Consider the following 55,074-nt stretch of genomic DNA (forward strand, 5'->3'; position numbering starts at 1 on the left):
AAAGGTTTGCCGGGTCGCGTCGTCCGGTGCGGTGCATCGCAAGGCGGAGGGCCGCGGCTCGTACTGGACGTACCGGCGCGGTCCGACAACGCGGCGAGGTGCCGTGCCGGGCGGCGCGACCCGGTGAACCTTTCCGGTCACAGCACTAGCCGGCCGGGGCCGGGGCCGTCTCGGGTGAGCCGTCGGCCGGGGCCGCTTCGCCGGGCCGGTTCTCCTTGCGCCACAGGAACAGCGGGAGCAGCAGCAGGGTCGCGCAGCCGACGAGGAGGAACGGCAGCCGGCTGTCGTAGCGGGCGGCCAGTGCGCCGCCGAGGACGCTGCCGATGGGGTTGACGCCCCAGGAGATCATCCGGTGCAGCGCGTCGGCGCGGCCGCGCAGTTCGTCCGGGGTCAGCCGCTGGCGCCAGGAGGTGGTGGCCACGCCCCAGAACGAGAAGCCGACTCCGGTGAGGGCAAGCCCCGCGTACGCGAGCAGCTGGTTCCCGGAGGCCGCGACGACGAGGAAGCCGGCCCCGAGGCAGACCAGGGCGAGACAGACCAGGCCGGGGCTGCTGAAGCGGGCGGCGAGCGGCGCCGCGGCCTGGGCTCCGAGCACTCCGCCGAGCGCGGAGCTGGCCATCATCAGCGCGTACACGAAGGAGTCGCCGCCCAGGATCTTCTCGGCGAAGTACGGCTCGACGGCGATCGCGCCGCTGTTGAAGAGGTTGATGACGGCCGCGGCCCCGGCGATAACCAGGACGTGCGGGGTCACCCGCATCCAGCGGGCACTGGCCCGCACGTCGGCGAACACCGAACGGGGGCCGTTGCCGGCCGGGCTGCGCGCCGGTTCCTTCTCGAGGCCGCGCGGGATGGCGGCCAGCAGCGCCATGGACAGCAGGAAGGTGACGGCGTCCAGTGCGAAGGGCAGGGTCTGGCCGGTGGTCAGCAGTGCGGCGCCGATCAGCGGACCGATGAACTGGCGGCCCAGCAGCAGCGCGGTGGAGGACATGCCGTTGGCACGCTCCAGGTCCTTCTCCGCCACCAGGGAGGGCAGGAGGGCGAACGTGGCCGAGGTGGCGACCGATTCGAGCAGGCCCATCAGGAAGGCCACCGCGTACATCAGGGGCAGCGAGAGCCAGTCGCCCAGCAGGGCGAGGACGAAGCCGCCCATGACGAGGAGCCGCAGGCCGTCGCAGGCGATGAGCAGGCTGCGGCGGCGCATCCGGTCGGCGAGCACTCCGCCGAAGATGCCGAGGACCAGGAAGGGCAGGGTGGCGAAGCCGAGCAGGATGCCGAGGCCGGTGGGCCCCGCCCCGTGCTGGACGGCCAGCAGGGGCAGGGCGGCGTAGCGCATGCCGTCGCCCACGAAGGAGACGGCGGAGGCGGCGATGAACCGGCGGGCCGGCCGGTCCAGTTCAGTCCAGTTCCGCAGCACGGCCGGTCACCGCCTCCAGCGCCAGGCCCATGGCCCGGTCCATGCCCGCACCGAGCAGCGTGCCGTCGGTGTGCAGGCCCAGACCGGGGTGGTCGCTGGCGACCAGGACGGTGGCCGCGCGCACCCCGGACAGCCGGGCGACGGTGAGGACCGCCGAGGTCTCCATGTCGATGCCGGACACCCGGAGCCGGCGACATCGCTCGATGAGCCCCGAGTCCTGGGTGAACACGGCGTCCAGGGAGTACACCAGGCCGTCGTGGAGGGTGCCGGGGGCGCTGTCGTGCAGGGCCCGGACCAGGCGGTGGTCGGCGACGGCCGGGTACCGCTCGCGGGTGTGGGCGATGCTGGTCCCCTCGGCGGCCACCGCGCCGGTGGGGACGAGCAGGTCGCCGCAGCCGAGACCGTCCTCGATGGCTCCGCAGTAGCCGAGGCCGATCAGGGTGCGCACGCCGCGCGCCGCCGCGGCCTGAACGGCCATCGCGGCGGCGGGAGCGCCCAGTTTGGCGGTGAGGATGGCGATCCGCCGGCCGCCGTGGCGGGCGATGGAGACCGAGCGGTGGTGCCGCTCGATCTCCACCCGCTTCTCCCAGTCGGCGCGGTCGTAGAGGTCCGGGTTCTCCAGCGGGAGGATCGCCACGGGCGGCAGCGGGCCGTCCACGTCGGAGAAGAGCCAGCCGTCGGCGATGGCCTTGAAGGTGCTGCCCCATTCCGGTACGTCCCCGGGCAGGACGTCAGGCATGGTTCAGGACCCTCTCGACATGCGTGTCGACGAAGCGCTCGAACCAGTACTTCCGCGCGTCGCAGAAGGCGTCCTTGTGGTTCATGTCGCCGTATTCCGAAAGGGTGTGGCCGGGGTGGCCGCCGCCGCACAGCTCGACCCACTCGCAGGAACGGCATTCGTCGACGATTTCGGCGCGGGCGCGGAATTCCTTGATGTGCTGGTGGAATTTCTCGCTCCGGAATGCCTCGGCCAGCGACATGTCCCGGACGTTGCCCAGGGACCACTCCTCGTCGACCCAGAGCTGGTCGGCGAAGATCAGGCCGTCCGGGGAGATCCGCGGGAAGGCGTTGTACGCGAAGAGCTGCTTCGGGAAGAGGCTGCGCTCCAGGGTGTAACGGCCGTCCCGGGCGTTGTTGAGGTCGCCGAAGAAGTTGCCGCGCAGCTCGAGGCGCGGGTTCTCGTAGGCGAGGAGCTTCTCGCCGGCGGCGGTCCACTCCTCCAGGCTGGGCGCGATGGACTCCCAGGGGGTGTCGGCCGCGTTGCCCTGCGCCTCCCACTGGGAGAAGACCAGCTTGGCGAGGTCGAACCGCTCGGCGAGGGCGATCATCGCGTCCAGCTCGTGGATGTTGTTCTTGGTGATGCAGATGAACAGCTGGGTACGCCGGTGCAGGCCGAGGTCCTTGAACATCTGCAGGGACTTCAGGACCTGCTCGAAGACGCCCTTGCCGCGGATCGGGTCGTTGGTCTCGGGCGTCGCGCCTTCGAGGCTGACCTGGAGGTTGACCCGGGCCGCGCCGATGGCGTTGATCTCGACAACGCGCTCGGCGAACTTCTTGGGGAACTTGTACGCGTTGGTGTACAGGTCCACGTTGTGGCCGCGTTCCACGGCGCAGTACTCGACCAGGTCGAGGGCATTGCGCCGGACCGCGGCCTCGCCGCCGGTGATGGCGATGAGCTTGTTGGAGAAGGGGGGCAACTGGTCCACTACGGCCCGCAGTTCCTCGTCGCTGAGCTCGTTGGGGAGCTTCTCGCCGGAGGACACGTAGCAGTGCACGCAGCTGAGGTTGCAGGCGTTGGTGATCTCCAGGTGCAGGCCCTGGGGCTCCGTCTCCAGGACGACCGGGAGGCCCTGACTGCGGTGGTGGGCCTGGGAGACGAACACCAGGCCTGCGGCACGCAGTTCGTCGAGCAGGGAGTCCACCACGCGCGGGTCGCGCAGGTGGTCGTTCTGCGCCACGGCGACGGCGGCCGTCACGATCTCCTCCCTGGAACGGGTCCCGTCGGCGAGCGCGAGGACGGTCTCGCTGCCCTTGCCGAGAATGGCCCATCGCTGGGTCCAGGGGTCGACGACGAACACGGCCGCGCCCTCGGGCCGGCTCTCGATGCGCACGATGTTCTTCGGGTTGCTGAACGGGCGCCACTTCGATTCCCGGGACACCGGGGTCAGCGGGAGAGGCGTTCCGGCCGATATCGATCCCATGGGGCAATGTCCTCCAAGTGCGGTGAGGGGCCCGCGAACGGACCCCTCACGGTCGATCAGGAGCTATCGGCTCAGACGGCGCGGGCACCCGCGGACGGGCACACGGTCGGCGCGGACTGAACGCCGTAGTCGAAGACGAGCTGGCTGCCGGTGATCTCGGGCAGCTCGGCGACGACCTCGGTCTCGAGCTCCACGGACTGGTCGATGACGCTGGTGGACATGACGCCTCCTAGTTGTGGTGATGCCATAGCAATATGCCGCAGGACTAGTTCGAGCCCCCACGACCGAACGGAGGTTAGTCCACAAGATCCTTCGGAGTCACCGTCTTTTTTATCCAACTCGACTGAATTAACAGGTCTTTCACATTCCCCCCACGGCCCGATCTGCGACCGTCAATCAGGGAATTCGCCATTCCGCAGGTCCGGTTCCGCGCCAGATATTCCGACATCTCACCGCATGCCGCCCGAGAGAACAGGAGAGATCCGGCCAACCGTCAACTCCAGCCCGCCCCCAGCGCGATTCATCGATTGCTCCAATGACTTCCGGCCACTCAGGCCGAAGGAAGCCGGTCTCTGCACCGCTCGCCGGATGCCCTAGCATCCGGCGCATGAACGACGACGTGCGCAACATCGTGCTCGGAGTGATGGCGACCGCGCTGAGCGGTGGGTTCGGCTGGTTCGCCCGCACCTATCTCTGGCAGCGCGCTCTCCGCCGCAAGCAGGCCTTCCTCGGTCTGCCGACCGGGTCCGACTGCCTGTTCGTGGTCAACCGTCAGATGGGCGGCACCGAGTCCTCGCTGCACCGCAACGACGCCTTCGCCCTGCTGGAGATATCCGCCCTGATCAAGGACTGCGGGGCGAACGTGCAGATCGTCACCCACGACGGAACCCGCCAGGGCTTCGGGGAGCGGGCGGAGTTCTGCGTCGGCGGGCCGGTCTCCAACGCCCGTACGACGGCGCACCTCTCCTCGATGCTGCCGGGGGTACGGGTCGACACCAGCAGCGAGCGCGGCCCCGACCGCGGTGCGATCTGCGTCGGCAGCGAGACGTACCGCTGGGAGGCGGGCTCGGTCGAGTACGTGCTGCTGGCGCGGCTGACCACCGGCCGGGGCACCCGGCCGGTGTTCCTGCTCTCGGGGCAGACCGCCAACAGCAACCAGGCCGCGGCCCGTTACCTGGCCCGGCACCACCGGCGGCTGGCCCGCAAGTACGGCGGGGACTCCTTCTGCCTCGTGCTGAAGGTCATCAACTCCGACGCCTACGGGCCGGACGTGACCGAGCTGGTCGCGGACGTCAGCGCGGCCGCCCGGACACCCGTAGAGGCAGCCGCGTGATCCCGTTGATGAAGTTCGAGACCAGCCGGCGCGGTGGGCCCGCCAGTTCGGGCGCGGGCAGCAGGCCGGGCCACTCCTCGTAGAGGGTGCGCAGCTGGAGCCGGGCGAAGTGGGCGCCCAGGCAGACGTGCGGGCCGTCCCCGAAGGAGACGTGCGGATTGGGGGTCCGGCCGAGGTCGAGGCGTCCGGGGTCGGTGAAGACGCGCTCGTCGTGGTTGGCGGAGGCGTGGAACACCACCACCTTGTCCCCGGCCGCGATCCGCTGTCCGGCCAGCTCGGTGTCCACGGCCGCCGTGCGGCGGAAGCTGAGCACCGGCGGGTGGAAGCGCAGGAGTTCCTCCACGGCCCGGTCCACCGGGACCCGGCTGTCGGCGAGTTGCCGGTAGGCCCGCGGGTCGCGGGCCAGGGCGAGCAGGCCACCGGGGGCCGCGCTGCGCACGGTGTCGTTGCCCGCGACGGTGAGCAGGAAGAAGAACATCTCCAGTTCGGCCGGGTCCAGTCCGGCGTGGGCGAGCGCCGTCATCACGTCGTCGCCTGGGTGTTCGAGCTTGTGGGCGGCGAGTTCGCGGGCGTACGCGAACATCTCGCCGAGCAGGGCCGGCGAGCGCGGGTTCAGGGGGGTGCCGTCCGGGCCGAGCCGGGGCTCGGGGGCGTCCTCGGGATCCTGGTAGCCGATGATCCGTACGGTCCACTCCAGCAACAGGGCGCGGTCGGCGGCGGGGACGCCCAGCAGGTCGGTGAGGTTCAGCAGGGCGTACTCGTCGGTGACGGTGCGCACGAGGTCGGCGGCGCCGTCCTCGGCCTCCTCCCGCGCCGCGGCGAGCAGGGCGCGGGCCCGCTCCCGTACCCGCCCGGCGAAGGCGTCCACGCGGGCCGGGGTGAAGGCGCGGGCGACCAGCCGCCGCAGCCGGCCGTGGTCCCCGAAGGCCTTGCCGGGGTCCTGGTTGAGCATGGTGCGGCGCAGGAAGGGCAGGTCGGCGGGGTCGGGGTCGCGGATCTGGGTGGCGCCCAGCCAGGAGGAGTACGTCCGGTGGTCGCGCAGGACCCGTACGACGTCGGCGTGCCGGGTGACCGCCCAGAAGCCGGGGCCCGCGGGCCAGCCCTGGATCTCCGGCTCGGCCTGCCAGGCGACCGGGTGCCGGTCGCGCAGCGCGCGGTAGCGCTCGTGGGGGATGCCGGCTGCGTAGATGCGGGGGTCGAAGACGTCCGGGACGTCCGCGGCGTGATCCATAGGGCCACGGTGACGGGTGCGCGGCCCCGCCCGCAAGGGCGCGGCCGGCCGCGGGCCCCGACACACACGTCAGGGCCGAGTGTCGCAATCCGCGGCCGGGAGGGCGGTGTCGGTGCCCTGCAGGATGACCGGGTTGACGACATCCGGCACGGCGGAGACTCCCACGGTGCACACCAGCTGGTTGCGGGCCAGTTCCGACAGGCTGCCCACGGCCAGCGGCACACGGACCGTAAGCGCCTTGTTCGGCTCGTACTCGCCCACCGACGGCTCCCCCTGCCCCGCCCGCAGCTGGGGCAGCGCCGTGGTGAGCCCGGCCTCCTGGGCCGGACCGTTGGGGCCGCTGAGCAGCAGCCCCAGGAGCGCCGAGGGCGCGATGGTGTATTCGGCGCTGACCCCGAAGGGGACCGGGACGAGCCGGTCGCCCTCCTTGGAGACGAAGTAGAGGACGCCGGCGGTCTTGCCGCCGGGGACCTTGACGGTGGCGGCATGGCCGCTCTCGATCACCCCGGTGCGTTTGATCCCGCATCCGGCGAGCAGAAGCGCGCAGCCCGCCAGCGCCGCCGTGGCCGCCGCGGCCCGGGTCCTCGTCGTCCTCCGCCCCGTCATACGCGGGCCTCCAGCGGCATGTCGAGGGTGAAGAGCGCTCCCCCGCAGGGCCCGTTGCCCGCCCGGAGGGTGCCGCCGTGCAGGCGGACGTTCTCCAGGGTGATGGCGAGTCCGAGGCCGCTGCCGGCGGAGCGGGTCCTGGCCGCGTCGGCCTTGAAGAAGCGGTCGAAGATGTGCGGCAGCACCTCCGGGGCGATCCCGGGCCCGCTGTCGGCTACGTCGATCAGCAGTCGTTCGCCGTCCTCGCCGGGTGCGGTCCGTACGGTGACCCGTACGGGGGCGCCGCCGTGACGCAGGGCGTTGCCGACGAGGTTGGCGAGGACCACGTCGAAGCGGCGCGGGTCGAGTCGGGCGCGTACCCCGTACGGCAGCTCGGTGACGACGCGCTCGTCGTCCCAGTGGCGTCGTTCGAGGGTCTTGCGCACGGCTTCGGCGACGTCCACGTCGTCGAGGTTGAGCTCGGCGGCCCGGGCGTCGAAACGGGAGATCTCCATCAGGTCCTCGACGAGGACGGCGAGTTTGCCGGTCTCGGCGCTCACCAGGCGCAGGGCCTTGGCGGTATCGGCGTCGAGGTGCGCGGCGTCCTCGTCGAGGACCTCGGTCACGGCGAGCATCCCGGCGAGGGGGGTGCGCAGTTCGTGGGAGACGTCGGAGGCGAAGCGGCGGGCGCGGGCCTCCGCGTCCCGGAGCTCGCTCACCGACTGCTCCAGGGCGCGGGCGGTCTCGTTGAAGGTGCGGGCCAGTCCGGCGAGTTCGTCGGAGCCCCGGACCTCGATGCGGGTGTCGAGGCGGCCGCTGCCCAGCCGCTGGGCGGCCCGGCGCATGTCGCGGACCGGCCGCAGCACGCTGCGGGCGGCGAGCAGGGCGGGGACGACGGCGATGGCCAGCCCGGGGACGGCGCCCTGCTGGGCGGCTTCGACCATGGCCTCGACGGTCTGCTTCTCGGTGGCGAGCGGGACGCTGGCGAAGAAGACGGCCCCGGTGGCTTCGCTGTAGCCGTTGTGCTCGAAGAGGGCGGGGACGCCGATCGTGAGCCACGGGTTGCCGCGCTGGTCCTCGACGCGCTGGAAGGCGGTGTACTGGTTGCTGCGGACCCGCTCGCGCAGGCTGTCGGTGATGACGGTGGAGGTGGGCGTGCCGGGGTTGGTGGAGACGCGCACGCTGCCGTACTCGCCGAAGACGGTCCACGGGTGGGGTTTGCCGCGCTTGCCGAGCTCGATGACGACGCGCTGGAGCTCCTGCTGGGTCAGGGGAAGGCGGATCTCCTGCTGCTCCACCTGGTCCCGCAGGGTGTTGACGGCGGTGTCCTGGGTCTGCTTGAGGATGGCGTTGCGCGCCTGCTGGTAGGTGAAGGCGGCGGTGGTCACCGCGCTGATCGCCGCGACCAGCAGGAAGGCCGCGATCAGCCGGGTGCGCAGGCCGAGGGGCGCTATGCGTCGCACGGGCGCCTACAGCGGACCGAAGCGGTAGCCGAAGCCGCGCACGGTCTGGATGTAGCGGGGGCTGCCCGCGGGGTCCTCCACCTTGTGGCGCAGCCGGCGGACGCAGGCGTCCACGAGCCGGGCGTCGGCGTGGTAGCTGTGGTCCCAGACGTACTCCAGGAGCTGCTGGCGGGAGAAGACCTGCTCGGGCGAGGCCGACAGGTGCAGCAGGAGCTTGATCTCGCTGGGGGCGAGGGGGACGCGCTCGCCGTTCTTGGCGACGGTCAGCCCCGCGCGGTCGATGGCCAGTTCGCCGTGGGACTCGACCCCGGGGCGGTTGCCGGCCGGGTCGATGAGCCGGCGCAGTACGGCCTTGATGCGGGCCTCGATGACCTCGGTGCGGGCGGGTTTGACGATGTAGTCGTCGGCGCCGGCCTCCAGGCCTATGACTATGTCGAAGTCGTCGCCGCGCGCGGTGAGCATGATGATCGGCACCTCGCTGGTCTCGCGGATGCGGTGGCAGACCTGCACGCCGTTGATCCCGGGCAGCATCAGGTCGAGCAGGATGAGTTCGGGCCGGAAGGTCCCCATCAGGGCGAGGCCTTCCTCGCCGGTGTCGGCGGACCTCACGTCGTGGCCGCGGCGGCGCAGGCCGAGGGCCACTCCCTCCCGGATGGAAGGGTCGTCCTCGATCAGTAGTACGCGTGGCATCGGGTCAGTATCCAGGGTGTCCGGTGGCCTGTCCTCCCGCTAACGGCGGATCTTGCGCCGCAGGGAGTCCAGCAGGTCGGTGATCTCCGTCAGGCGCAGTGGCCCGGCGAGGAGGACGACGACGAGTGCCAGTGCGGCGGTTCCCGTCCCGGCCGCGGCGAAGTTCCCGAACGGGTCGGCGGCGCGGGCGGCCGCGTACCCGGCGGCGGCCGCGGGCAGGCAGGCGGCCAGCAGCCGCAGGTGGGTGCGCAGCGCCGTGGTGCGGCGTTCGGTACGGGTGCCCGCGCGGGGACCGAGCCTGCGGGCGAGGGCGTAGGCGGTCACGGCGGCGCCCGCGGTGAAGGCGACGGAGGAGGCCGCGGCCATGCCGGTGACCGCCCAGCGCGGGGAGAGCAGGAAGTACGCGGCGGCGGACAGGGCCGCGTTCAGCCCGGCGATGACGAGGTTGAGGAAGAAGGGGGTGCGGGTGTCGGAGAGGGCGTAGAAGCCGCGCGAGAGCACGTACTGCGCGGAGAAGGCGATCAGGCCGGGGGCGAAGGCGACGAGCATGCCCGCCATGACCTCGATGTCGGCGGCGCCGGTGCGGCCGTACTCGAAGACGCTGCCGATCACCCAGGGGGCGAGGGCGGCGAAGACGGCGGCGGCGGGCACGACCAGGGCGGCGCTGGAGCGCAGCGCGTACGAGACCTCCCGGCGCACGGTGGCGAGGTCGCCGTCGGAGGCGGCCGAACTCATCCGGGGCATCAGGGCCGTGACGAGGGAGACGGTGATGATGCCCTGGGGGACGATCCACAGCTGGTAGGCGTTGCTGTAGGCGGTGTAGCCGGCGCCGCCCGCGAGGCCGGCCTCGACGGCGTTCGCTCCGGTGGTCGTGGAGAGCCGGGTGACGACCCAGTAGGCGATCTGGTTGGTGAAGACGAGCATGACCAGCCAGCCCGCGTTGCGCAGGGGACGGCCGAGGCCGCTGCCGCGCCAGTCGAAGCGGGGGCGCCAGCGGAAGCGGGCGGCGCGCAGCGAGGGGATCAGCGCGAGGGCCTGGAGGACGATGCCCGCGGTGGTGCCGAGGCCGAGGAGGCGGGTGTCGGCGGCGGTCAGGCCGCCCGCACCGGCCGGGCCGTCGTGGGAGACGTAGAGGAAGAGCCCGAAGACACCGATGATCACGAAGTTGTTGAGGACCGGGGTCCACATCATCGCGCCGAACCGGCCGCGGGCGTTGAGCACTTGCCCGAGCAGGGTGAACAGCCCGTAGAAGAGGATCTGCGGCAGGCAGTACCGGGCCAGGGCCACGGTGGTGCTCGCCTGGGCGCCCTCGTAGTCGGTGTAGGCGGAGACGATCAGCGGGGCGGCGAGGACCGCGACGGCGGTGAGGGCGAGGAGCGCCACGGTGCAGGCGGTCAGCAGCCGGTCGGTGTAGGCGGAGCCGCCGTCGGCGTGCTCCTTGGCGGCGCGGACCAGCTCGGGGACGAAGACGGCGTTGAGCGCGCCGCCGATGAGCAGCATGTACAGGATGTTCGGGACGGTGTTGGCGACGGCGTAGCTGTCGCCGAGCAGTCCGGTGCCCAGCGCGGCGACGACGACGGCGGAGCGGACGAAGCCGGTGGCGCGGGAGACCACGGAACCGGCCGCCATGAGGGCGCCGCTGCGCAGCACCGAGGTCTTCGCCGGGGCGGGGGACGGGGCGGTGGCAGGAGACGGGCCGGACCCGGCCCCGGACCCGGCCGCGGAAGCCGTCGAGGCCCCGGGGTCCGTCGCCGCGCCGGTGGTGGCCGCGGCCCCGGTGGCCGTCGTGGCCGCGGGGGAACCCGTAGCCGTGGTGCCGTGGTTCACCGGCGGGCCAGGTACGCCTGGAAGGCCTTGTAGAGCGCCGTGTTGGCGTATCCGTCCATCGGGGTCTCCCACTCGCCGAGCGTCTCGACGACCTGTCCTCCGGTGCCGAGCTTCCAGCGCAGCAGCCCGAAGGCACGTTCGCCGGGGTCAAGGGTGGAGGGTACCCCGCGCATGTCGTACTCCTGCGCCCCGAGGGCATGGGCATCGCACATCATGCGCCACTGCAGCGCGTTGCTGGGCCGCACCTCGCGCCGGTGGTCGGCGGAGGCGCCGGTCTGGTACCAGACCCGGCTGCCGGCCACGATCATCGTGTGCGCGGCGAGGATCTCGCCCTGGTGGACGCCCAGGTAGAGCCGCATCCGGCCGGGCTCCTCGGCATTGAGGACCGCGTACTGCTGCTCGTAGTACGCGAGGGAGCGGCCGAGCCGGAATCCGTCGCGCTCCTCGGTGATCCGCAGCAGCCGGTAGAACTCGGGGAGGTCGGCGGCGGTGCCGACCGCCGTCTCCACACCGGCCTTGGTGGCCTTGCGCACGTTGCGCCGCCACTCCTGGTTCAGTCCGGACCACAGGTCGTCGAGGGAGCGGCCCGCCAGCGGTACGCGGAAGACGTGGCGGGGCTGGGCGTCGCCGTCGCTCTCGCCGCCGCACCGCTTCCAGCCCCGGGTGCGCAGCCGGTCGGCGAGGGCGGCGCCGACCGGGTCGACCTCGGTGGCGAGCACGTCGGAGATCTGCCGGCCGGGTCCGGCGGCGGACTTGGCGGTGGCCGCGTCCCAGCGGCGGTAGGCGGGGGTGGGGCCGATGCGGACGGCGAAGGCGCCGGAGGCGCGCAGGTGGCGCACGAGCGGGTCGAGCCAGCGGTCGATGCGCGGGTCGGACCAGTCGGCGACGGGGCCTTCGGGCAGGTAGGCGAAGTATTTGCGAGTGCCGGGGAATTGGCGGTAGAGCACGAGTCCGGCACCCTCGATCTCACCGCCGGGGTAGTGCCATCCGACCCTTTCCGAGCGCCAAAGGTCCTTTACGCCGGCCCAGGAGGGGTACTGGAGAAAACTCGCCCGGCCGTGCCGGGCGAGGAAATCCTGGTATTCGGGGACGGACAGGGAACGCACCGTCAGCTCCTGGTCATGGTGCTGCCGGGCGGGGGTCACGAGCAGTGCGCACATGGCTGATCGGCCTTCCTGTACGGCGCGGGGGGGGAGACGCACAGGACTCTCACAGCCGTCCGTGACCGAAGTGCGCGGCGATTGTGACCGGATGATGACCGTTCTGGTGCGGTCCAGGTCACAACTGAAAAGACGACATTTTCCTCGGATTGCGCAACCTAGAGTCGTGCCGTTCGCATCTACGTGTGCGAAACGGGTTATTACCACCGCTACTCGAAGGGGCCCTTCGTTGAGCCGCATACGCCGCACCGCCATGGCGAGTACCGCACTTCTGGCCGCCGCGCTGACCGCCTGCTCGGGCGGGAGCGGAAACGGCGGCGCCGCCGACGGCAAGGCCGAGTTGAAGCCGAAGCCGGACATGGCGGTCTCGGTGAACCTCACGGGCGATCAGGTGAAGGCCGGCGAGCCGGTCACGGTGACCGTCGCCGAGGGCAAGCTGGCCCAGGTGAAGGTGACCGACACCAAGGGCGCGGAACTGCCGGGGAAGATAGCCGACGACGGGAAGACCTGGACCTCGGAGCGCAACGCCGCACCGGGCTCGGAGTACAAGGTCGAGGCGCAGAACACCGAGAGCCAGAGCGCCACCACGCAGTTCAGGACCAGCGCCGCCGACAAGGTGAACAAGGTCTCGATCAACATCCCCAAGGGCAGCACGGTGGGCGTGGCGATGCCCGTGTCGATCGTCTTCGACAACCCGGTGGCGAACAAGGCCGAGGTGGAGAAGCAGCTCAAGGTCACCACCTCGAACAACACCGAGGGCTCCTGGGGCTGGATCAAGGACTACTCCGGCAACGACCGCGTCGACTGGCGGCCCAAGGAGTACTGGAAGTCCGGCACCGACGTGAAGGTCGAGATGAACCTGAACGGTGTGGACTCCGGCAAGGGCGGCGGCCTCTTCGCCAAGGACTACAACACCGAGTTCAAGATCGGCAAGGACCGCCGGATCGAGGTGAGCCTCGACACCAAGAAGATGTCGGTGACCGAGGACGGCCAGGCGCTCAAGGCGATCCCGGTCTCGGCCGGCACTCCGGGCGGCAAGAAGGCGTCCTGGTCCGGGAAGATGGTGATCATGACGAAGGAGGGCACCATCCGGATGGACTCCCAGACGGTGGGCCTCGACGACGCCTACGACAAGATGGTCGACTACTCGATGCGGCTCACCTGGTCCGGCATGTACGCGCACGCCGCACCGTGGAACAGCGCCAACTTCGGGCGCACCAACAGCAGTTCCGGCTGCGTGGGGATGAGCGACGCCGACGCCAAGGACTTCTTCGCGCAGTCCCAGATCGGCGACCCCTTCGAGGTGGTCGGATCCGGCTCCAAGGGCAACGCGGACATCGGCAACGGCTACGGCGAGTGGAACCTGCCCTGGGACCAGTGGAAGGCCAAGAGCGCGGTGACCGGCGGCGCTCAGAACGGCTGACCGTCGGCCGCTGGTGCGCCCGTCGAGTTGACTCTTGTTCAACTGTTACCAGTACGTAACTTACTGGCGGGTTACCTCCAGTAAGCCCCTCCCGTTACCGTCGGGTCACTTTGACACCCCGGCGTACGCGAGGAGCGACCGATGGAACGCACCACCACCGCCGCGGCCGTGGCAGCTCTGCTGGCGGCAGCCGCCCTGGGCCTGGCCCCCCACCAGGCCCAGGCGGCTCCCGCACCCACCGCCGCCGTCGGCGCCGCGGCTCCGGCCGCTTCACCCGAACTGCGCTTCCACGACATTCCGGGCTCCGGCGGCATCACCCTCAAGGGCAACGTCTTCACGCCCGCCGGCGCCGTCGACGGCCGGAAGTACCCGCTGATCGTGCTGCCCACCAGCTGGGGCATGCCGCAGATCGAATACATCGCCCAGGCCAAGAAGCTCGCCGACTCCGGCTACGTCGTGGTCAGTTACACCTCCCGGGGCTTCTGGCTCTCCGGCGGCGAGATCGAGGTGGCCGGCCCGCCGGACATCGCCGACGTCTCCGCCGTCATCGACTGGGCCCTCGCCCACACCCCCGCCGACGCGGACCGCATCGGCCTGGGCGGGGTCTCGTACGGCGCGGGCATCAGCCTGCTGGCCTCCGCGCACGACCCGCGCGTCAAGGCCGTGGTCGCGCTCAGCGGCTGGGCCGACCTCATCGAGTCCATCTACTCCGGCCGCACCCAGCACCTCCAGGCGGCCGGGATGCTCGGCGCCGCCGGCTATCTCACCGGCCGGCCCGGCCCCGAACTCCAGGCGCTCCTCGGCGACTTCCTCGGCTCCCGGCTGGACCGGGAGCAGCAGATGATCGAGTGGGGGAAGAAGCGGTCCGCCGCCGAGAAGGTGGACCGGATCAACGCCAACGGCGCCGCGATCATGCTGGGCAACGCCTGGGGCGACACGATCTTCCCGCCCAACCAGTACGCGGAGTTCTTCGAGAAGCTGACCGGCCCCAAGCGCCTGGAGTTCCGCCCCGGCGACCACGCCACCGCCGAGGCCTCCGGCCTGCTCGGCCTGCCCAACGACACCTGGACCAACGCCCACCGCTGGTTCGACCGCTACCTCAAGGGCGAGCGCAACGGCATCGACACCGAGGCCCCCGTCCAGCTGAAGTCGCGCAGCACCGAGGGCTACGAGGGCTACGCCGACTGGAAGTCCGTCGGCTCCGGCGGCTCCGAGAGACTCGCCCTCTCCGACAGCGAGCACCTCTTCGCCAATGTCGACTCCGGAGCCAACGGCGGCATCCTGTTCCTCTCCAGCATCCTCGACCAGTTCGCCAAGGCTCCCCCGACCGCCTCGGTCCCGCTCCTCCCCCGCGCCTTCGCCGCCGTCTGGCAGTCCGGGCGCTACGAGGAGGCGCGCCGCGTGCGGGGCACGGTCGGGCTGCACACCACCGTCACGCCCACCAAGGCCGACGGCACCTTCGTCGCCTACCTCTACGACGTCGGCCCCCTGGGCATCGGCAAGCTGGTCAGCAACGCCCCGTACACCTTCCACGGCCGGACCCCCGGGCAGGCCTTCGGCGTGGACCTGGAACTCTTCTCCACCGCCTACGACGTGCCCGCGGGCCACCGGCTCGCGCTCGTCATCGACACCGTCGACCCGCTCTACATCGAGCACAACCCCACCGGCTCGCAGCTGACCTTCTCCTCGCCGCGTACCGATCCGTCGTACGTATCGGTACCGCTGCGCGAGCAGTGATCCACGGCCGCTGCCGGGCGGGGCGGCTCCTGTGAGCTACCTCCCCGGCAGCACCGTCCCCGGCTCGGCCGGGGCCACCTCGACCGCACGGGTCTTGAAGCTGCGCCGCTCCCGTCTGGCCACCCAGGTGGCGAACCAGGAGAGCAGCATGCACATCCCGATGTAGATCGGAGAGATGATCATCACGACCGGGATGAAGGGCAGGTCGTAGTCGAGGTTCGAGGCGATCAGTTTGCCCGCGTGCAGGAACTCCTCGTAGGTGATCAGGTAGCCGAGCGAGGTGTCCTTCAGAGCCACCACCAGCTGGCTGATGATGGTGGGCAGCATCGCGCGCACCGCCTGCGGGGCGAGGACGTAGGTCATCACCTGCGTCTTGCGCATGCCGAGCGCGTACGCCGCCTCGCGCTGCCCCTTGTCCACCGCGTTGACGCCGGTGCGGAAGACCTCGGCCAGCACGGAGCCGTTGTACAGGGTCAGGCCCGCCACCAGCGCGGGGAGCGGCTGGACCTTCAGTGCGACGAAGATGAAGAAGATCATCACCAGCACCGGCATGGCCCGGAAGAACTCCACGCACAGCGTGGCCAGCCAGCGCACCGGCCGGTGGACCGAGAGCCGGCCGGTGGCGAGCACCGCGCCGAGCAGGAGGGAGAGCACCGAGGCGTACGCGAAGGCCTTGAGGGTGTTCCCCAGCCCCTTGAGCAGCAGCTCCTGGATGCCCTCGTAGGTGAAGGGGTTCCACTTGGCGGCGGTGAACTGGTTCGTGTCGAAGAGCAGGTAGAGGAGCCAGCCGGCCAGGGCCAGGATCATCAGCGTGGAGGCGATCCCGTAGAAGAAGTGCCGGCGCTGGGCCCGCGGGCCGGGGATGTCGTAGAGGGCGGTGGACTGCGTGTCCCCGTGGAGCGCGTGCGCGGTCATCGGGCGACTCCGTAGCGCTTTTCCAGCACGTTGAAGAGCGCGCTGATGGACAAGGTGATGATCAGGTAGCCGACGGCGATCCAGATGAAGGTCCAGATGATGCTGTAGCCCAGCTCGTTGAGGGTCTTGTAGGTGCCGAGCAGCTCGGTGACGCTGAAGGCGCCGGCGATCGCGGAGTTCTTGGCCAGCGCGATCAGGGTGGAGCCGATGGGCGGGATGACCGAACGGAAGGCCTGCGGGAGGACCACCGCGCCCAAGGTCTGGTTGAAGGTCATGCCGAGGCTGCGGGCGGCCTCTCCCTGGCCCTTGGGCACGGTGTTGATGCCCGAGCGCAGGGCCTCGCAGATGAAGGCGGAGGTGTAGCAGCCCAGCGCCAGGACGGCGAAGAGCTGGAAGGGCAGGATCAGGCCGAAGCGGGGCAGGCCCAGCAGGACGGCGAAGAAGAGCAGGGTCAGCGGGGTGTTGCGCAGTACGGCCACCCAGACCGTGCCGAAGACCCGGAACGAGCCGACGGGCGCGACCCGGAAGGAGGCCATGACGAAGCCCAGGACCAGCGCGAGCAGGGAGGCGTAGACGGTCAGTTCGACGGTGCCGAGGAATCCCTTCCCGTAGAGCGAGAAGTTCTCGGTGAGTACGTCCATGGGGGGTGCCCTCTCCCTCAGCTCGCCGGGTAGCGGTCGATGGCGGGCGGCGCCGGGGCGGGCTCGCCGGACAGGCCGAGCGTGGCCTCGTAGGCCTTCTTCCAGTTGCCGTTCTTCTCCTGCTCCGCCAGGGCGTCGTCGAGGGCGAAGCGCAGCGCGTTGTCGCCCCGCGGTACGCCGATGCCGTAGGGCTCCTTGGAGAAGGGCTTGCCGACCACCTTGAGCTCCTCGGGGACCTTGGCCGCGTAGCCCAGGAGGATCGAGTCGTCGGTGGAGACGGCGTCGACCTGGAGGGTGAGCAGGTTGTCCACGCAGACCGAGTAGGTGTCGTAGGCGACGAGGACCGCCTCCGGGAACTCCTTCTGGAGCCGTTGGTACGGGGTGGAGCCCGCGGCGGAGCAGACCCTCTTGCCCGCGAGGTCCTCGGGGCCCTTGATGTCCTCCTCGTCCTTGCGGACCAGCAGGGACTGGCCGGCCATGAAGTAGGGGCCGGCGAAGCCGACCTGCTTCTTGCGGTTGTCGTTGATCGTGTAGGTGCCGACGTAGTAGTCGATCTGCCCGTTCTGCAGGGCCGTCTCGCGGTTGGCGGAGGCGATGGTCTTGAACTCGATCGTCTTGGGGTCGAAGCCGAGCGAGGCCGCCATCATCTTGGCGATCTCGATGTCGAAGCCGGAGTAGCGGCCGCTCGCGGGGTCCTTCTCCCCCAGATACGGCTGGTCCTCCTTGACGCCGACCACCAGGCGGCCGCGGCGCTTTGCCCGCTCCCAGGTGGGCGAGTCGGGCAGCCGGAAGCCGGTCGCGACCTGGTAGACGGGCAGGTCCTCGGGCTGCGGCCCCTTGACCGGGGGGCTGCCGGGCTTGCCGCAGCCGACCGCGGCGGTGAGCAGGACCAGGACGAGGGCGAGAGCGCGTACGAGAGCGCGGGCGGGAGCCGGGGCGGGGCGAGCGGGAGCCGGGGCCAGAGCGCGGGCGGGAGCCGGGGCGGGGATCATCGGGCGGCCCCTCAGTGCTTCAGGATCTTGGAGAGGAAGTCCTTGGCCCGCTCGCTCTCGGGGGCGGTGAAGAACTCCTCCGGAGTCCGGTCCTCGACGATCCTGCCGTCGGCCATGAACACGACGCGGTTGGCGGCGGAGCGGGCGAAGCCCATCTCGTGGGTGACCACGACCATGGTCATGCCCTCGCTGGCGAGCTGCCGCATGACTTCCAGCACCTCGTTGATCATCTCCGGGTCGAGCGCCGACGTGGGCTCGTCGAAGAGCAGGGCCTTGGGGTTCATGGCGAGGGCCCGGGCGATGGCCACGCGCTGCTGCTGGCCGCCGGAGAGCTGGGCGGGGTACTTGGCGGCCTGGTCGGCGAGGCCCACGCGTTCCAGGAGTTCCCGCGAGCGCTTGTCCGCCTCGTCCTTCTTGCGCCCGCGGACCTTCATCTGCGCGAGGGAGACGTTGGCGAGGACGGTCTTGTGCGCGAAGAGGTTGAAGGACTGGAAGACCATCCCGACCTCGGCGCGCAGGTGGGCCAGTTCCTTGCCCTCGGCGGGCAGTGGTTGCCCGTCGAGTCTGATCGTCCCCGATTCGATGGTCTCCAGCCGGTTGATCGCCCGGCACAGGGTCGATTTCCCGGATCCGGAGGGGCCGATGATCACCACCACCTCCCCGCGGCCGACGGTGAGGTTGATGTCTTGGAGTACGTGCAACTCTCCGAAGTGCTTGTTCACGTCCCGCAGCTCGATCAACGGATCGACGGCCATGCGCTGCCCTGCCCACTTGTCGGTGTGTCGAGGTCAGCGCAAACTATCCAGCCGCGGAAGGGGACTTCACCTCGACACGCCTAAAGGGGACATAAAGCTCATCGCGCCCTACGGGAATCAGCCCTCGGAGGCCTCTGCGTACGCCTGGCTGAGCTCGGGGGACCCCGTCATCGCCCAGGAGACCCCCGACTCGATCACGTTCAGCTCCCGGCCGGAGGCCAGCCGGATCACCGGCTGACCGTTGGGCCACACCTGCCAGCCGGCGCCCTCGATGGTCTTGACGATCACGGTCCCGAGGTAGAAACCCGCGTCGTTGCCCAGCCACGGCACCGCCTCGGGGTCCCGCCGCCAGCGGGGCATCAGCTGGTCGAGCTGTTCCAACGAGGCCGGACTCTGGTCGAGTTCGAGGCCGGCCGCCCTCGCCTGGTCGCGCAGCATCTCGCACTCCGCGAACAGCTCGGCGACACTCTCGGGGTCCTCCGCGAGAGCGGCGGCGAGCCCCGCACCCTGTTCCGTTTCGTGCCGGTTCAGCCACTTGTCCAGGAAAGGGATGTTCATACCGCCCAGCCTTGCACCAGGATCCCCGGCTGGCCACAGGGCGCGCCTGGATCGGCCCGAGCCGGGTCGCCTCCGCCGGGCCCGGGCCTACGGGGCCTGCGGGTCCAGGTCCAGGTCCACGACGACCGGGGCGTGGTCGGAGGCGCCCTTGCCCTTGCGCTCCTCGCGGTCCACATAGGCGTCGCTCACGGCCTTGGCGAAGGGCTCGTTGCCGAACACCAGGTCGATGCGCATGCCCCTGTTCTTGGGGAAGGCGAGCATCCGGTAGTCCCAGAACGTGTAGGCGCGGTCGTACTTGAGGGCGCGCGGCAGCACTTCGGTGAGCCCGGCGGCGCGCAGGGCCTCCAGGGCCGCCCGCTCGGCCGGGGTCACGTGGGTGGCGCCCGCGAAGACGGCCGGGTCGTAGACGTCCTCGTCGGTCGGGGCCACGTTGAAGTCGCCGAGCACCGCGAAGGGGCGGGCGCCGGCCGCGTCCTCGGCGATCGCGGTGGTCAGGGAGCGGAACCAGTTCAGCTTGTAGCCGTAGTGGTCGTGCGCGACCTCACGGCCGTTGGGCACGTACACCGACCAGACGCGCACCCCGCCGCAGGTCGCGGAGATCGCGCGGGGCTCCTGGACGCCCTCGTAGTCGGGCCCGCCGGGCAGGCCCATCACCACGCCCTCCATGCCGACCTTGGAGAGCAGGGCCACGCCGTTCCACCGGCCGGTGGCGTTGACGGCCGACTCGTAGCCCAGCTCGCGCAGCTCGGCGTGCGGGAACTGCTCCGCGGAGCACTTGGTCTCCTGGATGCACAGGACGTCCGTACCGGAGCTCTCCAGCCAGGCCAGCAGGCGCGGCAGCCGGGCGGTGATCGAGTTGACGTTGTAGGTGGCGATACGCATACGTCCCAACCTACCGCCCGGCACCGACAGTCACAGTTCGGTGCTGTCCCCGGCGGTGAGTCGGCCGTGGTCGGACCCGCCCAGGGCGGCCAGGGCGCCGTCGTAGATCGGCCGGGCGATGTCGGAGAGGTACGCGTCGTGGATGTCGAAGGCGCGCCGCGGCTTGACCTCGCGGAGGTAGTCGATCACCTCGGAGACCTTGTTCCAGGGGGCGTGCACCGGGAGCATCAGGGTCTCGACCGGGGCATCGGGCACGGTCAGCGCGTCGCCGGGGTGGAAGAGCGAACCGTCCACGAGGTAGCCGACGTTCGTGATCCGCGGCAGGTCGGGGTGGATCACCGCGTGGAGTTCGCCGTGCACCTGCACCTCGAAACCGGCCGCGGTGAAGGTGTCCCCGTGGCCCACGGTGTGCACCCGGCCCGGATAGGCGGGGGCGAGCTTCTCCGCGACGCTGCGCAGGGTCCACAGGGCCGCCGCCGGATTCGCGTCGAGGGCGGCCCGCAGCCGGCCCTCCTCGAAGTGGTCGGGGTGCTCGTGCGTGACCAGCAGGGCGTCGGCGCCCAGGCCCGCGTCCGCTTCGCTGAAGGCGCCCGGGTCGATGACGAGCGTGTGCCCGTCCTTCTCCAGCTGGACGCAGGAGTGCAGCCGCTTGGTGAATTTCATGATCCCAGGCTAGCTCCGGGCCGGGGCGGTCAGGGGGTGGTCGAGGAGACCACGTAGACCTTGGAGACCTTGGGGTCCGTCAGGTCCACGGTGATGTCGCGGGTGGGCCGCGGGTCCCGCTGTTCGAGGGTGGTGCCGAGCCAGTCGGAGTGGGTCGTCCAGTTCCATCCCGCGACCGAGGTGTCGTGCGCGGAGATCGACACCCCGGGGGTCAGCTCCTCCCGGCTGGTGCCGACGGAGGTCAGGAACGCGTCCAGGTCGGGCGGGGTGACCGCGAACTGGGTGTACAGCCGACTGGTGCGCCAGTTGTTCGTCTCCAGGAACCCGACCCGCCAGGCCTTGTCCGGGATCGGCACCTCGTAGATGCTGCGCTGCACCCGGGAGGGCCAGCCGGGACGCACCTTGGTGGCGCCGACCTTTGCGGCCTTGTCGCGGCCGCTCTGGCGGCTCTGCTGGGCGGATACGGCGAGGTAGCCCGCCGGGACGCCGACCAGCAGCAGGATGATGATCGCGGTGATCCAGCGGCGCCGGACGACGTGCTTGCGGTCCTCCGCGGGCGGCGGCGGTACGGAGTCACCGTCGGGTGCGGAGGCCTGGCGGGGCAGGGAGGGGGGCGTCACTGCTGGTCGTCCTTGGAGTCCGTGGGGCCCGTGGTGTCGCGCCGGCCCAGCTGCGCGTAGCGCTCGTAGCGCTCCACCCGCCGGCGCGTGGCGCGGCGGAAGCGGCGGGCGACGAGCCGTGAGAGGTCGGCGGCGCCGACCATGCCGGCCTCGGGGCCGAGCTGGGCCTTGGCGATGCGGGCCTCGGGCCGGTAGCCGCGGCCGGTGAGGTGGCGGCGGAAGGCCTCCCGGGCGGGGCCGATCAGCAGGTCGTCGGCGGCGCTGACGCCCCCGCCGATGACGAAGCAGGAGGGGTCCAGCGCGGCGGCGAGGTTGGCGATGCCCACGCCGAGCCACTGGCCGATGTCCTGGAGCAGCTCGACGCACATGGCGTCGCCCTCGCGGGCCAGCTCGGTGATCAGGGGGCCGGTGATCTCGTGGACGTTGCCGCCGACCCTGGCGATGATGTTGTACGCGACCGGGGAGTCGGCGGCGGCCAGCTCCCGGGCCTCGCGGACCAGGGCGTTCCCGGAGCTGTACTGCTCCCAGCAGCCGCGGTTGCCGCAGGGGCAGCGGTGGCCGCCGGGGACGACCTGCATGTGGCCGAATTCGCCGGCGACCCCGTACCGGCCGCGTTTGACCTGGCCGCCTTCGAGGATGGCCCCGCCGATTCCGGTACCGAGCGTGATCATGACGAGGTGGTCCTCGCCGCGTCCGGCGCCGAAGCGCCATTCGGCCCAGGCGGCGGTGTTGGCATCGTTGTCGACCATGACCGGGACCGCGAGCCGGGACTGGAGGGCGTCCCGAAGCGGCTCGTCGCGCCAGGCCAGGTGGGGTGCGAACAGGACCCGGGAGCGGTCTGCGTCCACCCAGCCGGCCGCGCCGATGCCCACCGCGTGGACGTCGTGCCGGTCGGAGAGGTCCAGCACCAGTTCGACGATGGTGTCCTCGACGACCTTGGGGCTCTTGGACTTGTCCGGGGTCTCGGTGCGGATCTTCTCCAGGATGACGCCGTCGGCGTCGACGACGCCGGCCATCACCTTGGTGCCGCCGATGTCGATGCCGACGGTCGGGACGCGCGGTGCGGTCAGGTGCGACCGGCGCTCACGGGTCCCGATGGTCCGCAGGACGGTGCCCCGTGCCGCGCCCCGGTGGGCGAGCGCGAAGTCCCGGTACGTGCTCATCGAGTCGTGCCGTCCCTCATGGTGCGGTGGTGCCGGACGGGGTGTCCGGGCCTGTGGTCGTGCTGTCCGGCCCTGATTCTGCCACTCGCTCCAGTTCGTGGCTCAGCTCGTCGAGCTCCGAGCCGCCCGCCATCTGCCGGGTGAGCTCGTCCAGGGTGATCGAGTCGCGGGTGTGGCTGCCCGCCATGGTGCCGCGCTTGAGGAGGACGAAACGGTCCCCGACCAGGTAGGCGTGGTGCGGGTTGTGGGTGATGAGGACCACGCCGAGACCGGCGTCACGGGCGGCGGCGACGTACTTGAGGACCACTCCGGACTGCTTGACCCCGAGGGCGGCGGTGGGCTCGTCCAGTACGAGGACCTTCGCGCCGAAGTGGACGGCGCGGGCGATGGCCACGCACTGCCGTTCGCCGCCGGACAGGGTGCCGATGGGCTGGTCGACGTCGCGCAGGTCGATGCCCATGCGCAGCAGCTCGGCGCGGGTGGTCTCGCGCATGAGTTCCACGTCGAGGCGGCGGAAGGGGCCGCGGCCCCGGGTCGGCTCGGAGCCGAGGAAGAAGTTCCGCCAGACGGGCATGAGCGGGACGACGGCGAGGTCCTGGTAGACGGTGGCGATGCCGTGGTCCAGGGCCGCGCGCGGGTTGGCCAGGCGGGTCTCCTCGCCCTCGATCTCGAAGCTGCCCGCGTCGTGCTGGTGCAGCCCGGCGATGATCTTGATGAGGGTGGACTTCCCGGCGCCGTTGTCGCCGAGGACACAGGTGATCTCGCCGGCCGAGACCTCCAGGGACACGCCCTGGAGGGCGCGGATGTTCCCGTAGTACTTGCTGACCTCGGTCAGCTTCACGAGTGCGGTACCGGCCCCGGGGACGGTCGCGGTCGCGTCGGTCATGGTCATTTCGCCTCCGCCCGCTTGCGGACCCATGCGTTGAGCAGCGTGGCCAGCAGGAGCATCGCGCCGAGGAAGAACTTGAACCAGTCCGGGTTCCACTGGGCGTACACGATGCCGTTGCTGGTCATGCCGAAGATGAAGGCGCCGACGGCCGAGCCGATGGCGGAGCCGTAGCCGCCGGTCATCAGGCAGCCGCCGATGACGGCCGCGATGATGTACAGGAACTCGTTGCCGACGCCCTCGCCCGACTGGACCACGTCGAACGAGAAGAGGATGTGCTGGCCGGAGATCCAGGCGCACAGGGCGACGCCCATGTACAGGCCGATACGGGTCTTCACGACGGGCACGCCGGTCGCGCGGGCCGCGTCGGCCCCGCCGCCCACGGCGAAGATCCAGTTGCCCGCGCGGGTGCGCAGCAGGATCCAGGTGGCCACGGCGACCAGGGCCAGCCACCACAGGATGGTGACCTTCAGGGTGACCGAGCCGACGTTCCACTGCGAGGCGAACAGCGCCCGCGCGGAGGAGAAGCCCTCCATGTCGGCGATGGTCTTGGTGGAGACCGAGCCGCTGATCAGCTTGGTGAAGCCGAGGTTCAGGCCGGTCAGCATCAGGAAGGTGCCGAGGGTGATGATGAAGCTCGGCAGTTTGGTGCGGGTCAGCATGAACCCGTTGAAGAAGCCGATGGCGAGGGTGACGGCCAGGGACACCAGGACGCCGACCCAGACGTTGGCGGTCATCTGGTAGCTGAACATCGAGCTCAGCAGCGCGGAGCTGGTGACCATGACACCGGCGGAGAGGTCGAACTCGCCGCCGATCATCAGCAGTGCCACCGGGACCGCCATGATCCCGATGGTGGAGGCCGAGTACAGGACCGTGCTGAGGCTGGAGGCCCGCAGGAAGCTGTCGGCGGCGAAGGAGAAGAAGACGAAGACGGCTGCCGCGCCGACCACGGCGCCCAGCTCCGGGCGGCCCAGCAGTCTGCGGACCACGGAGGTCGGCGCCAGCCGTTCGTCCACGGCGGCGGACGCGCTCATCGGCTGCCCCGCTTGATGTACTCCTCCAGCTCGGAGGCCTCGGCGCTGGTGACGATCTGCGGTCCGGTGAGGACCGGGCGGCCGCCGCCGAGCACGTCCGCGTTGTAGCGGTAGAGCCACAGCAGGTCGACCGCCTCGTAGCCCTGGAGGTAGGGCTGCTGGTCGACGGCGAAGCCGAGGGCGCCGGACTTCAGGTCACGGGCGACGGATTCGTTGAGGTCGAAGGTGTCCACCTCGGCCTTGCTGCCCGCCGCGTCCTTGGCCTTGACCGCGGTCGGGGCGAAGGGGGCGCCGAGGGTCAGGACGGCGTCGACGGACGGGTCGGCCTGGAGCTTGGCCTGGATGGCGGCCTGGACGGAGGGCATGTTGGTGCCCTCGACGTACAGGTTCTCCAGAGTGCCGCCGAAGGTCTTCTTCGCCCCGGCGCAGCGCTGCTCGTGGCCCACGTTGCCCTGCTCGTGCAGGACGCAGACGGCCTTCTTGCGGCCGCGCTTGGTGAGCTCCGTGCCCACAGCCTCGCCCGCGATCACCTCGTCCTGGCCGATGTGGGTCAGTGCCCCGTACTCGGCGGACTGGGCGGAGCCGGAGTTGACCGTGACCACCGGGATGCCGGCCTTGACGGCCTTGCCGATGACGTCCTTGAGGGCTTCCGGCTTGGCGAGGCTCACGATGATCCCGTCGACCTTCTGGTCGATGGCGTTCTGCACGAACTGGGCCTGCTGCTGCGCCTGGTCGTCGTGGGCGTACACGAAGTTGATGTTGTCCTTCGCCGCCGCCTCCTTGGCTCCCTTCTGGACGATGTCCCAGAAGGTGTCGCCGTCGCCCGCGTGGGTGACCATCGCGAAGGTCCAGCGCGGGGTGGAAACGGCCGGCCGGCCCGCCTCGGCGGCCTTCGCCCGCTCCTCGGCGCGCTTGCCGCCCGTACTGCTGCAACCCGCGAGCGAGGCTCCCAGTACCGCCGCGAGCACGGCGCCCACGACGCGTACCCCTGTCCGAACCCTAGCCACGTCGCCGCGCCCTTCCCTCGTCCGTCTCGTCCGTCGTCTCGTCCGTCATGCCGTCCGTCATGATTCGGTCATTCCGGTTCCAGCCGCCCAGTATCCGCCACAGTGGACCATGAAGGGTCATCGGGGCATGCGCGGGCAGATTGACAGGTCCCCCGTACGGGGTCAGGTTGAGTGCATGCGCATCGGGCTCATCGGAACGGGCCGGATCGGCTCGTTCCACGCGGCGTCCCTGGCCCGCCGGCCGGACGCGGGTTCGCTGCTGCTCGCCGACGCCGACCCCGCGCGGGCGGCGCGCCTGGCCGACCGGCTCGGGGCCACCGCCGCGCCCTCCGTGGAGCAGGTCTTCACCTGGGGTGTGGACGCGGTGGTCGTGGCCTGCGCCACCGAGGGGCACGCGGAGCTGGTGGTACGGGCGGTGCGCGGCGGGCTGCCGGTGTTCTGCGAGAAGCCCGTGGCCCCGGACCTGGCCCGCTCCCTGGCGGTGCTGCGCGAGGTGGCCGCCGCGGACGGGGTGCTCCAGGTGGGGTTCATGCGCCGCTTCGACACGGGCTACCGCACGGCCCGGGAGCTGGTCCGCTCCGGCGCCCTGGGGCGGCTGCACACCGTACGGACGATGACGGCCGATCCGGCGCCGCCGGCCGCCGCGTACCTGGCGACCTCGGGCGGGCTCTACCGGGACTGCCTGGTGCACGACTTCGACATGGTCCGCTGGGTGACCGGGCACGAGGTGACGGAGGTCTACGCGACCGGCTCGGACGCGGGGCCCGCGCAGTTCCGGGAGACGGATGACGTCGACACGGCCGCGGCCGTGCTCACGCTGGACGACGGGACGCTCGTCACCTCGACCGGTACGCGGTGCAACGGCGCCGGCTACGACGTGCGGATGGAGCTCGCCGGGGAGCTGGACCAGGTCTCCGCCGGGCTGGACGACCGTACGCCGATCGCCTCGACGGAACCGCACGGCCCGCCGCCCGCGAGCAAGCCCTGGGCGGGGTTCCTGGAGCGGTTCGGCCCGGCGTACGAAGCGGAGCTGGCCGCCTTCGTCCGTCTGGTGCGCGGCGAGGGACCCAACCTCTGCGAGGGCTTCGAGGCGCTCGCCGCACTCCGGGTCGCGGAGGCGTGCGAGCTGTCGCGCCGGGAGCGGCGCCGGGTAGGGCTGGAGGAGCTCCCGGACCTGTGACCAGGCCCCTGTGAGGGCGGGCATGGGGGCCACAGTACGACCGGAGGATCAAGCGGCGCGGGGCTGGTTTCGGACAATTGTTCAGCCTGCCGCACGCCGCCCCCACGCGGTGCCCGCCAGGACGAGGGCCGCTCCGGCGAATCCGAGGGCGCCGAGGTGCTCGCCGCCGATGGCGATGCCCGCGGCGGCGGCCCACAGCGGCTCGGTGCCGAGGAGCAGGCTGACGCGGGAGGGCGAGGTACGGCGGACGGCCCACATCTGCACGTAGAACGCGAACAGGGTGCAGAAGACGGAGAGGAAGACCAGGCCGGCCCATTGGGCGGGCCCGAAGTCGGCGGCCGCGGCCCAGGGGGTGTCCCCGGTGCCCGGTACTGCGGCCAGCACGGCGAAGACGAGCACCGCGGCGCCGAGCTGCACCGTGGTCAGGGAGAGCGGGTCGGCGTCCTGGACGGCCTTGATCCGGGCCATCAGCAGGACGTGCAGGGTCCGGGCGAGGGCGGCGCACAGGATGAGCAGGTCGCCGAGGCCGGGCGCGGTGAATCCGGCGCCCTGCGTGAGCAGCACGACTCCGGTGACGGAGACGGCGGCGGCGCCGAGGAAGGCGGCCGAGGGCGCCTCGCGCCGGATGGCCGCCTCGGCGAGCGGGGTGAAGATCATGGTCAGGCTGATGATCAGCCCGGCGTTGGTGGCCGAGGTGTGCACCACCCCGAAGGTCTCCAGCAGGAAGATCCCGCCGAGTACGCAGCCCAGCAGGCCCGCGCCGCGCAGCTGGGCGGGGGTCAGCGCCCGCAGCCGCCGCCGGCCGGTGACGACCAGCACTGGCAGCACGAGCGCGAAGCGCAGGACGAGCACCGCGATCACGGTGTGGGCCGTGGTGATGCCCTTCGCCGCCAGATAGCTGCCGCCCCAGACGACGGCCACGGCCAGGACGGGCAGGTCGGCGGACCAGGTCCGGCGGGGGGCGGCGAGTTCGGCTGGGGCGAGGGCGGGCGAGGTCGCGGTCACCGGGTACTCCAACGGCGTGGATCGGGTGGAGACTACGGCGGCTCGCACGGTTGCGGGCCCACGCTATCCGAGCCGATCTTGCCGGTCGACCCCGTTTCCGGGGCGGACCCGGCTGCGGTTCACTCCCCTCACTCGCCGATCGTGCCGAAGGAGGCGCGGCCCTTCACCCGGTAGGTGTGGATGGCCGTACCGCTGGCGGTGGTGCGCGAGCCCGTCAGCTCGCAGGCCGTCGGCAGGCCGCCCGTCGGGAACAGCCTGCGCCCGGTGCCCAGGAACACCGGGAAGACCAGCAGGTTCAGCTCGTCCACGAGGTCCCGGGCCAGCAGCCACTGCGCCAGCGCCCCGCTGCCGTGCACCTGGAGCTCGCCGTCGAGGGCGTCCTTGATCCGGACGATCTCGCTCTGCAGCTGCTCGCCGTCGATCACCGTGGTCCCGGCCCAGGCCGGCTCCTTGAGCGTGGACGAGGCCACGTACTTCGGCATCCTGTTCAGCCGGCTCGCGATCGGGTCGGCGGGGTCGTCGTGCCGCGGCCAGTAGCCGGCGAAGATCTCGTAGGTCCGGCGTCCGAGCAGGAAGGCCCCGACCCGGTCGAAGACCTCGGTCACGAACTCCACCATGCCCTCGTCGGCGTACGGCGCGACCCACCCCCCGTACTCGAAGCCCCCGGTGCGGTCCTCCTCGGGCCCGCCCGGCGCCTGCATCACGCCGTCGAGGGTCAGGAAGGTGGTGAGGGTCAGCTTTCCCATGGTTCTGCGCTCCTTGTCCGGTGGTCCGTGTCCGTACTCAGGACTCGGACTCGGGATTCAGACTCCCGGGCCGCCCGGAACTCATCGGTGCGGCGCGCAGGAACCCGCACGGTTTCGACCCGGCCGACGGCACGCCGCCCTGGCAGCGGACGGCACGGCCCCGGCAGCCGACCGGACGGGACGCGCCGGCTCCCAGGACCACGCCGGCCCCCGTCAGGCGTCCGCAGGGACAGCCGGCGGCCAGGGCACGTCGGCCAGGAGCGGAAGAATCGCCTCCTCCTCGTAGTCCAGGTGCGCGTTCAGCTCGGCCGACATCCGGTCCAGTTCGGTACGGAAGCGCCGGGGATCGGCGATCCCGATGCCGGCCAGCAGCTCCGCCAGCTCGCCCTGGATGCGGGCGACCGTGCGGTGCTCCTCGGCGAGCCGGTCGAAGGTCCCGGTCAGGTGGGGGTGGTACCGGGCGATCCCGGGGAACAGGTGCGCGTCCTCGCTGGTGTGGTGGAACTCAAGGGCCTGGCAGAACGCCAGGCAGCGCTGCCGGATCTGCAGCCCGAGGCCCGGGACCGGCGGTTCGCCGGGGCCCTGGTGGGCCGCGCGGGCCGCGAAGTGGGCGTCGACCTCGGCCTTCACCTGGCGCAACTGGCCGCGTAGCCAGGTGTGGACCTCCAGGACCTTGTCGGTAAGGGTGCTGACCTCGCGGGGCGCCGCCCAGCCTTCGGGGTCCGCGCGCTCCAGGACCACGACCGGCAGGATCCGGCTGGTCATGGCCTGGTAGTCCCCGTATCCGGGGTCCACCCGCACGACGTGCGCGAACAGTTCGTCGCGCCGGGCCCCCTCGGCCGGGACCGCGAGGGCTTCGAAGGTCCGGGTCCCGACCTCCACCCGCACCACGGGGTGGGCGAGCAGGTTGTGGTACCAGCCGGGGTGCCGCGGGGCGCCCATGTCGGACCCGATGAGCAGGAGCGAGTCGCCGTGGCGGACGTATCCGAGGGGGGTGGTCCTCGAAATCCCCGACTTGGCGCCGGTGGTGGTCAGGAGGAGCAGGTCGCCGCCCTCGAAGGGGCCGCCGACTTTGCCCGCGTTGGCGCGGAACTCCTCGATGACGGACTGGTTGAAAGATGTGGGCATACGGATGTGTCTCCGGAAGCTGCGGTGGGTGCGCGCGGCGGTGCGGGAGCCGTGGGGCAACGGCACACGGAAGCGCGAAGGGTGAAGGGTGAAGGCACTGGGCGAAGGGCGCGGAGCACAGGACCGCGTACGTCGGTGAACGTGCGGACGTAGGGATGTACGGACGTGCGGACGTACGGGTGCGCTGTGCGCGCGGCGCTACGTCAGTTACAGGGTGCGGAGCAAGAACTCATGACGGACCCTTTGTGTGAAGGGTGTTCACCCGACGGCCGGCCGGCCCACTGCTCTTTGGCCGACGTCACGCGACACCGCCTCTATTACATGCACCCGACAGCCCCCTGTCAACGCGGAAGATCAGCCGGCCATCCGGGCAGCGGCCGCACGGTGCTGGCTGGGCCGGGTCCCGTACACGCGGTGGAAGGCCACGCTCAGCCCGAAGGCACTCTGGTAGCCGACCTGGCGGGCGATCGACTCCACGGTGGCCTCGGTGCGCACCAGCAGGTCGGCCGCGAGGGCCAGGCGCCAGTCCGTCAGGTAGGCCATCGGCGGCTGGCCGACCAGCTCGCTGAAGCGGCGGGCGAAGGTGGCCCGCGATACGCCGGCCTCCTCGGCGAGGGCCGTCACCGTCCACGGTCGCGCGGGCCGGTCGTGGATCAGGCGCAGCGCCCGGCCCGCGACGGGGTCGCTCATCGCCCGGTACCAGCCCGGCGGATCGGCCTCGGGGCCGGTGAACCACTCCCGCAGCGTGGACAGCAGCAACAGGTCCAGGAGCCGGTCCAGGACGGCCTGCTGACCCGGTTCGTCCCGGGTGATCTCCATGACGGTGAGGTCCAGGATCGGGCCGGGTGCGCCGCCGTGGCGGGCCACGAGCACCCGGGGCAGCGCGCTGAGCAGCCGTTCGGAGACCCTGCCGCCGACCTGGTAGCTGCCGGTGAGCAGCACGGTCGGGCCGTCCAGGCTGTTCCCGCAGGTCCGCAGGCCCAGCACGATGTCCTCGCCGACCTCGTCGCCGTCGGCCGTGGTGCAGTGGTCGGGGCCGTGCACCACGTACAGCGGCGGGGTGCACTGCCCGGCGTCATCGGTGAGGGTGAAGGGCTCCGTCCCCACCACGATGGCCACGTCCCCCGGGCCGAGCGCGACGGGCTCGGCGTCGCCGTCGGGGACGATCAGGCCCTCCCCGCGCACCGTGGCGATCAGGGTGAGCGGCGTGCGGTCGGCGAACCGCACCGACCAGGGCGGGGTGACGATGTTCCGGCTGAACAGTGCCCCGTCGGACCGCACTTCGTACAGCAGGCTCGCCAACGCATCCATGGATCAAGGTTAGACGCTCAGACATCGAAATGAGCGGGCGAACCATTCTGCGCCTCAGCACGGACGGATTGACTGGAGGACATGACGACGCATCCGATTCTGGTACTTGGCAGCACGGGCAAGACGGGGCGCCGCGTGGCCGCGGGCCTGCGGCAGGGCGGACACGAGGTCCGCGGGGCCTCCCGCAAGGGGCCGACCCCCTCGACCCGCTTCGACTGGGACGACGAGAACACCTGGGAACCCGCCCTGGAGGGCGTGCGCGCGGCCTATCTGGTCGACTCGCAGCTCGCCGATGCCGCGACGACGCTCCGCTCCTTCAGCAAGCTCGCCGTGTCCCGGGGCGTGGAGCGGCTGGTGCTGCTCTCCGCCCGCGACTGGGTGGTGCCGGAGGGCGAGGAGAAGCTGCCTTCCGAGCGCGCGGTGCGCGAGTCCGGCGCCGAGTGGACGATCCTGAAGCCGGCCTGGTTCTCGCAGAACTTCAGCGAGGACCCCTTCCTCCGGGGCCAGTTGCTCGACGGCGACGTGGTGATGTCGACGGGGGCCGGCGCCGAGCCGTTCGTCGACGCCGAGGACATCGCCGACGTGGCCGTGGCCGCGCTCACCGAGGACGGCCACGGCGGGCAGGCCTACGAACTGACCGGGCCGCGGCTGCTCACCCTGACCGAGGTGGTCGAGGAGATCTCCCGGGCGACCGGCCGCCCGATCGCCTACCGCCCCGTACCGCCCGCCGACTTCGCGCAGTACGCGACGGGCCAGGGCATGCCGGAGGACTACACCGCCCTGCTGAACATGCTCTACGGCTGGATCGCCGAACGCCGCTTCGCCCACCTCGCCGACGGGGTCCAGCGCGCCCTGCACCGCGAACCCCGCGACTTCTCCGCCTATGTCGAGGCCACCGCCGCGACGGGCATCTGGCACGGCTGAGCGGTCCGCCCCTCGCCGACCCGCGCCTCGGCCGGGCCGGTTCGGCGAGGGCAGGCCCACCCGGGCCCGCAGCGGTTGCCTCCAGCGCCCCGCCAACAGGCCTCCCCCGTCAGGACGCCAGGTCGGATTCCTGCCAGCGGCCGGCGGACCAGGGGCGTTTCATTGAAATCGCAACGAATTGGCGATGGGAAACGGGAGGAACGCGGCATGGACGGCAACACGGTGGCCCTTGTGACCGGTGGGAGCAGGGGGATCGGGGCGGCGAGTGCGATACGGCTCGCCGAGGACGGGGCGGACGTGGTCATCTCCTACGTCAACGACGCCGAGGCGGCCGCGGCGGTCGTCGGGAAGGTCGAGGCGCTCGGGCGGCGCGGGCTGGCGGTACGGGCCGACGCGGGGGACGCGGAGCAGGCCGCGGCCGCCGTGGAGGCGACCGTACGGGGCATGGGGCGGATCGACGTACTGGTGAACAACGCCGGGGTGGGGGTGATCGGGCCGCTGGACGGGCTGGGACGGGACGATGTGGACCGGGTGCTGGCGGTCAACGTCCGGGGCGCCTTCCTGACGGCCCGGGCGGCGGCCGCTCGGATGGGCGCCGGTGGACGGATCATCACCATCGGCAGCTGCATGGTGCAGCGGGTTCCGGGCCCGGGCGGGACGCTGTACGCGATGAGCAAGGCGGCACTGACCGGCCTGACCAAGGCACTGGCGCGGGAGCTCGGCGGGCGCGGGATCACCGCGAACCTCGTGCATCCCGGCCCGGTGGACACCGACATGAACCCCGCCGACGGCCCCTACGCCGGGCCGCAGGCGGCGCTGACCGCCCTCGGGCGGTTCGGCGCCGCCCGGGAGGTCGCGGCCATGGTGTCCTTCCTCGCGGGGTCCGACGCCGCGTACGTCACGGGTGCCGAGTTCGCGGTGGACGGCGGCCACGCCGCGTAGCCCTCGCCGGGCGGGCAGGCGGGGAACCACCTCGGCCCCGCGTGGAGTCCGGGCGCGGGCGGCCGGCCCGGATCGCCGGGCGCGGACGCGCCGAAGGGGCGCACCGGGCAGTGGTGCGCCCCTTCGGGCCGTGCGCCCCGGGGGTGTCGGCCCCCGGGGGCGGGTTCGTCTGCCGCGGCTCGCCCCGGAACGGGGCCCACGGCGGTGCGGACCCGTGGCCGTGAGGCCGGGTCAGCCACCCAGTTCCTGGTGGCGGGCGGTGTGCGCGGCCGTGCCCGTCTCCGTCAGCGAGCCGTAGAGGCGCAGGCGGGAGAAGCCGCCGTCCGGGAAGATGTCGATCCGTACGTGCGTGCCGACCGCCGGGGCGTCGAGCACGAAGCGGTGGTTGGTGTCGGGCTGCAGGCGGGTGCGCGGCAGGAACTCCGTCCACTCGCCGTCCTCGCCCGTCTTGACGGACAGCGAGGCCCAGCCCGCCGAGTTGCCCTTGAGGTACGCGGTGTCGATCTCGACGGCGCGGATCTCGGACTCGGCGACCAGCTGGTAGCGGATCCAGTCGTTGCCGTTGTCACGGCGGCGGGCGGTCTCCCAGCCGTCGTCCATCTTGCGGGAGCGGCCCGGGTTGATGGTGTTGGTCGGCGGGGAGTAGAAGCGGTTCGAGGCGTCCTGGACCGAGCCGCCGTTCTCCAGGGCGACGACGTCGAAGGTGCCGAGCGTGGCGAGCCACTTCGGGTCCGGGACGACCTCGCCGTAGACGCGCAGGCGGGCGATGCCGCCGTCGGGGTGCTGGTTGACGCGCAGGTGCGTGAAGCGCTGCTCGGCGCTGACCTCGAAGCCGTTGGCCGCGTGGCCGCCGACCGCGGTGCGCGGGACCAGGGTGGTCCACTTGACGTCGTCGCCGAGGAGCTCCTCCGGGGTCGGCGCCAGGGCGCCTTCCCAGTTGGTGCCCTCGATGGAGACGGCCTGCGGCATGTTGCCGCGGAAGTGGGCGGTGTCCACGACGATGCCGCGGATCACGCCGGGCGCGCCGAGGCGGACCAGGGCGTAGTCGTGGTCCTCGGGCGTCGGCCAGGGCTGGGTGGCGGAGACGCCGCGGCGGCGGCGGGTCTCCCAGCCGTCCATGATCTTGCCCTTGTGGCCGAAGTGCTCGGGGTCGAAGTGCGCGGCCTCGGCGATGAGCAGGTTCTCGCGCTGGGCGAAGAACTCGTCGTTGGCGAAGGTGACACCGGCGCCCAGTTCACGGGCGGCGAGGTTCGCGTACTGGGTGAACGGGAAGTCCGCGGTGCGGTAGTCCGCGTACGGGTCGCCGCCTCCGTACGGGTTCGCGTTACCGGTGAAGGAAGCCAATCCAGTTGAACGCTGTGCCACTGTCAGTTCTGCCTTTCGAGGAGGAGGCCCGTGGGCTCGGTCGGGGTGCCGTGGTCGGCGATCTGCGTACCGCGCAGCCAGGTGGACTTCACGACGCCGTGCAGGGTCTTGCCCGCGTACGCCGTGATCCGGTTGCGGTGGTGCAGTTCCGCGGGGTCCACGGTGAAGGTCTCTTCGGGTGCGAGGACGGCGAAGTCGGCGTCGCGGCCGGCCTCGATCGCGCCCTTCTGCGTCAGGCCGGCGAGGGCGGCCGGGGCGGCCGACATCCAGCGCACGACGTCCTCGAGGGAGCGTCCGCGCCTGCGCGCCTCGGTCCAGATCGCGGGGAGGCCCAGCTGGAGGGAGGAGATGCCGCCCCACGCGGTGGCGAAGTCGCCGGTCTTCAGGTCCGCGGTGGAGGGAGAGTGGTCGGAGACGATGCAGTCGATCGTGCCATCGGCGAGCGCGTCCCAGAGCAGGTCCTGGTTGGCGGCCTCGCGGATGGGCGGGCAGCACTTGAACTCGGTGGCGCCGTCCGGGACTTCCTCGGCCGTGAGGGTGAGGAAGTGCGGGCAGGACTCGACGGTGATCTGGACGCCCTCGGCCTTGGCGGCGGCGATCAGCGGCAGCGCGTCGCTGGAGGACAGGTGCAGGACGTGGACGCGCGCGTTCAGCCGCTTCGCCTGGTCGATCAGGTTCTGGATGGCGGTGTTCTCGGCGTCCCTGGGACGGGAGGCCAGGAAGTCCGCGTACTTGGGGCCCGGGTTCTGCGGGGCCGAGTCCAGGTGGTGCGGGTCCTCGGCGTGCACGATCAGCAGGCCGCCGAAGCCGGTGATCTCGGCGAGGGAGGTGGCCAGCTGCTCCTGGTCCAGCTCGGGGAACTCCTCCACGCCGGACGGCGACAGGAAGCACTTGAAGCCGTAGACGCCGGCGTCGTGCAGGGGGCGCAGGTCCTTGACGTTGTCCGGCAGGGCGCCGCCCCAGAAGCCGACGTCCACGTGCGCCTTGGCACGGGCGACCTCCTGCTTGACGCGCAGGTTCCCGGTCGTGGTGGTCGGGGGCAGGGAGTTCAGCGGCATGTCGAGGATCGTGGTGATGCCGCCGGCCGCCGCGGCGCGGGTGGCCGTCCAGAAGCCTTCCCACTCGGTGCGGCCGGGGTCGTTCACGTGGACGTGGGTGTCGACCAGGCCGGGGAGCAGGACGTCGTCGCCGAAGTCCTCCAGCCGGGCCCCGGACGGCACTTCGGCCTCGTACGCCTGCACGGCCGTGATCTTCCCGCCGGCGACGGCCACCGAAGCGGCGCGCGTCCCCTCGGGGGTGATGACGCGCGTCGAGCGCAGTACCAGTTCCACAGCCACGTCGGACACCGGAACCTCCCCATCTACTTCCACAGAGCGAAATTCAACGTTCTGTTGACGGAGTCTTCACGCCGATCCCGGACCAGTCAAGAGCGCCCGGACGGACCACTGACACACCTGGACCGCGATTGGATGTTTCCACAGGATGGAATTAGAATTTCGCTATACAGAATGTAGCTACCACCACCGGGAGCCGGGCGGGTAACTTCCCGAGGAGGTCCGCCACCGGACAAACCGCCTCTGACCGGCGGGGACGGCATCGCCCCGGCTCTAGGGCCGACGCCGACCGACCGGTAGGCTGCTTCCTTGCCTGCCAGCACCGAAAGGACCGCGCCGTGCCGACGTCCAGCGCCAGCACCACCGACGCTTCCGCCAAGCCCACCGCCGCCAGCGGTGGCGTTCAGTCCCTTGAGCGCGCCTTCGATCTGCTCGAACGCATGGCCGACGCCGGGGGCGAAGTCGGCCTCAGCGAGCTCTCCGCCGCCAGCGGTCTGCCGCTGCCGACCATCCATCGCCTCATGCGCACCCTCGTGGCATGCGGCTACGTCCGCCAGCAGCCCAACCGACGGTACTCCCTCGGACCCCGGCTGATCCGCCTCGGCGAGTCCGCGTCGCGCCTTCTGGGCACCTGGGCCCGGCCCTACCTCGCCCGCCTGGTCGAGGAGACCGGCGAGACGGCGAACATGGCCCTGCTCGACGGGGACGAGATCGTCTACGTCGCACAGGTGCCGTCCAAGCACTCCATGCGCATGTTCACCGAGGTCGGCCGCCGGGTGCTCCCGCACTCCACCGGTGTGGGCAAGGCGCTCCTCGCCCACACCCCCGCCGAGGAGGTACGGGCCCTGCTGGCCCGCACCGGGATGCCCGCGGCGACCGAGAAGACCATCACCACGCCCGAGGGCTTCCTGGAGGCGCTGGAGCAGGTCCGCAAGACGGGCTACGCGGTCGACGACAACGAGCAGGAGATAGGAGTCCGCTGCCTGGCGGTGTCGGTGCCGAACTCGCCGACCGCCGCGGCGATCTCCATCTCCGGCCCGGCGGGCCGGGTCACCGAGCAGGTGGCGGAGTCCTTCGTGCCCATCCTCCAGGGCGTCGCGGCCGAGCTGTCGGTGGCCCTGTCCAACCAGAACCCGGCCTGACGACCGGCAGCCGTACGCACGAAGGCCCCGCCGCCCCGCACGACGAGGGGAGGCGGGGCCTTCGTCCGCGCCGGGCGAAGTGAGTACGGTCTGTCCATGCAGAACATCGCGGTGGAGCAGCAGCGGGGGCACGTCCTCCTGATAGCGGGGGACGCGGCCGTACGGCGCCGCACCGTCCAGGTCGCACCGAGCGCCAACCTGGCCGCGCTGGGAGTGGTGCCCGTCCCGATGCTGCTGAACAGCACGGTCCCCTGCGACACCACGTACCTCGACGGCGCCCGCGACCCGAACACCGTGCTGATGCGGCTGCGCACGGCCGCGGCCACCCCGGGCCCGCTGCTGGTCTACCTGTCGGGCAGGCTCTCGGTCGACCGCCGCAGCCGGCGGCTGCACCTGTGCCTGGCCGGGACGACGGCGGGCAGCGTCCGCTACACGGGGCTGCCCTGGGAGTGGCTGGGCTCCGAGCTGCGCGGCCGTCCCGCCGGGCTGACCACCGTGCTGCTCGACCTCGCGGCGGACAAGGCGGCCTGGCCGGTGCTCCAGGAGTACGGCAGCCTGCCCGCCTCGCCCTCCGCCGAGGTGTACGGGGTGGTCTCCCCGCCCGGCTTCGCGGGCGGCGGCGAGGGGGTGAGCAGCTACACGCGGGAGTGGATCAACCAGCTCCGCAGCAGCCCCGGCCGCCCGGGCAACCTCCAGCTGCACGCCCTCGCGGTGGGCACCGCCGCGCTCCCACCGGGGGCCCTGGTTTTGCCGACGGCCCGCGAGCTCGGCGTACCGGGGGGCCGGGAGGCCGTACGGGAGCCCGCGGGGGCGCACGGCCTCGGGCCGGCCGCCCCGGTCCCGCCGCCCCCGCGGGAGCCGCAGGAGACGCAGGAGACCCAGTCGTCACAGCAGCCCCGGACGCCCGTACCGCCGCTCCCCGACCACGCCCCCGGCCAGGACCCGCGGCCGCACATCCACGCCCTGGCCACCGCCGGGCGCCACCTGGAGGCGGCCACGCTCGCCCAGGCGTGGGAAGCGCACGTCCTCCAGACCCACGGGTACACCTCGGCGGAGGCCACCCAGTGGGCCGAGATCCGCGCCGACCTGGCACGGATGGCGGGCGACTTCCGGCTCGCGACCCGGCTGTGGACCGGCGTCGGCCGGTCCCGGCTGGCCCACCAGCCCCCGGACGCCCCCGAGGTCAAGGGCGCGGCCGCGGGCGCCCTGTACTGCTGGACCCAGCTCAAGGACCCGGCCGCCGCCGTCGAGGCCGGTCCGGAACTCATCCGCCTGCTGCGCGCCCTGCCCTCGCTCGACCCCCGCCACCTGCACCTGGCCCGCCAGCGGCTCGACCTCCTCCAGCAGGCCCGGCCCGACGCGGCCCCGCGCCTGCCGGTGACCGCGGAACTGCCCTAAGGGGCGTCCCCCCGATCATGTCCGCCCGGGGCGTCCGTCGCCCCGGGCCAGGCGGCCAGCGCCAGTTCGGCCACCGCCCTCAGCTGGTCGGCTCCGGCTCCGTCGCAGGCGCGCTGCGAGAGGCCCTGCACGACCGCGGCGAAGTACTCGGCGAGGGTCCGGGGGTCGGCCCCGGCGGGCAGCTCGCCCGCCCGCTGCGCCTGCCGCAGCCGGGTCTCGAACACGTCCAGGTTCCCGTTGCGCAGCGTCCGGAGGAACTCCCGCACCCCGGCGTCCTGCGGGGTGACGTTGGTGGCGGCGCTGATGACCAGGCAGCCGGCCGGGTGTGCGGGGTCCGGATAGATCGCGGCGGCCTCCCTGAGGATGCGCGCGAAGGCCCCGTACGCGGTGGGCTCCTCACGCAGGGCCACGCCCATGAAGGCGCCGACGGGCGACCGGCCGTAGGCCTCCACCGCTTCCTCGAACAGTGACTTCTTGTCCCCGAAGGCCGCGTAGAGGCTGCCGGGGCGGATCCCCATCTCCCCGGTCAGGTCCCCGATGGACACCCCTTCGTAACCCCGCTCCCAGAACAGGCGGGTGGCCGCGGTCAGTGCCGCCGCGCGGTCGAAGGTGCGCGGCCGGCCTCGCTTGGGCGTCTCAGTCATGGTCCCCATTTTAGAGTGCTCGCTCAAAAAAGCTGTTACCTTCTTTCTTGGTCGATCACTCAACAAATGAAAGGCGGCCGACGGACATGGCTGTACAGCGACTTGACGGAAAGACGGCACTGGTCACCGGCGGCAGCCGGGGCATCGGACGGGCCGTGGCCGAGCGGCTCGCCCAGGACGGCGCACTGGTCGCGCTGACCTGGGCCCGCGACGAGACGGCGGCGCACGAGGTGGTGGCGCGCATCAGGAAGGACGGCGGCCGGGCCTTCGCGCTCCAGGCGGAGCTGGGCCGTCACGGGGACGCCGCCGCCCTCTGGGCCGCCTTCGACGCCCAGGTCCACGACCACGCTCCGGAGCGGGCCGTCGACATCATCGTCAACAACGCCGGGATCGGGCGGAGCGCGGACCTGGCCTCCCTGACCGAGGAAGGCTTCGACGAGGTCTTCGCCGTCAACGTGCGCGCGCCGTTCTTCATCGTGCAGGAGGGCCTGGAGCGGCTGCGCGACGGGGGCCGGATCATCAACGTCTCCAGCGGCGCCGCCCACCTCGCCATGCCCGAGGCCATCGCCTACGGCGCCACCAAGAGCGCCCTGGACAACTTCACCCGCAACCTCGCCCGGCAGCTGGGTGCCCGGGGCATCACGGCGAACTCCGTCGCCCCCGGGATCATCGACACGGACGTCAACGCGGCCTGGCTGCGCGGCAACCCGGAGGCCGAGGCCCACGCGGCCTCCCTGGCGGCCCTGGGCCGGGTCGGCAGGCCCGAGGACGTGGCCGACGTCGTGGCCTTCCTGGCCTCGGACGACGCCCGGTGGGTCACCGGCAAGGTCGTCGACGCGACCGGCGGCTCCGGGCTCTGACTCCCCCGGCCGCCGTCGCCTGCCGCCCCCGCGCCTCCTGCCGCTGCCGCTCCTACGGGGCCGGGACCGGGGCCGGGGTCAGGCGGCCGTCGCTCATCGTCGCCGTGCGGTCCATCCGTTCCAGGTGGGCGTGGTCGTGGGTGACCAACACCGTGGCGGTGGAGCGCTCGCGGGTGAGGGTGACCAGCAGGTCCAGCACGGCCGCGCCGCGCTCGTGGTCGAGCGCGCTCGTCGGCTCGTCGACCAGCAGCACGGCGGGCTCGTTCATCAGGGCGCGGGCGATGTTGATCCGCTGGCGCTGGCCCCCGGAGAGCTGGTGGGGGCGCCGGTCCGCCTTGTCGGCCAGGCCCACCGCGTCGAGCAGCTCCAGCGCGCGGCGGCGCAGCTGCCGGGACGGGCGGCCGGAGAGGTGCGCCATGACCTGGAGCTGCTCCGCGGCGGTGAGCGAGGCCAGCAGGTTCGGCTGCTGGAAGACGATGCCGATCTTCTCTCGGCGCAGGGCCGACTTCTCCGCCGCGCTGAGCCGGGCCGTGTCCCGGCCGGCGACCACGACCCGGCCGGAGTCGGGCGTGACCAGGGTGGCGGCGACGGCGAGCAGGCTGGACTTGCCGGACCCGGAGGGGCCGATCACTGCCGTGAGGGTGCCCGCGGGGACGTCCAGGCAGACCTCGTCGAGGGCGGTGAGGCGGCCGTCGCCGTCCGGGTAGGTGAGCGTGACGTCGTGCACGAGGAGGGTCATCGGGCGCTCCCTAGCGCGGTCAGCGGGTCGACGGCGGTGATCCGCCGGATGGACAGGGCCGCGCCCAGGGCGCCGAGCACGATCATGACCGCGGCGGGGAGCAGCACGGTGGCGGCGTCGAGCACGAACGGCACGTCCCCGCCGCTGATGACGGCTCCGAAGGCGGCCGCGAGCGCCGTGCCCAGTCCGGTTCCGATGGCGAGCATGACCACGGCCTGGCCGAGGGCGTCCCTGAGGAGGTACGGGGTGGAGGCACCCAGTGCCTTCAGGACGGCGATGTCCCCGCTGCGCTGGATGGTCCACACGGTGAAGAAGGCGCCTATGACCAGGGCCGAGATGACGAAGAGGAAGCCCCGCATCAGCTGGAGCGAACCGTTCTCGGCCTGGTAGGAGCCTATGGCGCCCAGGGCCTCGTCCACGGTCCGCGCCTCGGTGCCGGCGGCCTCGTCGCCGGCGGCCAGGTCGATGCCGTCGCCGGAGAGGGCGACGACGGTGGCGAGGGTTTCGAGGGAGGTTCCGGGGTTGCCGATGCGCTGCCAGTCGAGGAGGTGCGCCCAGACGACCGGGGTGTGGCTGTAGGCGGCGGTGCCGGACACGGCGGCCACGGCCAGTTCGAGCGTGCCGATCTTGACCTTGGCGCCCGCGGTGAGGCCGCCGAGCTCCTTGGCGGCCTTCTCGGTGAGGACCACCCGGCCCTGGCCGAGGCCGCTGCCGCGCGGACCCGGCTTGCCGGCGCCCTCGCCGGGTTCCACGCCGAAGACGGACACGGCGGCGGTCCGCTCGCCCGAGACGGCGTTGGTGGTGCGGATGCCGATCGGCTCCGCCGCCCTCACGCCGGGCTGCTGCCGCCAGGCCCGCCAGGCGCTCTCGGGCACCTGCGAGTTGGTGAAGGACACCTCCTGGTCACCGCCGGGCGCGGCGAAGGCCAGGTGCGAGGCGGGCAGGCCGGTGACGGCCGAGATGTTCTCCCGGGCCAGTCCGGACGTGAGCCCGGACAGCAGGCCGACCAGCAGGGTGATCAGCAGGACGACGGAGCCCATGAGGGCGAACCGGCCCTTTGCGAACCGTAGATCTCTCCATGCGACGAACATGATCCCCACCTTGGTCCTCCGCGTGGGCACAAGACATCGCGCCACAGTGGAGATCCTCGTATCGAAGGGCGCATCCCGACATCAAACTTTTGGTTGACCGGGGCCGGCGGGCGCCCACTTACGCTGGTCGGGCCATGGCTACTCCTCCCGCTCCCCGCGCCGCGCGCGCCCTCACCCCCGTGTCGAAGGTGCTGCGCCTGTGCCTGCACGCGCTGCTCTTCGGGCTGCTCGCGCTGGCCGCCGGGCGGGCCGTCGCCGATTCCGCGCCCCGGTCGGGGTGGGTGGTCGCGGTGTGCGCGGTCCTGGCCGCCGTGTACGTGGCCGGCGTACGGGCCCCCGTCGTGCACAGCTCGCCGCGCGCCGGGGCGGTGTGGCTGGCGGCTCTCGGCGCGGTCTGGGCGGGGCTGCTCGCGCTCTCCCCCGACGGGCTGTGGATCGCCTTCCCGCTGTACTTCCTGGAGCTGCACCTGCTGCGGCTGCGCTGGGGCGTCGCGGCCGTCGCGGTGACCGCCTGCGCGGCGATCGGCGGCTTCGTCGGACACAACAGCCTCGCGCACAGCAGCTCGCCGAGCCCGGGGGCGTTCCTGGGGCCGCTGCTGGGCGGGGCCGTGGCGGTGGCGACCGTACTGGGCTACCAGGCGCTGTACCGGGAGAGCGAGCGCCGCCGCGAGCTGATCGACGAGCTCATCGCCACCCGGGCGGAGCTGGCCGCCGCCGAGCGGAGCGCGGGCATCCTGGCCGAGCGGGAGCGGCTCGCGCGGGAGATCCACGACACCCTGGCCCAGGGGCTGTCGTCCATCCAGCTGCTGCTGCGGGCGGCCGAGCGGGCGCTGCCGGCCGGGGCTCCGGCGGTGGAGCACATCGCCCGGGCCCGGGAGGCCGCCCAGGACAACCTGGCCGAGGCGCGCCGTTTCGTACGGGCCCTCACCCCGCCGGACCTGGAGCACGGGTCCCTGGCCGCCGCCCTGGAGCGGCTGTGCACGGGGGCGCCGGGGCCGCGGGTCCGGTTCTCGCTGAGCGGCACCCCGCGGGTGCTGCCCACCCCGTACGAGGTGGCCCTGCTGCGGATCGCCCAGTCGGCGCTGGCCAATGTGGTGCGGCACGCGCGGGCCGGGCGCGCCGAGATCACCCTGACGTTCATGGACTCCTCGGTCACGCTGGACATCGTGGACGACGGGCGGGGCTTCGACCCCGCCTCGGCCGCCTCCGCCCCCTCGGGCGAGAGCGGCTTCGGGCTGCCCGCGATGCGTTCGCGCGCCGAGACCCTGGGCGGGCTGTTCACCGTGGAGTCCGACCCCGGCCAGGGCACCGCCGTGGCCGTCACCCTGCCGCTGCCGGTGGACGCGTACGCCGATGCGGGCGCGGAGCCGGACCCGAAGTCCGGTCCGGAAGTGAGGGCCTTCTGATGACGATCCGGCTGCTGCTGGCCGACGACCACCCGGTGGTGCGGGCCGGGCTGCGCGCGGTGCTGGACACCGAACCGGACTTCGCGGTGGTCGCGGAGGCCGCGACCGCCGAGCGGGCGGTGGAGCTCGCGGCCGCCGAGCCGGTGGACGTGGTCCTGATGGACCTCCAGTTCGGCCCGGGCATGCACGGCTCCGCGGCGACGGCGCTGATCACGGCGCGCCCGGGCGCGCCCCGGGTGCTGGTCCTGACCACGTACGACACGGACGCGGACATCCTGGCGGCGGTGGAGGCGGGCGCCTCCGGCTACCTGCTGAAGGACGCCCCGCCGGAGGAGCTGGCGGCCGCGGTACGCACGGCCGCGGCGGGCCAGTCGGCGCTGGCCCCGGCGGTGGCGCTGCGCCTGATGGACCGGATGCGGACCCCCGCGGAGGCGCTGACGAAGCGGGAGCTGGAGGTGCTCCAGCTGGTCGCCGACGGGCTGTCGAACCAGCAGATCTCCAAGAAGCTCTTCCTCAGTCAGGCCACGGTCAAGTCCCACCTGGTGCACATCTACGCCAAGCTCGGCGTCGACTCCCGCACCTCCGCGGTCGCGGCCGCCTCGACCCGCCGGCTGATCCGTACCCCGTAGCGGCGAACGCGTACTTCCGTACGGCGACACCCGGCAGGAATGCGATGGCGCGGCCCGGCCGACCCCCGTACGGCAAGGCCGCCGCCATCTCTCTCTCGAGAACGGTCATCACGCTACGACCGTACGGATCCTCCGGGCGAGGGCAGCACGCGCCAGCCAGCGGACCGAGCGCGCCACGGGGGGACTTTCCACGCCGTGTCGGGGACCTCTGGCGCCGGCTTCCTCCGGTGATCTAGAAATTTCGTGCTGGTCTAAGCTCACCCCCTGTGGTCTCACATGCACATCAGGGGACGACCTCCTCCGCCCTCACCCGTCTGAGCGTCAATGCCGCACGTCTTCTCGGCATACCCCCGCACGGGTACGCGCACCTGCTGGGCCTGGCGCCCGAGCACCTCAACGACGACCTGTGCCGGACCCCCACGGCCACGAGCATCCGCATCGCGGAACTGACGACGGTCCACACTCCCTGGACCGAGCTCTCCGTGCTGCTGGCACAGCAGTCGAGCGTCGGCACCCTCGGCGTCTGGGACTACCTGATCACCTCCGCGCCCACCCCGCTCGAAGGCATCCGGGACGCCGCCGCGTGCTTGGCCACCGTCGCCGACACCGGCACGGACACCCTCCGGGTCACCGAGGACGGCGAGCACGTCACGATCAGCCACGTCAACCATGCCGATCTGACCTACGAGGCGGCCTGTGCCATCCGCGCCTACGTCCTCGGCCTCTGCCGGCGCCGTCTCGGCGAAGCCGCACAACGCCGCCTCGTTCCCGTCCGGGTCACCCTGGCTGCCAAGGCACCCCGCCGGCACGACGCCCTGACCGAGCTGTACGGCACCCGCGCCGTCGAGTTCGAAGCCCCGGGCAGTTCGATCACCTTCCTCGCCTCCGACCTGCAGGTCCCGAACCCGCGCGCCCAGCCCGGCCTGTCGACCGTGCTTCGAAGACACGCCGAGCAGACGCTCGCCAACGCGATCCCCCTGCACAGCTGGCTGGACCTCTTCCGCACCGCCCTGGCCTCCGTCCACGACGAGACCACACCGACGCTGCCCACGGTCGCGCGGCGCATGGCCGTCAGCACGCGCACCCTCCAGCGCCGCCTCGACGAGCACGGCACCACATGGAGCAACGAGGTCGAGACCGTACGCCGGGCCCAGATCACACGGCTGCTCCACCACACCGACCTCAGCATCGATGCGATAGCCGCTCGCAGCGGGTACGCCGACGCCCGCGCCCTGCGCCGCGCGGTCCAGCGCTGGTACGGCACCACACCGGCCTCCCTCCGCCGCACCAGCCACCTGCAGGACGCGGCGACGGGCCTCCCGGGGCCCGGGCGAGGGTGACGGACACCCCGCCCGGCCGGGCTACGCCACCCAGTACGGCCGTTCCACCGCCGCGGGCAGCGGTACCCCGTCGTGGAAGGCGCCGGCGAGGCGGCGTACGCCCTCGTCCAGCCTCTCGGCGGGGAGCGTGTACGGGATGCGCAGCCGGTGTTCGAAGGTGCCCGGGTCCACGCCGAAGCGGGCCCCGCGGCCTATGTGGACCCCCGCGGCCGCGGCCCGTTCGGCCAGGGCGGAGCTGACCGGTTCGCCGAGGTCGACCCAGAGGGAGAGGCCGCCCGGCGGGAGCTGCCAGGACCATTCCGGGGTGTGCCGCTGGAGCGAGCGCACCAGGGCCTCGCGCTGGATCCGCAGCTGCGCGAGCCGCGCGGGCAGGGACCGGTCCAGGCCTTCCATCAGCGGGAGCGCGACGAGCTGGTCGAGGACCGAGCCGGACATGTCGGCCGCGACCCGCACGGCCGTCAGCTCGGTGATCATCTTCTCGGTGGCCCGGATCCAGCCGACCCGCAGCCCGCCCCAGTGCGTCTTGCTGAGCGATCCGATGGTGACGACGTGGTCGGCTCCGCCGCGCGGGGCGAGCGAGGCCAGCGGCGCGGGCGCGGGGACGTCCAGCGCGATGTCGGCGATGGTCTCGTCGACCACCAGCCAGGTCCCGGTGCGCCGGGTCGCGGCCAGCAGCCGCAGCCGCTGCTCCTGCGGCATCAGCGCACCCGTCGGGTTGTGGAAGTCGGGGATCGTGTAGGCGAGCCTCGGCACGGTCTGGCGCAGCGTGGACTCGGCGATCTCCATGTCCCAGCCGGCGTCGGAGACGGCGATGGACCCGGTGCGCACCCGCGCGTGGCGCAGCGCGTCGAGGGCGTTGGCGTAGGTGGGGCTCTCGGTGACGACCCGGTCCCCCGGTCCGCACAGGAGGCTGACGACGAGCGCGAAGGCCTGCTGGGCCCCGGCGGTCACCAGGATCTGCTCGGGGCGGGTGGGCAGTCCGCGGCGGGTGAAGCGGTCGGCGACGGCCGCGCGCAGGTCGGGCAGGCCGAAGGGGTGGTAGCCGGGGGTCCGGGCGGCCCCGGGCAGCCGGGGCGCGGCCCAGGCGAGGGCCTCGGCGAGGCTGCCGTCGGGGGCGCCCATGGCGGCGATGGCCAGGTCGATGCCGGGATCGCCGTCGGCGCTGTAGCCGCCTGCCCCGACGATGGCGTGGGCGCCGACGGGGCGGTGGCCCTCGGGGAGTTCGGTCCAGGTGCCGGAGCCGCGGCGGCTGCGGACGTAGCCGCTCTCGCGCAGCAGGTCGTAGGCGCCGGTCACGGTGGCCCGGCTGGCTCCGACGGCCTCGGCCAGCTCGCGCTCGGCGGGCAGCCGCACGTGCAGGGCGATGCGGCCGTCGAGGATCAGGGTGCGGACGGCGTCGGCGAGGGCCCGGTAGCCGGGGCGGGCCCGCACGTCGGCGGGGAGCAGGGCCGCGAGCTGGCGGCTGCCGATGGTTCTGTCCGCTGTCTGGACCACTCGCCCGTTTGCCATGCCAACCTCCCCTGATTGGCTCTGCCATCCAGGCCAATCGAGGTCCAGACTCGCCGTATTGGCCCCCGATTGGCAAGGAGCAGCGGAGATGCTGACCGACCGTGACGAACGAGCCCTGCTGAGCGCCGCCGAGAACCGGATCGCCGAGCCGCTGCGGATCGGGGCCGCGCTGGCCTCCGTACGCAGGACCCTGTCGGCGCGGCCACGGCGGTCGCAGCGGCAGCGGTCGCAGCGGTCATCGTTGTCACCGTGGTCACGGGATTCCGCGGAGGAGCGAGAATCGGTGGCATGTCGTCCCACACCAGTCCGCCAGTGATCGCGGGCCTGCTCCTGGCCGCCGGCGGCGGCCGCCGGCTCGGCGGCCGCCCCAAGGCCCTCCTGACCTACCGTGGCCGCCCGCTCGTGGAGAACGCCGTGCGCGTCCTGCGCGAGGCGGGCTGCGGGCCCGTGCACGTGGTGCTCGGCGCCTCCGCGGCGGAGGTCCGCGAGCGCGCCGACCTGAGCGGGTGCGTGGTGACCGACAACCCGGACTGGGCGGAGGGCATGGGTTCCTCCCTGCGGGTCGGCCTGGCTTCCCTGGCCGGTACGGGCGCCCGCGCGGCCCTGGTGTCGCTGGTGGACCAGCCGGGGATCGGGCCGGCGGCCGTGGCCCGGGTCCGGGAGGCGTACCGCTCCCCGGCGAGTCTGGTGGCGGCGGCCTACGGCGGGGAGCGCGGCCATCCCGTGCTGTTCGGCGCGGACCGCTGGGCGGACATCGCGGCGACGGCCACCGGAGACAAGGGCGCGCGGGTGCACCTGACGCAGCATGCGGACGAGCTCATGCTGGTGGAGTGCGGGGACATCGCGGAGGCCTTCGACATCGACACCCCGCCCGACCTGGCACGACTGGCTTGAACACGCCCGGAGTGCGGCCTGAGCGGGGGGTAACGGCGGTGGCACTGAGGGCCACCGGCGAGTGGAATCTGTCGACTCAGAGAATCTCGACATCAACAAACCATTGAACTTCCACCATGAGGAAATTACTATCCACTGGTCAGAAGCGCCCTGAACCAAGAACGGCGCCCGCGACCGTATTCCGGAACTCTCCACACCCGACGGCACTGCGTGCCGTCTCGCGCGAGCATTCCCCCGCGGCCGCCAGGCACCGCCGCTGAAGGAGTGACAGATATGTCCGCACCAGCGCCGTCCCCGCTGGCCATCGTCGACGCCGAGCCCCTGCCCCGGCAGGACGAGGTCCTCACCGAAGCGGCACTCGCCTTCGTGGCCGAGCTCCACCGCCGGTTCGCCCCCCGCCGCGCCGAGCTCCTCGCCCGCCGCGCCGAGCGGCGAGCCGAGATCGCCCGGACCTCCACCCTCGACTTCCTCCCGGACACCGCACAGGTCCGCGAGGGGGACTGGCAGGTCGCGCCGGCCCCGGCCGCGCTGAACGACCGCCGCGTGGAGATCACCGGTCCGACGGACCGCAAGATGACCATCAACGCCCTCAACTCGGGCGCCAAGGTCTGGCTCGCCGACTTCGAGGACGCCTCGGCTCCCACTTGGGAGAACGTCGTCCTCGGCCAGCTCAACCTGATCGACGCCTACGAGCGCCGCATCGACTTCACCGACGCCCGCACGGGCAAGGCCTACGCCCTCAAGCCCGCCGGCGAGCTGGCGACCGTGGTCATGCGGCCGCGCGGCTGGCACCTCATCGAGCGCCACCTGCTGATCGACGGCGCCCCGGCCTCCGGCGCGCTGGTCGACTTCGGCCTGTACTTCTTCCACAACGCGAAGCGCCTGATCGACCTCGGCAAGGGCCCGTACTTCTACCTGCCGAAGACGGAGTCGCACCTGGAGGCGCGCCTCTGGAACGAGATCTTCGTCTTCGCCCAGGACTACGTCGGCATCCCGCAGGGCACCGTCCGCGCGACCGTGCTCATCGAGACGATCACCGCCGCGTACGAGATGGAGGAGATCCTCTACGAGCTGCGCGACCACGCGGCGGGCCTGAACGCCGGGCGCTGGGACTACCTCTTCTCGATCGTGAAGAACTTCCGTGACGGCGGCGAGAAGTTCGTCCTCCCGGACCGCAACGCGGTGACGATGACCGCCCCGTTCATGCGGGCGTACACCGAACTGCTGGTCCGCACCTGCCACAAGCGCGGCGCGCACGCCATCGGCGGCATGGCGGCCTTCATCCCGTCCCGCAAGGACGCCGAGGTCAACAAGGTCGCCTTCGAGAAGGTCAAGGCGGACAAGGACCGCGAGGCGGGCGACGGCTTCGACGGGTCCTGGGTCGCCCACCCCGACCTGGTCCCGATCGCCATGGCCTCCTTCGACGCGGTGCTCGGCGACAAGCCGAACCAGAAGGACCGCCTGCGCGAGGACGTCTCGGTGGCCCCGGGCGAGCTCATCGCGATCGACTCCCTCGACGCGAAGCCCACCTACGAGGGCCTGCGCAACGCGGTCCAGGTCGGCACCCGTTACATCGAGGCCTGGCTGCGCGGCCTGGGCGCCGTCGGCATCTTCGGCCTGATGGAGGACGCGGCCACGGCCGAGATCTCGCGCTCGCAGATCTGGCAGTGGATCAACGCGGGGGTCGTCTTCGAGCACGACGGCAAGCCGGTGAGGGCCACGGCCGAGCTCACCCGCAAGATCGCCGCCGAGGAACTGGCCGCCATCCGCGCCGAGGTCGGCGAGGAGGCCTTCGCGGCCGGGAAGTGGCAGCAGGCCCACGACCTCCTCCTCCAGGTCTCCCTGGACGCGGACTACGCGGACTTCCTGACGCTCCCCGCGTACGACCAGCTCTCCGGCTGACGCCACGCTGACATTCGGCTGAAACGCACAGCAGCCGAACATCCGGCGGTTCCGCCCCCGTTGCCCCACGGCACCGGGGGCGGAGCCGTTTTCGGCCCCGATCGCGCCGAACGACCGGTCGGTCGTTACCCCATCGTAATCTGCGGCTACCTAGCGGTAACAAGAGTCGGCATGTCACCTTTCCGATTGCCACCGGCCGGCGGTACCCCCACTTTCCCAGCCACGCATCGGAGTTGTTCCTGGCTTCCGCGTGGCCGAACGCAGGAGTTCCGCAGTGATCGGATCCCGCACCGCCCGAAGGAAGAACCACGCCAGTCGCGTGCGACGACTGACCGCCGTCGGCCTGGCCCTCCCTCTCGCGTTCACCGCGCTGCTCACGGCCGGGGCCGGCACCGCCGCCGCGGGCCCGGGCACCGGCCCCACCGCCGTCGTCTCCCTGGGCGACAGCTACATCTCCGGCGAGGCCGGCCGCTGGAAGGGCAACAGCCTGACCAACAGCGGGAACCGGCTCGGCACCGACCGGGCCTGGGTGAGCGGCAGTACGTACGACCCGGCGAAGGTATACGGAACCACGGCCGGCGGCTGCCACCGCTCCGACTCGGCCGAGGTGCGCAGCGCCGGCCCCATCGCCGACGTGGCGATCAACCTGGCCTGCTCCGGGGCCACCGCGGACAACGTGTTCCGGGCGTCGAACGGCGGCGTGGCGTACAAGGGCGAGGCACCGCAGGCCGACCAGCTGGCCGCCGTGGCCGCCTCCCACGACGTCAAGATGATCGCGCTGTCGGTCGGCGGCAACGACCTCGGCTTCGCCGACATCATCAAGGACTGCGCGTACGACTTCATCATCTGGAACTCGTACTGCTACGACGACCAGCAGTCCGGCGTGGACCAGAAGATCGACGGGGTCATGGCCAAGGTCGGCAAGTCCGTGGACGAGGTCCGGGCCGTGATGCGCGGGGCCGGCTACGCCGACTCCTCGTACCGGATCGTGCTCCAGTCCTACCCGTCGCCCATTCCGCGCGGCGCCGAGAACCGCTACACGCAGAGCGACTGGAGCCGGCTCAACACCGGTGGCTGCCCCTTCTGGAACCGGGACTCGGACTGGGCCCGCGACTCGCTCGTGCCGCAGATCGCGAACCGGCTCAAGGGGGTTGCCGCCGCCAAGGGCGTGCAGTTCCTGGACCTGCGGGACATGATGCAGGGCCGTGAGGTGTGCGCGAAGGCCAGCTCGCAGGTCAGCGCCGCGAACCCGGCGTCCGCCAAGACCAGTGAGTGGGCCCGCTGGATCGACAGCAGCGAGACGCAGGGGCTCATCCAGGAGTCCATGCACCCGAACTACTTCGGCCAGCTCGCAGCCGGCCGCTGCCTGGCCCTGGTCGCCGCCCAGCCGGCCACCTCGGGCTTCTCCTGCAAGAACACCGCCGGCGCCGATCAGACGGGCATGTTCCTCACCCCGGCCCCCTAGGGCGCGTCCCAGGCACGGCACGGCCCCGTCCCGGGCCTGCCGTGCCGTCGCGGCGCGGGGACGAGCTTCAGACCTGCGGGACGCCGGTCACGGCGATTCATTGAGCACGGACAGGACATTGCCCGCCGGGTCCTTGAACCAGGCGATGGTGGGCGTGCCTCCCTCACCGCGCACGATGCCCTTGTCGTCCGCCTCGAACTCCTCGTAGCGCTCCATGCTGACGCCGCGCGCGGTGAGGTCGTCCACGGCCCGGTCGACGTCGTCCACGGGGAAGTTCAGGATGGTGAAGCTCGCGGGCTGGTGGTTGTCCTTCGGGTAGACCAGGACCGTGGTGTCGCCCCCGAGGTGCAGGGCCAGGTGGCCCATGGTGTCGTCCTCCGAGACGCGCAGCCCGAGGGTCGAACCGTAGAACTCCTTCGCCTTGTCCAGGTCGTCGACCGAGAATCCGCTGAATGCCTTGCTGTCTGCGAACATGACTGTTCCTTCGATCAGACGCATCCCGCTGCCACTCCCCATCCTCCCCCCGCGCCCGTCGGCCGTCGATTCCGCACCGGAGCCGGTCCGGGCGGCTACGGCGCGTAGCCACCGGAAAACGGGGTGAGCGGCGCGGCGCGTGCTGGCATGCTCGGGCGCATGGCAGCCCGTACGTCACGTCCCAGCCTCTACCTCTCCGTCGACATCGAGGCCGACGGACCCATTCCCGGCCCGTACTCGATGATCAGCTTCGGGGCCTCGGTCGCGGGGCGGCAGGACGGCGCGGTGTACACCGCCGCCGATCCCGAACAGCGGACCTTCTACCGGTAGTTGCGCCCCATCAGCGAGGAGTTCGTGCCCGAGGCGCTGGCCGTGAGCGGGCTGGACCGCGACCGGCTGCTGAAGGAGGGCGCCGAACCGGGCGCTGCCATGGACGAGTTCCGCACCTGGGTGCGGGAGGTCTCCGCGGGGGCGCAGCCGGTGATGTGCGGCTACCCGGCCTCCTTCGACTGGACCTTCCTGTACTGGTACTTGATGCGGTTCGGCGCCGACAGCCCCTTCGGGCACTCCGGTTGCCTGGACATGAAGACGCTCTACGCGGCGAAGGCGCGGGTGCCGTTGCGCGCCGCCGTCAAGGGCCGGATGCCGCGCGAACTGCTGTCCCGCCGGCGCCATACCCACCACGCCCTGGACGACGCGATCGAACAGGCCGAGCTGATGAGCAACCTGATGCTCTGGACTCCCCCGGCGCCCGCCCCGTAGAACCGGCCGGCCCCGACCGGACACGGCGGCGCGTACGCCACACCCGCAGTGGGTGGCGTGCGCGCCGCCGTGTCGTCCGGCGCCGGCCCCGGGAGGGGTGGGGCCGGCCGGTCCGGACGTCAGTGGACCGGCACCGGTTCCGGGGCGGGCGAGGCCGCGTCCTTCTTGGCGCCGAGGTGGTTGAAGGCCAGGTTCAGCAGGATGGCCACCACGCAGCCGGTGCTGATGCCGGAGTCGAGGACGACCAGCAGGTCCTTCGGGAAGGCGTGGTAGAACTCGGGCGCGGCGATCGGGATCAGGCCGATGCCCACCGCGGCGGCGACGATCAGGGCGTTCTCGCCCTTCTCCATGGCCGCGCCGGCCAGGGTCTGGATGCCGCTGGCGGCGACCGACCCGAAGAGCACGATCCCGGCGCCGCCGAGGACCGGCAGCGGGACCACGCCGATGACGGAGGCCGCCATCGGACAGAGCCCGAGCAGGATCAGGATGCCGCCGCCCGCCGCGACCACGAACCGGCTGCGGACCTTGGTCATGGCGACGAGCCCGATGTTCTGGGCGAAGGCGCTGCACATGAAGCCGTTGAACAGCGGGCTGATCGCACTGCCGAGGGTGTCGGCGCGCAGGCCCCCCTCGATGGTCTTCGCGTCCGCCGGACGGCCGACGATCTTGCCCAGCGCGAGGATGTCGGCGGTGGACTCGGTCATGCAGACGAGCATGACGATGCACATGGAGATGATGGCCGCGACCTGGAACTGCGGGGCGCCGAAGTGGAAGGGGGTCGGGAAGCCGACGACGGAGGCGTTCTTGACGGCGTCGAAGCTGGTCATGCCCAGCGGCAGCGCGATGAGCGTGCCCGCGACCAGGCCGAGCAGGATGGCGATCTGCTGGAGGAAGCCGCGCAGGAACTTGCGCATCAGCAGGACGATGACCAGCGTGGCGGCGGCCATGCCGATGTTCTTCATCGAGCCGTAGTCGGAGGCGGTGCTGTTCCCGCCCTGGGACCAGTTGAAGGCCACCGGCAGGAGCGAGACGCCGATCAGGGTGATGACCGTACCCGTCACGACCGGCGGGAAGAAGCGGACGAGTTTGCCGAAGTAGGGGGCGGCGAAGAAGCCGAGGACTCCGGCGACGATGATCGCGCCGAAGATGATGGGTATCGCGTTGTCCCCCTCCCCCTTGCCGATCGCGATCATCGGGGTCACACCGGCGAAGGAGACGCCGTTGACGAAGGGGAGTTTGGCGCCGATCTTCCAGAAGCCGAGCGTCTGGAGGAGGGTGGCGAGGCCGGCGGTGAAGAGCGAGGCCCCCATCAGGAAGGCGGTCTCGGTGGCGGAGAGTCCGACGGCGGGGCCGACGATCATGGGCGGGGCGACGACACCCGCGTACATGGCGGCCACGTGCTGGAGGCCGCTGGTGAACATCTTCAGCGGGGGCAGCGTCTCGTCGACCGGGTGCTTCCCCCCGGGGTCGCCCGAGACCTGCGGTACTGCGACTGCGTCTTTGCGAAACCTGGGCGCCTGGGCCACGGCTTCCTCCGAACTGTTGAACACGTCGGCAGGGACGCGTTGTGTCTGGGAGGTGATGCGAAAGCTGTGCGAGTCGAGCCTTTATGGAGTTGTGGTGGTGCGAATACTTGCCCCAAGGAGTGCAGAAACGATTCGCCCAAACCGTCCCGCGACGTTGCGCGCGCATGGCGAAGCCAGTCGCACGACTCACCGCCCCCGGGAGCGCCTTCGGATTTCCTCAGGCGCTTCCCGGGAACAGCTGCCGTCGGACCCCGCTCGGGTCCGCGGCGACCGGCCGGGGGCCGTCCCCCCCGGCCGGACTCCGTGGATCAGGCCTGCGCGGTGATCCGCGCCAGGCGCTGAGCCTCTTCCCGCGTGGACACGGCGATGGCGTCCTCGTCGGCGAAGAGGAGTCGGTTGTTCTCGACGATCTGCTTGCCGTTGACGAACGAGGCCGTCACCGGGGCCGCCGCGCCGAAGACCAGCGCCGTGACCGGGTCGGCGATCGAGGAGTGCAGGAACGTGCTGAGGTTCCACAGCACCAGGTCGGCGCACTTGCCGACCTCCAGCGAACCGATGTTGTCGGCACGGCCGAGGACCTGGGCGCCACCGTACGTACCGAGGCGCAGGGCCTGGCGCGCGTTCAGGGCGCGCTCGCGGTGGACCGGGTTGAGGCGGTTGATCAGCAGCGCGTTGCGCAGCTCGGTGTGCAGCTCACCGGACTCGTTGGAGGCGGTGCCGTCCACGCCGAGGCCGACCGGTACACCGGCGGCGAGCATGTCCGGGACGCGGGCGATACCGGCGGCCAGACGGGCGTTGGAGGACGGGCAGTGCGCGACACCGGTCTTGGTGCGGGCGAACGCGGCGATGTCGGAGTCGTTCATGTGGACGCTGTGCGCCATCCACACGTCCTCGCCGAGCCAGCCGGTCGACTCGAAGTAGTCGGTCGGGCCCATGCCGAACAGTTCCTTGCAGAACTGCTCTTCCTCGACGGTCTCGGAGCCGTGCGTGTGCATGCGCACACCCAGGCGGCGGGCCAGCTCGGCGCCCTGCTTCAGCAGCTCGGTGGAGACCGAGAAGGGGGAGCAGGGGGCGACGGCGACCTGCGTCATCGAGTCGAAGGAGGCGTCGTGGTGCTTCTTGACGGTCGCCTCGGTGTCGGCGAGCGCGCCTTCGAGGGTCTCGACGGCGTGGTCCGGCGGCAGGCCGCCGTCCTTCTCGCTGCGGTCCATCGAGCCGCGGGCGAGGGTGAACCGTACGCCCATCTCGGACGCGGCGCGGATGATCGAGCCGGAGAGGTCGCCGGAGCCCTTGGGGAACACGTAGTGGTGGTCCATGGCGGTGGTGACGCCGCCCTTGGCCATCGCGGCGAGGGAGCCCTGCGCGGCCGTGTACGTCATCTGCTCGTCGATGCGCGCCCACGTCGGGTACAGCGCGACGAGCCAGTTGAAGAGGTTGTGGTCGGTGGCCAGGCCACGCGTGATCCACTGGTAGAAGTGGTGGTGCGTGTTGACCAGACCGGGAGTCACGAGGTGCCCGGTGCCGTCGATGCGGCGGACGACGTTCTCGAGGTTCTCGGGGGCCTTGCCCGCGCCGATCGACTCGATCTTGTTTCCGGCGACGACCACGTGACCCGAGGCGTACTCGGTGTCGTTCGCGTCGACGGTCGCGATCGCACAGTTCTCGATGACGATGCGCTCGACCGCGCTGTCAGGGGCTGCCGATGCTGCCATGGGACTTCCTCGTGCTTTCAGTGGCGGTACGGGCACGGCAAGGCCCAGGAGATTTGAGTGCCGGAGCCGGGGGCCTTGACAGCTGACAGTACTGCCGCCCCGAGTGATGCGTCCGGGTGCCGATTCAGGAAGCTGAAGGTGTGTCGCGGGTCCCGGGGCCACTGCGGAGCCCCGGGACACGCGTGCCGCATCAGAGGTTGGTCATGTCCACGGGGATACGGGCGTCAACGCCGTCCCGGAGAACAGTGGCCTCGATCAGACCGTACGGGCGGTCCGCGGCGAAGTAGACCTCGTTGTCGTTCTTGAGGCCGAAGGGCTCAAGGTCGACGAGGAAGTGGTGCTTGTTCGGGAGCGAGAAGCGGACCTCGTCGATCTCCGAACGGTGGTTGATGATGCGCGAACCCATCTGGTACAGGGTCTGCTGCAGCGAGAGGGAGTAGGTCTCCGCGAAGGCCTGCAGCATGTG

Annotated in this window: 53 protein-coding genes (1 of these 53 only partly in view); 17 read left to right on the forward strand and 36 right to left on the reverse strand. The window is 71.6% G+C overall.

From position 1 onward, the window contains the following. Nucleotides 1-145: 145 nt before the first annotated feature. The 4 genes from AB0D94_RS18575 to AB0D94_RS18590 all read right to left on the reverse strand — a co-directional run bounded on the left by AB0D94_RS18575 (nt 146) and on the right by AB0D94_RS18590 (nt 3,836). Nucleotides 146-1,414: an MFS transporter gene (locus tag AB0D94_RS18575; RefSeq protein ID WP_362052597.1), complete on the reverse strand. Its 1,269-nt coding sequence runs from the start codon at nt 1,412-1,414 to the stop codon at nt 146-148. Continuing rightward, a complete protein-coding gene (locus tag AB0D94_RS18580) occupies nt 1,395-2,153 on the reverse strand; it encodes a hypothetical protein (protein ID WP_362052599.1) in 759 nt (252 codons plus the stop codon). The genes AB0D94_RS18575 and AB0D94_RS18580 overlap by 20 nt, the downstream gene beginning before the upstream one ends. Further along, nucleotides 2,146-3,615 (reverse strand): radical SAM protein, encoded by a 1,470-nt coding sequence (locus AB0D94_RS18585; protein ID WP_362052601.1) that lies wholly within the window; start codon nt 3,613-3,615, stop codon nt 2,146-2,148. Before AB0D94_RS18585 ends, AB0D94_RS18580 begins: the two co-directional genes overlap by 8 nt. A 71-nt stretch (nt 3,616-3,686) precedes the next feature. Next, nucleotides 3,687-3,836, reverse strand: a complete 150-nt coding sequence (locus AB0D94_RS18590) for a hypothetical protein (protein WP_362052603.1) — start codon at nt 3,834-3,836, stop codon at nt 3,687-3,689. Between the two features lie 386 nt (nt 3,837-4,222). On the opposite strand from AB0D94_RS18590, the gene AB0D94_RS18595 reads away from it, so the two are divergent. Continuing rightward, complete coding sequence (locus tag AB0D94_RS18595; RefSeq protein WP_362052605.1) at nt 4,223-4,948, forward strand: hypothetical protein; 726 nt, start codon at nt 4,223-4,225, stop codon at nt 4,946-4,948. On the opposite strand, the gene AB0D94_RS18600 is transcribed toward AB0D94_RS18595, so the two are convergent. The 6 genes from AB0D94_RS18600 to AB0D94_RS18625 all read right to left on the reverse strand — a co-directional run bounded on the left by AB0D94_RS18600 (nt 4,908) and on the right by AB0D94_RS18625 (nt 11,904). After that, complete coding sequence (locus tag AB0D94_RS18600; protein ID WP_362052607.1) at nt 4,908-6,179, reverse strand: cytochrome P450; 1,272 nt, start codon at nt 6,177-6,179, stop codon at nt 4,908-4,910. The genes AB0D94_RS18595 and AB0D94_RS18600 overlap by 41 nt on opposite strands. 69 nt (nt 6,180-6,248) lie before the next feature. Continuing rightward, the gene (locus AB0D94_RS18605) at nt 6,249-6,785 is read right to left on the reverse strand and encodes a hypothetical protein (protein WP_362052610.1); all 537 of its coding nucleotides are present in this window, start codon (nt 6,783-6,785) and stop codon (nt 6,249-6,251) included. Then, on the reverse strand, nt 6,782-8,227 hold the full coding sequence (locus AB0D94_RS18610; RefSeq protein ID WP_362052612.1) for a HAMP domain-containing sensor histidine kinase: 1,446 nt from the start codon (nt 8,225-8,227) through the stop codon (nt 6,782-6,784). Before AB0D94_RS18610 ends, AB0D94_RS18605 begins: the two co-directional genes overlap by 4 nt. Nucleotides 8,228-8,233: 6 nt before the next feature. Then, entirely contained in the window at nt 8,234-8,917 is a 684-nt protein-coding gene (locus AB0D94_RS18615; RefSeq protein ID WP_362052614.1) for a response regulator transcription factor, read from the reverse strand. A 39-nt stretch (nt 8,918-8,956) separates the two neighbouring features. Next, a complete protein-coding gene (gene murJ / locus AB0D94_RS18620; protein WP_362052739.1) occupies nt 8,957-10,567 on the reverse strand; it encodes a murein biosynthesis integral membrane protein MurJ in 1,611 nt (536 codons plus the stop codon). Nucleotides 10,568-10,740: 173 nt separating this feature from the next. Continuing rightward, nucleotides 10,741-11,904, reverse strand: a complete 1,164-nt coding sequence (locus AB0D94_RS18625) for a peptidoglycan bridge formation glycyltransferase FemA/FemB family protein (RefSeq protein ID WP_362052616.1) — start codon at nt 11,902-11,904, stop codon at nt 10,741-10,743. Between the two features lie 253 nt (nt 11,905-12,157). Here AB0D94_RS18625 and AB0D94_RS18630 point away from each other — a divergent pair, with 253 nt between their 5' ends. Further along, complete coding sequence (locus tag AB0D94_RS18630) at nt 12,158-13,327, forward strand: Ig-like domain-containing protein (protein WP_362052742.1); 1,170 nt, start codon at nt 12,158-12,160, stop codon at nt 13,325-13,327. Between the two features lie 141 nt (nt 13,328-13,468). Then, on the forward strand, nt 13,469-15,064 hold the full coding sequence (locus AB0D94_RS18635; RefSeq protein ID WP_362052618.1) for a CocE/NonD family hydrolase: 1,596 nt from the start codon (nt 13,469-13,471) through the stop codon (nt 15,062-15,064). Nucleotides 15,065-15,100: 36 nt separating this feature from the next. Here the strand turns inward: AB0D94_RS18635 and AB0D94_RS18640 are convergent, their stop codons facing one another. From AB0D94_RS18640 to AB0D94_RS18695, 12 genes are all read right to left on the reverse strand, one after another. Next, on the reverse strand, nt 15,101-15,979 hold the full coding sequence (locus AB0D94_RS18640) for an amino acid ABC transporter permease (RefSeq protein ID WP_362052620.1): 879 nt from the start codon (nt 15,977-15,979) through the stop codon (nt 15,101-15,103). After that, nucleotides 15,976-16,620 (reverse strand): amino acid ABC transporter permease, encoded by a 645-nt coding sequence (locus tag AB0D94_RS18645; protein WP_362052622.1) that lies wholly within the window; start codon nt 16,618-16,620, stop codon nt 15,976-15,978. The genes AB0D94_RS18640 and AB0D94_RS18645 overlap by 4 nt, the downstream gene beginning before the upstream one ends. Before the next feature lie 17 nt (nt 16,621-16,637). Continuing rightward, a complete protein-coding gene (locus tag AB0D94_RS18650) occupies nt 16,638-17,612 on the reverse strand; it encodes a glutamate ABC transporter substrate-binding protein (RefSeq protein WP_362052624.1) in 975 nt (324 codons plus the stop codon). A gap of 11 nt (nt 17,613-17,623) precedes the next feature. Beyond that, nucleotides 17,624-18,367, reverse strand: a complete 744-nt coding sequence (locus AB0D94_RS18655) for an amino acid ABC transporter ATP-binding protein (protein ID WP_362052626.1) — start codon at nt 18,365-18,367, stop codon at nt 17,624-17,626. Between the two features lie 117 nt (nt 18,368-18,484). Next, entirely contained in the window at nt 18,485-18,925 is a 441-nt protein-coding gene (locus tag AB0D94_RS18660; RefSeq protein ID WP_362052628.1) for a DUF6278 family protein, read from the reverse strand. Between the two features lie 87 nt (nt 18,926-19,012). Then, nucleotides 19,013-19,807, reverse strand: a complete 795-nt coding sequence (locus AB0D94_RS18665) for an exodeoxyribonuclease III (RefSeq protein WP_362052630.1) — start codon at nt 19,805-19,807, stop codon at nt 19,013-19,015. 30 nt (nt 19,808-19,837) lie between these two features. Then, nucleotides 19,838-20,470, reverse strand: coding sequence for an MBL fold metallo-hydrolase (locus tag AB0D94_RS18670; protein WP_362052632.1), 633 nt, complete (start codon nt 20,468-20,470; stop codon nt 19,838-19,840). 29 nt (nt 20,471-20,499) lie between these two features. Further along, on the reverse strand, nt 20,500-21,090 hold the full coding sequence (locus tag AB0D94_RS18675; protein ID WP_362052634.1) for a hypothetical protein: 591 nt from the start codon (nt 21,088-21,090) through the stop codon (nt 20,500-20,502). Then, on the reverse strand, nt 21,087-22,253 hold the full coding sequence (locus AB0D94_RS18680) for an ROK family glucokinase (RefSeq protein WP_362052636.1): 1,167 nt from the start codon (nt 22,251-22,253) through the stop codon (nt 21,087-21,089). Before AB0D94_RS18680 ends, AB0D94_RS18675 begins: the two co-directional genes overlap by 4 nt. Nucleotides 22,254-22,269: 16 nt before the next feature. Next, nucleotides 22,270-23,139 carry an ATP-binding cassette domain-containing protein gene (locus tag AB0D94_RS18685; protein WP_362052745.1) on the reverse strand — a complete coding sequence of 290 codons (870 nt, stop codon included), beginning with the start codon at nt 23,137-23,139 and terminating at the stop codon, nt 22,270-22,272. Between the two features lie 2 nt (nt 23,140-23,141). Next, the gene (locus tag AB0D94_RS18690) at nt 23,142-24,173 is read right to left on the reverse strand and encodes an ABC transporter permease (protein WP_362052638.1); all 1,032 of its coding nucleotides are present in this window, start codon (nt 24,171-24,173) and stop codon (nt 23,142-23,144) included. Beyond that, nucleotides 24,170-25,150 (reverse strand): sugar ABC transporter substrate-binding protein, encoded by a 981-nt coding sequence (locus AB0D94_RS18695; RefSeq protein WP_362052640.1) that lies wholly within the window; start codon nt 25,148-25,150, stop codon nt 24,170-24,172. Before AB0D94_RS18695 ends, AB0D94_RS18690 begins: the two co-directional genes overlap by 4 nt. Before the next feature lie 205 nt (nt 25,151-25,355). Between AB0D94_RS18695 and AB0D94_RS18700 the strand changes: the two genes are divergently transcribed. Next, complete coding sequence (locus tag AB0D94_RS18700) at nt 25,356-26,360, forward strand: Gfo/Idh/MocA family oxidoreductase (RefSeq protein ID WP_362052642.1); 1,005 nt, start codon at nt 25,356-25,358, stop codon at nt 26,358-26,360. An 81-nt stretch (nt 26,361-26,441) separates the two neighbouring features. Here AB0D94_RS18700 and AB0D94_RS18705 read toward each other — a convergent pair whose 3' ends face one another. The 4 genes from AB0D94_RS18705 to AB0D94_RS18720 all read right to left on the reverse strand — a co-directional run bounded on the left by AB0D94_RS18705 (nt 26,442) and on the right by AB0D94_RS18720 (nt 30,550). Next, the gene (locus tag AB0D94_RS18705; RefSeq protein WP_362052644.1) at nt 26,442-27,365 is read right to left on the reverse strand and encodes a DMT family transporter; all 924 of its coding nucleotides are present in this window, start codon (nt 27,363-27,365) and stop codon (nt 26,442-26,444) included. Between the two features lie 128 nt (nt 27,366-27,493). Beyond that, nucleotides 27,494-28,111, reverse strand: coding sequence for a dihydrofolate reductase family protein (locus AB0D94_RS18710; RefSeq protein WP_362052646.1), 618 nt, complete (start codon nt 28,109-28,111; stop codon nt 27,494-27,496). A gap of 213 nt (nt 28,112-28,324) precedes the next feature. Beyond that, nucleotides 28,325-29,239: a nitroreductase/quinone reductase family protein gene (locus AB0D94_RS18715; protein ID WP_362052648.1), complete on the reverse strand. Its 915-nt coding sequence runs from the start codon at nt 29,237-29,239 to the stop codon at nt 28,325-28,327. Between the two features lie 354 nt (nt 29,240-29,593). Further along, on the reverse strand, nt 29,594-30,550 hold the full coding sequence (locus AB0D94_RS18720) for an AraC family transcriptional regulator (protein WP_362052650.1): 957 nt from the start codon (nt 30,548-30,550) through the stop codon (nt 29,594-29,596). Nucleotides 30,551-30,631: 81 nt separating this feature from the next. Between AB0D94_RS18720 and AB0D94_RS18725 the strand changes: the two genes are divergently transcribed. Together AB0D94_RS18725 and AB0D94_RS18730 are read left to right on the forward strand one after the other, a co-directional pair. Continuing rightward, on the forward strand, nt 30,632-31,474 hold the full coding sequence (locus AB0D94_RS18725; RefSeq protein ID WP_362052652.1) for an NAD(P)H-binding protein: 843 nt from the start codon (nt 30,632-30,634) through the stop codon (nt 31,472-31,474). Between the two features lie 207 nt (nt 31,475-31,681). Further along, nucleotides 31,682-32,416, forward strand: coding sequence for an SDR family oxidoreductase (locus tag AB0D94_RS18730; protein ID WP_362052655.1), 735 nt, complete (start codon nt 31,682-31,684; stop codon nt 32,414-32,416). A 231-nt stretch (nt 32,417-32,647) separates the two neighbouring features. Here AB0D94_RS18730 and alc read toward each other — a convergent pair whose 3' ends face one another. Both alc and allB read right to left on the reverse strand, forming a co-directional pair. Next, nucleotides 32,648-33,781: an allantoicase gene (gene alc, locus AB0D94_RS18735; RefSeq protein WP_362052657.1), complete on the reverse strand. Its 1,134-nt coding sequence runs from the start codon at nt 33,779-33,781 to the stop codon at nt 32,648-32,650. Nucleotides 33,782-33,783: 2 nt separating this feature from the next. Continuing rightward, complete coding sequence (gene allB / locus AB0D94_RS18740) at nt 33,784-35,127, reverse strand: allantoinase AllB (RefSeq protein WP_362052659.1); 1,344 nt, start codon at nt 35,125-35,127, stop codon at nt 33,784-33,786. A gap of 326 nt (nt 35,128-35,453) precedes the next feature. Between allB and AB0D94_RS18745 the strand changes: the two genes are divergently transcribed. Both AB0D94_RS18745 and AB0D94_RS18750 read left to right on the forward strand, forming a co-directional pair. After that, nucleotides 35,454-36,257: an IclR family transcriptional regulator gene (locus AB0D94_RS18745; protein ID WP_362052661.1), complete on the forward strand. Its 804-nt coding sequence runs from the start codon at nt 35,454-35,456 to the stop codon at nt 36,255-36,257. Between the two features lie 96 nt (nt 36,258-36,353). Continuing rightward, the gene (locus AB0D94_RS18750; protein ID WP_362052664.1) at nt 36,354-37,655 is read left to right on the forward strand and encodes a hypothetical protein; all 1,302 of its coding nucleotides are present in this window, start codon (nt 36,354-36,356) and stop codon (nt 37,653-37,655) included. On the opposite strand, the gene AB0D94_RS18755 is transcribed toward AB0D94_RS18750, so the two are convergent. After that, nucleotides 37,652-38,299 (reverse strand): TetR/AcrR family transcriptional regulator, encoded by a 648-nt coding sequence (locus AB0D94_RS18755; RefSeq protein ID WP_362052667.1) that lies wholly within the window; start codon nt 38,297-38,299, stop codon nt 37,652-37,654. The two genes, AB0D94_RS18750 and AB0D94_RS18755, sit on opposite strands and share 4 nt — an antisense overlap. A gap of 86 nt (nt 38,300-38,385) precedes the next feature. Between AB0D94_RS18755 and AB0D94_RS18760 the strand changes: the two genes are divergently transcribed. Continuing rightward, the gene (locus AB0D94_RS18760; RefSeq protein WP_362052670.1) at nt 38,386-39,159 is read left to right on the forward strand and encodes an SDR family oxidoreductase; all 774 of its coding nucleotides are present in this window, start codon (nt 38,386-38,388) and stop codon (nt 39,157-39,159) included. A 52-nt stretch (nt 39,160-39,211) separates the two neighbouring features. On the opposite strand, the gene AB0D94_RS18765 is transcribed toward AB0D94_RS18760, so the two are convergent. Both AB0D94_RS18765 and AB0D94_RS18770 read right to left on the reverse strand, forming a co-directional pair. Continuing rightward, entirely contained in the window at nt 39,212-39,898 is a 687-nt protein-coding gene (locus tag AB0D94_RS18765; protein ID WP_362052673.1) for an ABC transporter ATP-binding protein, read from the reverse strand. Beyond that, on the reverse strand, nt 39,895-40,989 hold the full coding sequence (locus tag AB0D94_RS18770; RefSeq protein ID WP_362052676.1) for an ABC transporter permease: 1,095 nt from the start codon (nt 40,987-40,989) through the stop codon (nt 39,895-39,897). The genes AB0D94_RS18765 and AB0D94_RS18770 overlap by 4 nt, the downstream gene beginning before the upstream one ends. Before the next feature lie 134 nt (nt 40,990-41,123). On the opposite strand from AB0D94_RS18770, the gene AB0D94_RS18775 reads away from it, so the two are divergent. The 3 genes from AB0D94_RS18775 (at nt 41,124) to AB0D94_RS18785 (ending at nt 44,364) form a co-directional block, all read left to right on the forward strand. Beyond that, a complete protein-coding gene (locus AB0D94_RS18775) occupies nt 41,124-42,395 on the forward strand; it encodes a sensor histidine kinase (RefSeq protein WP_362052679.1) in 1,272 nt (423 codons plus the stop codon). Then, nucleotides 42,395-43,024: a response regulator transcription factor gene (locus AB0D94_RS18780; protein ID WP_362052682.1), complete on the forward strand. Its 630-nt coding sequence runs from the start codon at nt 42,395-42,397 to the stop codon at nt 43,022-43,024. Before AB0D94_RS18775 ends, AB0D94_RS18780 begins: the two co-directional genes overlap by 1 nt. Nucleotides 43,025-43,290: 266 nt before the next feature. Beyond that, entirely contained in the window at nt 43,291-44,364 is a 1,074-nt protein-coding gene (locus tag AB0D94_RS18785; RefSeq protein WP_362052685.1) for a helix-turn-helix domain-containing protein, read from the forward strand. Nucleotides 44,365-44,385: 21 nt separating this feature from the next. On the opposite strand, the gene AB0D94_RS18790 is transcribed toward AB0D94_RS18785, so the two are convergent. Further along, complete coding sequence (locus tag AB0D94_RS18790; protein ID WP_362052688.1) at nt 44,386-45,873, reverse strand: PLP-dependent aminotransferase family protein; 1,488 nt, start codon at nt 45,871-45,873, stop codon at nt 44,386-44,388. A 288-nt stretch (nt 45,874-46,161) separates the two neighbouring features. Between AB0D94_RS18790 and AB0D94_RS18795 the strand changes: the two genes are divergently transcribed. The 3 genes from AB0D94_RS18795 (at nt 46,162) to AB0D94_RS18805 (ending at nt 50,134) form a co-directional block, all read left to right on the forward strand. Next, nucleotides 46,162-46,767, forward strand: coding sequence for a nucleotidyltransferase family protein (locus tag AB0D94_RS18795; RefSeq protein ID WP_362052691.1), 606 nt, complete (start codon nt 46,162-46,164; stop codon nt 46,765-46,767). A gap of 273 nt (nt 46,768-47,040) precedes the next feature. Continuing rightward, nucleotides 47,041-48,669, forward strand: a complete 1,629-nt coding sequence (aceB, locus tag AB0D94_RS18800; RefSeq protein ID WP_362052694.1) for a malate synthase A — start codon at nt 47,041-47,043, stop codon at nt 48,667-48,669. A 319-nt stretch (nt 48,670-48,988) separates the two neighbouring features. Beyond that, nucleotides 48,989-50,134 carry a hypothetical protein gene (locus tag AB0D94_RS18805; protein ID WP_362052697.1) on the forward strand — a complete coding sequence of 382 codons (1,146 nt, stop codon included), beginning with the start codon at nt 48,989-48,991 and terminating at the stop codon, nt 50,132-50,134. 87 nt (nt 50,135-50,221) lie between these two features. Here the strand turns inward: AB0D94_RS18805 and AB0D94_RS18810 are convergent, their stop codons facing one another. Continuing rightward, nucleotides 50,222-50,608 (reverse strand): VOC family protein, encoded by a 387-nt coding sequence (locus AB0D94_RS18810; protein ID WP_362052700.1) that lies wholly within the window; start codon nt 50,606-50,608, stop codon nt 50,222-50,224. A gap of 159 nt (nt 50,609-50,767) precedes the next feature. Between AB0D94_RS18810 and AB0D94_RS18815 the strand changes: the two genes are divergently transcribed. After that, nucleotides 50,768-50,938, forward strand: coding sequence for a hypothetical protein (locus AB0D94_RS18815; protein WP_362052703.1), 171 nt, complete (start codon nt 50,768-50,770; stop codon nt 50,936-50,938). Next, a complete protein-coding gene (locus tag AB0D94_RS18820; RefSeq protein WP_362052706.1) occupies nt 50,939-51,370 on the forward strand; it encodes a 3'-5' exoribonuclease in 432 nt (143 codons plus the stop codon). It begins immediately after the preceding gene. 119 nt (nt 51,371-51,489) lie between these two features. On the opposite strand, the gene AB0D94_RS18825 is transcribed toward AB0D94_RS18820, so the two are convergent. The 3 genes from AB0D94_RS18825 to pucL all read right to left on the reverse strand — a co-directional run. Beyond that, complete coding sequence (locus tag AB0D94_RS18825) at nt 51,490-52,806, reverse strand: nucleobase:cation symporter-2 family protein (RefSeq protein ID WP_362052748.1); 1,317 nt, start codon at nt 52,804-52,806, stop codon at nt 51,490-51,492. A 398-nt stretch (nt 52,807-53,204) separates the two neighbouring features. Further along, complete coding sequence (locus AB0D94_RS18830) at nt 53,205-54,608, reverse strand: 8-oxoguanine deaminase (RefSeq protein ID WP_362052709.1); 1,404 nt, start codon at nt 54,606-54,608, stop codon at nt 53,205-53,207. Nucleotides 54,609-54,798: 190 nt separating this feature from the next. Then, on the reverse strand, nt 54,799-55,074 hold the 3' portion of the coding sequence (pucL, locus tag AB0D94_RS18835) for a factor-independent urate hydroxylase (protein WP_362052712.1). Its footprint extends 648 nt past the window's final position; the window shows 276 of its 924 coding nt (coding positions 649-924); its start codon lies beyond the right edge, outside the window; its stop codon occupies nt 54,799-54,801.

Origin of the sequence: Streptomyces sp. NPDC048255 (genome assembly GCF_040652415.1) — a bacterium.
GTDB lineage: Bacteria > Actinomycetota > Actinomycetes > Streptomycetales > Streptomycetaceae > Streptomyces.

What these genes read in the sequence shown, in the direction of transcription:
- AB0D94_RS18580 (WP_362052599.1), bottom strand. Translation starts at nt 2,153, where the DNA reads ATGCCTGACGTCCTGCCCGGGGACGTACCGGAATGGGGCAGCACCTTC.
- AB0D94_RS18585 (WP_362052601.1), bottom strand. Translation starts at nt 3,615, where the DNA reads ATGGGATCGATATCGGCCGGAACGCCTCTCCCGCTGACCCCGGTGTCC.
- AB0D94_RS18590 (WP_362052603.1), bottom strand. Translation starts at nt 3,836, where the DNA reads ATGTCCACCAGCGTCATCGACCAGTCCGTGGAGCTCGAGACCGAGGTC.
- AB0D94_RS18595 (WP_362052605.1), top strand. Translation starts at nt 4,223, where the DNA reads ATGAACGACGACGTGCGCAACATCGTGCTCGGAGTGATGGCGACCGCG.
- AB0D94_RS18600 (WP_362052607.1), bottom strand. Translation starts at nt 6,179, where the DNA reads ATGGATCACGCCGCGGACGTCCCGGACGTCTTCGACCCCCGCATCTAC.
- AB0D94_RS18605 (WP_362052610.1), bottom strand. Translation starts at nt 6,785, where the DNA reads ATGACGGGGCGGAGGACGACGAGGACCCGGGCCGCGGCGGCCACGGCG.
- AB0D94_RS18615 (WP_362052614.1), bottom strand. Translation starts at nt 8,917, where the DNA reads ATGCCACGCGTACTACTGATCGAGGACGACCCTTCCATCCGGGAGGGA.
- AB0D94_RS18625 (WP_362052616.1), bottom strand. Translation starts at nt 11,904, where the DNA reads ATGTGCGCACTGCTCGTGACCCCCGCCCGGCAGCACCATGACCAGGAG.
- AB0D94_RS18630 (WP_362052742.1), top strand. Translation starts at nt 12,158, where the DNA reads ATGGCGAGTACCGCACTTCTGGCCGCCGCGCTGACCGCCTGCTCGGGC.
- AB0D94_RS18635 (WP_362052618.1), top strand. Translation starts at nt 13,469, where the DNA reads ATGGAACGCACCACCACCGCCGCGGCCGTGGCAGCTCTGCTGGCGGCA.
- AB0D94_RS18640 (WP_362052620.1), bottom strand. Translation starts at nt 15,979, where the DNA reads ATGACCGCGCACGCGCTCCACGGGGACACGCAGTCCACCGCCCTCTAC.
- AB0D94_RS18645 (WP_362052622.1), bottom strand. Translation starts at nt 16,620, where the DNA reads ATGGACGTACTCACCGAGAACTTCTCGCTCTACGGGAAGGGATTCCTC.
- AB0D94_RS18650 (WP_362052624.1), bottom strand. Translation starts at nt 17,612, where the DNA reads ATGATCCCCGCCCCGGCTCCCGCCCGCGCTCTGGCCCCGGCTCCCGCT.
- AB0D94_RS18655 (WP_362052626.1), bottom strand. Translation starts at nt 18,367, where the DNA reads ATGGCCGTCGATCCGTTGATCGAGCTGCGGGACGTGAACAAGCACTTC.
- AB0D94_RS18660 (WP_362052628.1), bottom strand. Translation starts at nt 18,925, where the DNA reads ATGAACATCCCTTTCCTGGACAAGTGGCTGAACCGGCACGAAACGGAA.
- AB0D94_RS18665 (WP_362052630.1), bottom strand. Translation starts at nt 19,807, where the DNA reads ATGCGTATCGCCACCTACAACGTCAACTCGATCACCGCCCGGCTGCCG.
- AB0D94_RS18670 (WP_362052632.1), bottom strand. Translation starts at nt 20,470, where the DNA reads ATGAAATTCACCAAGCGGCTGCACTCCTGCGTCCAGCTGGAGAAGGAC.
- AB0D94_RS18680 (WP_362052636.1), bottom strand. Translation starts at nt 22,253, where the DNA reads ATGAGCACGTACCGGGACTTCGCGCTCGCCCACCGGGGCGCGGCACGG.
- AB0D94_RS18685 (WP_362052745.1), bottom strand. Translation starts at nt 23,139, where the DNA reads ATGACCGACGCGACCGCGACCGTCCCCGGGGCCGGTACCGCACTCGTG.
- AB0D94_RS18690 (WP_362052638.1), bottom strand. Translation starts at nt 24,173, where the DNA reads ATGAGCGCGTCCGCCGCCGTGGACGAACGGCTGGCGCCGACCTCCGTG.
- AB0D94_RS18700 (WP_362052642.1), top strand. Translation starts at nt 25,356, where the DNA reads ATGCGCATCGGGCTCATCGGAACGGGCCGGATCGGCTCGTTCCACGCG.
- AB0D94_RS18710 (WP_362052646.1), bottom strand. Translation starts at nt 28,111, where the DNA reads ATGGGAAAGCTGACCCTCACCACCTTCCTGACCCTCGACGGCGTGATG.
- AB0D94_RS18715 (WP_362052648.1), bottom strand. Translation starts at nt 29,239, where the DNA reads ATGCCCACATCTTTCAACCAGTCCGTCATCGAGGAGTTCCGCGCCAAC.
- AB0D94_RS18720 (WP_362052650.1), bottom strand. Translation starts at nt 30,550, where the DNA reads ATGGATGCGTTGGCGAGCCTGCTGTACGAAGTGCGGTCCGACGGGGCA.
- AB0D94_RS18725 (WP_362052652.1), top strand. Translation starts at nt 30,632, where the DNA reads ATGACGACGCATCCGATTCTGGTACTTGGCAGCACGGGCAAGACGGGG.
- AB0D94_RS18730 (WP_362052655.1), top strand. Translation starts at nt 31,682, where the DNA reads ATGGACGGCAACACGGTGGCCCTTGTGACCGGTGGGAGCAGGGGGATC.
- AB0D94_RS18750 (WP_362052664.1), top strand. Translation starts at nt 36,354, where the DNA reads ATGCAGAACATCGCGGTGGAGCAGCAGCGGGGGCACGTCCTCCTGATA.
- AB0D94_RS18755 (WP_362052667.1), bottom strand. Translation starts at nt 38,299, where the DNA reads ATGACTGAGACGCCCAAGCGAGGCCGGCCGCGCACCTTCGACCGCGCG.
- AB0D94_RS18760 (WP_362052670.1), top strand. Translation starts at nt 38,386, where the DNA reads ATGGCTGTACAGCGACTTGACGGAAAGACGGCACTGGTCACCGGCGGC.
- AB0D94_RS18765 (WP_362052673.1), bottom strand. Translation starts at nt 39,898, where the DNA reads ATGACCCTCCTCGTGCACGACGTCACGCTCACCTACCCGGACGGCGAC.
- AB0D94_RS18770 (WP_362052676.1), bottom strand. Translation starts at nt 40,989, where the DNA reads ATGTTCGTCGCATGGAGAGATCTACGGTTCGCAAAGGGCCGGTTCGCC.
- AB0D94_RS18775 (WP_362052679.1), top strand. Translation starts at nt 41,124, where the DNA reads ATGGCTACTCCTCCCGCTCCCCGCGCCGCGCGCGCCCTCACCCCCGTG.
- AB0D94_RS18780 (WP_362052682.1), top strand. Translation starts at nt 42,395, where the DNA reads ATGACGATCCGGCTGCTGCTGGCCGACGACCACCCGGTGGTGCGGGCC.
- AB0D94_RS18790 (WP_362052688.1), bottom strand. Translation starts at nt 45,873, where the DNA reads ATGGCAAACGGGCGAGTGGTCCAGACAGCGGACAGAACCATCGGCAGC.
- AB0D94_RS18795 (WP_362052691.1), top strand. Translation starts at nt 46,162, where the DNA reads ATGTCGTCCCACACCAGTCCGCCAGTGATCGCGGGCCTGCTCCTGGCC.
- aceB (WP_362052694.1), top strand. Translation starts at nt 47,041, where the DNA reads ATGTCCGCACCAGCGCCGTCCCCGCTGGCCATCGTCGACGCCGAGCCC.
- AB0D94_RS18810 (WP_362052700.1), bottom strand. Translation starts at nt 50,608, where the DNA reads ATGTTCGCAGACAGCAAGGCATTCAGCGGATTCTCGGTCGACGACCTG.
- AB0D94_RS18815 (WP_362052703.1), top strand. Translation starts at nt 50,768, where the DNA reads ATGGCAGCCCGTACGTCACGTCCCAGCCTCTACCTCTCCGTCGACATC.
- AB0D94_RS18830 (WP_362052709.1), bottom strand. Translation starts at nt 54,608, where the DNA reads ATGGCAGCATCGGCAGCCCCTGACAGCGCGGTCGAGCGCATCGTCATC.